The following is a 56,312-nucleotide window of genomic DNA, read 5'->3' as shown; positions in this document are numbered from 1 at the left end:
TGGTGTTTGCCACCGCGCTGCTGCTGGTGCTGATTATTCTGTCGCTTAATCTGCTGGCGATGGCCCTGCGTCACCGTCTGCGTGAACGCTATCGCCTTATGACTCAATAACAGGCTATGACTATGACGTCCGACACGGATATAGCGCTTACCGTTAACCATCTGTCACTGTGGTATGGCGAGCGCCAGGCGCTGCAGGATATTTCGCTGCAGGTGCCGAAAAACAGGATCACCGCGCTGATTGGTCCCTCAGGCTGTGGGAAGTCGACGCTGCTGCGCTGCTTTAACCGCATGAATGATGTGATCGATCACTGCCGGGTTGAGGGAGAGGTGCTGCTGGGCTCGCTGCCGATACTGCGACCGGAGCAGGATCTCTCCGCGCTGCGGCGTCGGGTCGGGATGGTGTTTCAGCGGCCGAATCCATTTCCCAAGTCGATCTATGAGAATGTGGTTTACGGTCTGCGCCTGCAGGGGGTACGCGACCGGCGGGTGCTGAACGAAGCCTGTGAGCGTGCGCTGCGTGCGGCGGCGCTGTGGGGCGAGGTGAAAGATCAGCTTTCTCAGAATGCGCTGACGCTCTCGACCGGACAGCAGCAGCGGCTGGTGATTGCCCGCGCTATTGCGATTGAACCGGAGGTTCTGCTGCTGGATGAGCCGACCTCTGCGCTGGACCCTATCTCGACGCTGGTGATTGAAGAGCTGATGACCACGCTGAAGCAGCATTTTACGCTGGTGCTGGTGACGCACAACATGCAGCAGGCCTCTCGCGTGTCAGATTACACCGCGTTTATGCATCAGGGGGTGCTGGTGGAGTTTGATGAGACCGACCGTATCTTCACCGCGCCGAAACAGCGCCGGACCGAAGATTATATTACGGGGCGTTACGGCTGAGTCCGCAACGGGAAAGGGGCGCTCTGTCACCGGCTCAGGGGGCCTGTGTCCTGCGTAAAGACGCAAAAGACGCCCTCCATGGCGGGCTCAGCGCGGGCCATCCATAGCCCGCTATGCTTTACTCCGGACACAGGCCCCCCTCGCTTCAGGTTTATCCGCTGTCTGTGGGACTTCCCGTGTATCAGTCGTTAGCATAGCCCTGCGGCGGCAGCGGTTCGCCATCCAGCCAGGCCTTACCGTCACGCATCGCCAGCCGTCCCTCAACAAACCAGTCGATGACCAGCGGATAGATGGCGTGCTCCTGATGCTGCACCCGCTCCGTGATCTCCGCCTCCGTGTCGTCGGCAAAAATCGGCACTTTTGCCTGCAGGACCACCGGCCCGCCATCCAGCTCGTCAGTGACGAAATGCACCGAGGTGCCATGCTCGCTGTCACCGTTCTCCAGCGCCTGACGGTGCGTATGCAGGCCCGGATATTTCGGCAGCAGGGAAGGGTGAATATTCAGCAGGCGATCGTGAAAATGGGCCACGAATGCACTGCTGAGAATACGCATATACCCCGCCAGGACGACAAGGTCGGGCGAGTACGCTTCAATCTCAGCGATCAGCTGGCGATCAAAGGCGTCCCGGTCGGTGAAATCGCTGGCGGCCAGCGCGTGAGCCGGGATACCCGCCTCACGCGCCCGCGTTAAGCCAAAGGCAGCGGCGCGGTTGCTGAACACGGCAGCCACGCTGCCGTGAATGCGCCCGCTGGCGCAGGCGTCAAGGATGGACTGAAGATTGCTTCCGTTGCCGGAGATCAGTACAACCAGCTTTTTCATCCGTTGATGACCACTCGCTCTTCCGCCTCTGACGCTTTGATCACGCCGAGCTTCCAGGCTTTCTCACCGGCCGCTTCCATCAGCGCAATCGCTTTATCCGCGTCGGCCGGGCTCAGGGCGATGACCATCCCGACGCCGCAGTTAAAGGTGCGGTACATCTCGAAACGGCTGACGTTACCGGCCTGCTGCAGCCAGCTGAAGACGGCCGGCCACTGCCAGCTCTTCTCATCAATCACCGCCTGGGTGTTGTCGGGCAGCACGCGAGGAATATTTTCCCAGAAGCCGCCGCCGGTCAGGTGTGCGATAGCATGCACATCGACCTGTTCAATCAGGCTCAGGATATTTTTCACGTAGATGCGGGTCGGTTCCAGCAGATGATCAGCCAGCGGTTTGCCTTCCAGCTGTTCGGTCAGCGGATCGGTGCTGCTGACTTCCAGAATCTTGCGCACCAGCGAATAGCCGTTAGAGTGCGGGCCGCTGGAGCCGAGGGCGATCAGCACGTCGCCATCCTGCACCTTGCTGCCATCAATGATTTCTGATTTTTCCACCACGCCCACGCAGAAACCGGCCACGTCATAATCTTCGCCGTGATACATGCCTGGCATCTCGGCCGTTTCACCGCCGACCAGCGCACACCCTGACTGCAGACACCCTTCGGCGATGCCGGTGATCACCGCGGAGGCAGTGTCCACGTCCAGTTTGCCGGTCGCGTAGTAATCCAGGAAGAAGAGCGGCTCAGCACCCTGTACCACCAGGTCGTTAACGCACATCGCCACCAGGTCAACACCAATGGCGTCGTGACGTTTGAGATCCATCGCCAGACGCAGCTTGGTACCAACGCCATCGGTGCCGGAGACCAGCACGGGTTCACGGTATTTCTGCGGCAGCGCGCAAAGCGCACCAAAACCGCCCAGTCCACCCATCACTTCCGGGCGACGCGTCTTTTTCACTACGCCTTTAATACGGTCAACCAGGGCATTACCAGCATCAATATCAACACCGGCGTCTTTGTAACTGAGAGAGGTTTTGTCGGTCACTGCGAGGTCCCCACGCGAGTTGCGGTTGGTGGTTAAAATAAAGCGCGGCAATTCTAACAGTGCAGGCAAACGTTTGCGAGTCCGGGATTGCGCATCGGACAATTTTCATTAATCCTTGTTTTATCCCGGCCAGACTCGCGGCTTTGCGCAAGGACAGGTGGCGCAGAGCGGAAAAGGCGGTATAATCCCGCGATTTTTTTTAGCTCAACTCATTCCGGGAGAACACCAATGAAGATCGTGGAAGTCAGACACCCGCTGGTCAAACATAAACTGGGCCTGATGCGTGAGCATGATATCAGTACAAAGCGCTTTCGTGAGCTGGCGTCTGAAGTGGGCAGCCTGCTGACCTACGAAGCGACCGCCGATCTGGAAACGGAGCGCGTCACCATTGAGGGCTGGAACGGCCCGGTTGAAATCGATCAGATCAAAGGCAAAAAGATCACGGTGGTGCCGATTCTGCGTGCCGGTCTTGGCATGATGGAAGGGGTTCTGGAGCACGTTCCCAGCGCCCGTATCAGCGTGGTTGGGGTTTACCGTGATGAAGAGACGCTGGAGCCGGTTCCCTATTTCCAGAAGCTGGTTTCTAACATCGAAGAGCGCCTGGCGCTGGTGGTAGACCCGATGCTGGCGACCGGGGGCTCAATGATCGCCACCATCGACCTGCTGAAAAAAGCGGGCTGCACCAGCATTAAAGTGCTGGTACTGGTTGCCGCCCCGGAAGGGATCGCTGCACTGGAGAAGGCACACCCTGACGTTGAGCTCTACACGGCGTCCGTGGATCAGGGACTGAATGAGAAGGGTTACATCATTCCCGGACTCGGCGATGCCGGGGACAAGATTTTCGGAACCAAATAAATCGCATAGCCGACCAGAGAGTCGGCTTTTTTTTGCAAAAAAAAGCTCTCCGACCGGGGCGGGTTTGCCGCAGGGCTGACCCGCGTGCCTGAGGCTGTGCCTGAAGCGCGCACCCGTGGGGAAAATAACATAAGGGGATAAATGATGACTCGTCGCGCCATTGGCGTCACTGAACGACCGCCGTTACTGCAAACCATTCCACTCAGCCTGCAACACCTGTTCGCCATGTTTGGTGCCACGGTGCTGGTGCCGATTCTGTTTCACATCAACCCGGCGACGGTTCTGCTGTTTAACGGCGTCGGCACGCTGATCTACCTCTTTATCTGTAAGGGCAAAATCCCCGCCTATCTCGGTTCCAGTTTCGCCTTTATCTCGCCGGTACTGCTGTTGCTGCCGCTGGGCTATGAGGTGGCGCTGGGGGGATTTATCCTCTGCGGGGTGCTCTTTTGCCTCGTGGCGCTGATTGTTAAACGCGCGGGAACCGGCTGGCTGGACGTGATGTTTCCGCCAGCGGCGATGGGCGCGATTGTCGCCGTAATCGGTCTGGAGCTGGCGGGCGTAGCAGCCAATATGGCGGGCCTGCTGCCGGCAGAAGGCAGTGCACCCGACAGTAAAACGGTGCTGATTTCGCTGGTGACCCTGGCCGTCACGGTATTTGGTTCGGTGCTGTTCCGCGGCTTCCTGGCGATCATCCCTATCCTGGTCGGCGTGGTGGCGGGTTATCTGCTCTCCGCGTTTATGGGCATCGTGGACTGGCGCGGCGTGGTCAGTGCCCCCTGGTTTGCCCTGCCGACTTTCTATACGCCGCGCTTTGAGTGGGTGGCGATGCTGACGATTCTCCCCGCCGCGCTGGTGGTGATTGCCGAACATATCGGGCATCTGGTGGTCACGGCTAACATCGTGAAGAAAGATCTCATCCGCGACCCTGGCCTGCATCGCTCAATGTTCGCCAACGGCTTATCGACAGTGATCTCCGGCTTCTTTGGCTCCACCCCGAACACCACCTACGGCGAAAACATCGGCGTCATGGCGATTACCCGTGTCTACAGTACCTGGGTGATTGGCGGTGCGGCGATTCTGGCGATCCTGCTCTCCTGCGTCGGCAAACTGGCGGCGGTGATCCAGGCGATCCCGGTGCCGGTTATGGGCGGCGTGTCGCTGCTGCTGTATGGCGTGATCGGCGCATCGGGTATCCGCGTCCTGATCGAATCGAAAGTCGATTACAACAAAGCGCAAAACCTGATCCTGACCTCGGTGATCCTGATCATTGGCGTCAGCGGCGCGAAGGTGCACATCGGCGCGGCAGAGCTGAAGGGCATGGCGTTAGCGACGATCGTGGGCGTCGGACTCTCATTGATCTTCCGGGTGATCTCGCTGCTGCGTCCGGAAGAAGTGGTGCTGGACGCCGAAGAATCCCGCGAGCCCTGATCGCATCGTAACGGACAGGATCGGGGCAGGGACGCCCCATTCATCTCTTTCTGAAAACTGTGGTAGACTTCCCCCGATTTTTTGCTTGTTCTCTTGCTGAGGTGCTTCTGAACACGCCGGCACAATTGTCATTGCCACTCTATTTACCTGACGATGAAACCTTCGCCAGCTTCTGGCCGGGGGAGAACCCGTCGCTGATTGCCGCGCTGAAAGGCGCTCTCAGCCAACAACATGGCAGCTATCTCTACTTCTGGTCACGCGAAGGCGGCGGGCGGAGTCATCTGCTGCACGCTGCGTGCGCCGAAATGTCCGCACGCAGTGAAGCGGTAGGGTATGTGCCGCTGGACAAACGCACCTGGTTTGTACCGGAAGTGCTGGAGGGGATGGAGCAGCTGTCACTGGTCTGCATCGATAACATTGAGTGCATTGCCGGTGAGCCGGAGTGGGAGATGGCGATCTTCGATCTCTATAACCGCATTCTGGAAACCGGCAACACGCGGCTGTTCATCACCGGCGATCGTCCACCGCGCCAGCTGAATCTGCAGCTGCCCGATCTCGCCTCGCGCCTGGACTGGGGGCAGATCTATCGCCTGCAGCCGCTCTCCGATGAAGATAAACTGCAGGCGCTGCAACTGCGCGCCGGGTTACGCGGCTTTGAGCTGCCGGAGGATGTGGGACGTTTCCTGCTGAAGCGACTGGATCGCGAAATGCGCACCCTGTTTGAAACGCTGGATCGGCTGGATCGTGCCTCGATCAGCGCCCAGCGCAAACTCACCATCCCCTTTGTTAAAGAGACGCTCGGCCTTTAAAGAATGTCGAGCACCGCTTCCGGCGGACGTCCGATTCGCGCCCGATCGCCCTTGATCACAATCGGCCTTTCAAGCAGTTGCGGATGGGCGGCGAGCGCGTCCAGCAGCGCACTTTCCTCTTTATCACTCAACGCCAGTTCACTGTAGAGCGCTTCTTTCGTGCGCATCAGCTGGCGTGCGCTCTGCATCCCCAGCTTCTGCAGCAGACTCTGCAGCGTCTCGCGGTCAGGCGGCGTCTGCAGATAGAGCACCACTTCCGGTACAAGGCCGCGGGCGTTCAGCAGGGCCAGAGTTTCGCGGCTCTTGCTGCAGCGCGGGTTGTGGTAAATCGTCACCATGTCAGGCTCTCCCTTTCCGGCTGTTATGCTCAGCCTTTCTGATATTGTTTGAAACGCTGCTGCAACTGACGCAGCTGATCGATACGGGCATCGTAGCGCGCCTGCTTCAGGCTGCCGAGCGGCACCTGGGCGCTGGCGCTGCTCAGTGCGCTAATCGCCTGATCGAGCTGACCATTCAGTGCCAGACTCTCGGCCCGCGCCGAGAGCTCCTCATCATTCAGCCCCTGCTGAGCAGAAGCCTGCGCCAGTAAATCCCAGCCGTTGGGGTCATCCTTGTTTGCCCAGGTGTAGCGATTCAGAATGCGGCTGGCGCTGGCATACTGTTTCGCTTCTACATAGGCATTCGCCAGGTTGAGCTGCACCACCGGGCTGTTTTTCGCCCCGGTAGCCGCGGTGAGCAGGGCAATCGCCTGCTGCGGCTGGTTCAGACCGATATCGATATCGGACATGATGTCGAGGAACCAGACATTACCGGGCTGCTTCGCCAGCAGCGGGGTCATAATCCGCTTCGCGTCGGCAAAACTCTTCGCCTGCAAAAACTGTATCGCTTTGCCATATTGTGAGGCCAGCTGCTCACGCGAATTGCCGCTGGCATACTGGCTAAGCAGTTCGTCAGTAAGCTGATTGCGCCCGGTGGAGTACATGCCCAGCGCCCGGACCTTCGCCAGATAAAAATCTTCCGTCGACTGCACGACTACTGGCCGCATCTGGTTGGCGCGGTTTCGGGCATCCGCCAGACGGCTGTCGGGCAGGGGGTGCGTCAGCAGAATTTCCGGTGGCTTTGACGAGAAGCGGCTCTGATCGGCCAGCTTCTGCAAAAAGTTCGGCATCGCCTGCGGATCGAATCCGGCGCGCTGCAGCACCTGAATCCCGATGCGATCTGCCTCCTGCTCATTGCCCTGGGTAAAGCTGATGATCCCCTGCTGGGTGCCCGCCAGCGTACCGGTCAGTGCTGCCATGCCCGCCTGCGGACTCGCCATCGCCAGCAGAATAGAGCCCAGCGCACCGACCCAGGTCAGCGGCGCATTGCGCTTCTGATCTTCCATCGCGCGCGCCAGATGGCGCTGGGTAACGTGCGAAATCTCATGCGCCATTACCGATGCCAGCTGGCTTTCATTCTCGGTAAAGCGGAACAGCGCGGAGTGCAGCACCACATTGCCGCCAAAAAAGGCAAAGGCGTTCAGCTCATCGTTCTGTATCAGAAAGAAGTGGAACGGCGTTTTCACCGAGTCAGCGTGCGCAACCAGGCGCTGGCCGAGCTGATTAATGTACTGATTGAGAAGCGGATCGTTGATCAGTGGTGCGCTGGCGCGAAGCTGGCGGACATAGAAGTCGCCCATCTGCAGCTCCTGATTAATCGACAGCGTCGAACCGGCCGTGGTGCCAATATCGGGAAGAGAATCACTGACATCAGCGTAAGCCGGTGACAGCGTGGACAGAATGAGCGTCGGCAGAAGCGCGGCGATCAGCGTTTTTTTTAACCGGTTCAACATGCCTTAATCCTGTAGAGAGGCTCTGAAAAGAGACAGGTGCGCAGCGGGTAGGTTCCCTTTTCCGCAGATAACGACGGTTTGCGCCTATCTTAACCAGTGCCCGAAAAGAAAGAAATGCTGTTTTCGGGACCAGCTGGCGGCGCAGTTTGTGCAAGATCAGCGAATATGACGAAAAAATTTGAACATTCCTGAAACCTAAACCGTAGTTAAACGGATAAGCCGGGGCAGGGGATTGCCCGCGCCGCCGCGCAATTATACAACGGCTTATTTACCCTGCTGATTGAGTCCGGCATGAATAAAGCAGAATCTTCTGTCGCTCCTCTGACGTTAATCTGGTTTCCTTTTTAAAGTTATGTAAATTCACTCAAAAAAACTGAATATGGCATGATTTTTTCCAGGCCAAATCTGAAAAAAACAGCGAAACGCATGGGTTTAATCCCTTTTTTACATTGATAAATTCAATCGTTATTCCGGCCATATCTGTTTTTTTCTATTTAACGCTGGCTGTTATTTTTTAAATCTTTCCCCTATCGCCATAAATAAGGCGGCCCTTATCGCGGGCCAGTGATAAGAAGACGACTTTAAGCAGCTAATGAAATTTTTCGATTAATTCAGGCGGTGAATCATTTCTGCTGTCATCAGCAGCGTGCCTGCCCGCCTTTCCTTCAGGAGAGAATCACGTCCGCGCTGTGATATAGATAGCCGACCTGATTCAGTCCTGAATCGGCCAGAGATTATTTGCCGGAGAGAAGTGTTATGCGTTCAGCTATTTCGTACGCGTTAATCGCCATTATCGGTGGCGTAGTGGGTGCGGCTGTTACACAGAGTGGCACTATTTATGACAAAGTCACACGCCATTTTGCCTCAGAGCCTCAGGAACCCGCCGGATTCTGGAGTACACCGGCGATTGAAGGCTACGGCAAAATTCATTATGAGCCTGATGCCGCTTTTAAGCCGGTGCCGGGTCTGAGTAATAAAATTGTTTTTCAGATCACCCGCAGCGATGGCGCGATGACCGCACCCAATCTGGGACTGGAGCGCGTCGCGCGGGTAGTGAATCTTTATATCGCCTCTGGCGTTCCGGCCGATCAGCTGAAGTTTGTGGTTTCGGTTACCGGTGACGCGACCCCCGCCATGCTGGATAACGCCCATTTCAAACAGTTTTATGGCATCGACAATCCCAACCTGAAGCTGATTAACGAGCTGAATCAGGCGGGCGTCAAAGTCTCCGTGTGCGATCAGTCGGTGGCCTTCCACCACTATCCCAACAACTGGATTGATAAATCCGTTGTGCATGCGCTTTCCAGTCCAACCACGGTCTCAACGCTGCAAAACCAGGGGTATGCGTGGCTGGCAATGTAATTAACGTTTTATTTAATCGGGAGAATATCTGATGCGTCCAGCAGCTTTAGTGGTGGTGGCAGCCGTCGCAGGATTTATTGGCGGCAATGTTTTACAGCTGCCCGCTTTATTTGGTAAGGCCAGCGATAAACTGGCGGAGAATAAAACCGAGCCTGCCGACTTCTGGAGTACACCGGCAATTGAGGGGTATGGCAAAATACATTATGTCGATACGCCAGCCTTTAAACCCGGCACAACGACAGGCCTGAGTAATAAAATCGTCTTTCAGATCAACCGCAGTGAAGGGGATATTCGTAAGCCGAATCTCGGTCTGGAGCGCGTCGCGCGTGTAACCAACCTCTATTATGCGGCGGGTGTTCCGCTCGACCAGCTGAAATTTGTGGTATCCATTAACGGCGACGCGGTTTCATCTGCCCTGAATAATGCGCAGTTCAACAAAGCCTACGGTGTCGATAACCCGAACCTGAAATTAATCAGCGAACTGAAAAAAGCGGGTGTGCAGGTCACTATCTGTGACCAGTCAGTGGCGTTTCATCAGCTGGAGCGTGACTGGATCGACCCGATGGTCACTCACACGATCTCCAGCGGTACCACAGTCGCCACCCTGGAAAACAGCGGTTACGCCTTCCTGATGCTCTGATCCTCCTGACAGCGGCGTCATGGCCGCTGTCATCTGCTGCGTTTTGCTTTTCCTGTAAGGCGGACCGGCCTTACTCCTTTCTTCTCACCGGATGCACCCTGTCGCTTCAGGCTGGCCTTAATTGCCGCGCCTCCCACGGTAAAACGTCATGTTTACCGGGGTTCGGGACCACTATCTATCGTGATTTTTCCCTGTCAGATGGGAAGCCCTGATCATTAAATCAGTGCCAGGATAATTTGTATTTAGTCGGCTGAAATTTGTCTTAATGCTGCTCAAAAAGGCCAGCAGGGTGTAGACTTAAGCCCGGATTATCAGCTGGCTTTCATTAAAAAAATAATCAGGCATTCATGACATGACTTCCTTCTTCGGGGCGGCAACGCCATGCTAAAGCTGTTTCGGCCTAAAGCCGATTTGCGCAATCTGATCGCCCTGCTGGTCATTGTCAGTATTGTCATTACGCTCGCCAACACACTTTACGCCACCTGGCGCGTGCAGCGTCAGGTGCTGATCGATTCCACGCTTGAAGCTAACCGCGCCTATGCCGCCAAGCTCGCCTCTACCAGCGAAATCTTCTTCCAGCTGGCGCAGTCACAACTGCACTTCAGCGCCAATCAGCTCAGCCGTGACTTTAACAATGATGCGTTGCTGAGCAGTGAGGTCAACCGCCTGCGTGAGCAGACCACCAGTTTTAACTCGGTGGTGGTGGTGGATGGGCAGGGCGTGGTCAAAGCGATCTCGCCTGAGTCCCTGACCCTGAAAGGCATGCATCTCACCAGTGATGCCTCGCGCGAAGCGCTGACGCTGCGGCAGCCGGCAATCAGCAAACCGACGCTGTCACCGGCCAACAATCTGCTGGTGTTTGTCTCGTGGCCGATCTGGAGCGAACAGGGCGACTATCTGGGCTACGTCGGCGGCACCATCTATCTGAAAAAGAAAAGTATTCTGAATGCGCTGCTGGGTGAACAGTTCTATCGTGATGGCACCACGGTCTATGTGCTCGACAGTAATAATGAGGTGCTGTATCACCAGAATCGTCAGCTGGTGGGCAAAACCCTGCCTGCCATCGTCAGTCCCAACGGTGAGGAGACCAACGGCTCGCTGATGATGACCGGTGCGGGAGAATCCACGCAGCTGGCAGGCTATGCCGTCGTTCCGACCACCGGCTGGACGGTGGTGGCCCTGAAGCCCATCAATGCCACGCTCGATCCGCTCTCCGGGCTGTTAATGAAAGTGCTGAAAAACTCGGTGCCGTTTGCGCTGCTGACCCTGCTGGTGGCTGTGGTGCTGGCGCGACTGATCGCCCGCCCGCTGTTTCAGCTGGCGCGCAAAGCCAGCCGGATGGATGCGCAGGGCGTCTCTAAGGAGATTGGCGGTATCAGCGCCTGGTATTTTGAGGCCGCACAGGTGAAGCGCGCGCTGCTCACCGGTATCGGCCTGGTGCAGGATAAAATTGGCCGTCTCAGCTCAGAAGCGCAGACCGATCCGCTCACCCAGCTGCTGAATCGCCGCGGGCTGAACGCGGTCCTGGAGTATTACCGCACGCTGCGCCAGCCTTTCGCGGTACTGGCGCTGGATATCGACCATTTCAAAAACGTTAACGACAGCTGGGGCCATGACGTCGGTGATCGGGTGATTCAGCAGGTGGCCAGCACGCTGCGTGCCAGCGCCCGTCACTCGGATGTGGTGTGCCGCAACGGCGGAGAGGAGTTTCTGATGCTGCTGCCAGGAACGTCGCTGGATGAAGCGCAGGTCATCGCAGAGCGGGTACGGCAGGGCATTGCAGAAGCCTGGCTCAGGGATGTGGGGCGGATTACCCTCTCTATCGGCGTCGCGGCCTGGAAAGGAACGCAGGATGCCGGGCTGGAAGTGAGCCTGAAACAGGCGGATGCCGCGCTTTATGAGGCAAAGAATGCCGGGCGCAACTGCGTTATCGTTGTCCGATCTTAACGGTTCGGAAAGCGGGGAGGGCGGGAAAAGAGAAAGAAGAAGGGCGCGGCACCCAGGCTACCGCGCCCTTAAGATCAGGCGGACTTAACGTAATCCAGCACCATGTCGTGGTGATTTGAGGTCTTGAAGTTATCAAACACTTTCTCAACCTTGCCCTCTGCATCTACCAGGAAGCTGATGCGATGAATGCCGTCATAGGTTTTACCCATAAACGTTTTTTCACCCCAGACGCCAAACGCCTGGCAGACTTCATGGTTTTCATCTGAGAGCAGGGTAAAGTTCAGCAGCTCTTTTTCCGCAAAACGTGACAGTTTTTCCGGTTTGTCGGTGCTGATACCCAGCACTTCCACACCCGCTTTTTTCAACTCATCCATGTTGTCACGCAGACCGCACGCCTGCACGGTGCAGCCTGGCGTCATCGCTTTCGGGTAGAAGTAGACCAGAACGCGCTGTCCCTGGAAGTCGGTCAGATTCACTTGTTCGCCGTCCTGATCGGGCAGGCTAAATGCGGGTGCGGTGTCACCGGCTTTCAGTGGATTCATCACATCTCTCCATTTTTTTATTCAGGCTGTGGGTAATACACCATCCAGCGAAAAACAACCAGAGGGAACGTTACCATCAGGGGGTATTTCACCACATAGCCGGTCACGTTTCAGTGGCAGTAATGTGGAGAAATAACTCCGGTTTATTTGCAAAGTTTAGCGCACCGCGCTGACAGATTCGCTGCTGTCGGCGTCTGACACACTATAGAGGCGCAGCGTGCCCTGGGCATTCAGCTCCTGACACAGCGCATTGAACGCCTGCTCAAAGGTGGTGCCGCTGGTGCGTGTCGGACTGTGTGCCGTCATCTGAATATAGAGTGTCGGCGGCAAACCCTGTTGCGCGGGGGTGATGCGCGACACCAGTTCGGCCACGTTCATCTGATGCTTATCAATGAGATCGGTAAAGCGCTCGATGATGTGCGGTGAATCGGCGACCTCAACCTGGATAAAGGCGGTATCAGGCATCGGCGGGCGTAACCGCGCGTTGGTACGCTTCATGACGATCAGCAGCTCCAGCTCTGCCCCTTTCAGCGGCAGCGTCGATTCAATTAGCGTGATCGCATTCCAGCTGCCGGACAGCAGCATGATAAACGTGAACTCATCCCCGAGCATGGCAAGACGACTGTCTTCAATATTGCAACCACAGCTGCTGACGTGTCGGGTAATGGTGTTGACGATACCCGGACGGTCAACACCGAGGGCGGTGATCACCAGATGATGGGGCTGAGATTGCGACAAAATGGCTTTTCCTCTGCTTTCGCTAATAACCATAAGGTAAACATAAAAAAAACTGCTGACAAGCGCGGGAATAGCGTGGCTTGCTTGCTTTTCCCTAAGCGTAAAACGTACCATGAAGCACTTGTTTGTCGAGGGGATCGCCAATGTTTACGGGAAGTATTGTTGCACTCGTTACGCCAATGGATGACAGCGGTAATGTCTGCCGGTCGAGTCTGAAAAAACTGATTGATTATCACGTCGCCAGCGGCACCGCGGCGATCGTTTCCGTCGGCACCACAGGCGAGTCTGCCACCCTGAGTCATGAAGAGCATGGCGATGTGGTGATGCTGACCCTGGAACTGGCCGATGGCCGTATTCCGGTGATTGCCGGAACCGGGGCTAATGCCACCGCTGAAGGCATCTCCCTGACGAAGCGTTTTGAACATTCCGGCGTGGTGGGTTGCCTGACTGTCACCCCTTACTATAACCGCCCGACGCAGGAAGGGCTGTTCCAGCACTTTAAAGCGATTGCTGACAGCACCAGCCTGCCACAGATGCTCTATAACGTTCCCTCACGAACCGGTTGTGACATGCTGCCGGAAACCGTTGCCCGCCTGGCCGAAATCAAAAATATTATCGGAATCAAAGAGGCAACCGGGAACTTATCGCGGGTTAGTCAGATCCAAGAGCTGGTTAATGAAGATTTCATTCTGGTGAGTGGCGATGACGCGACGGCACTGGACTTTATGCAACTGGGCGGCAAAGGCGTCATCTCGGTGACCGCGAACGTGGCTGCGCGCGAAATGGCGGAAGTCTGCCAGCTCGCACAGCAGGGCAATTTCGTCGAGGCACGCCGTCTGAATCAGCGTCTGATGCACCTGCACCAGACGCTTTTCTGTGAACCCAATCCTATCCCGGTGAAATGGGCAGCGAAGCAGCTGGGATTAATCGCTAACGACACGCTGCGTCTGCCAATGACGCCACTGACAGCAGCCAGCCAGCCGAAAGTGGAACAGGCGCTGGTGAAAGCGGGTTTGCGATAATTTAGGGAGTTTGAATGAATTACTCAGTAAAGCGGTCAACAATTGCCACAGTGGTGGGGCTTTCTACCCTGATGCTGTTGTCGGCCTGTTCAACCGATCAGCGTTATAAGCGCCAGGTCAGCGGCGACGAATCCTATCTTCAGGCCAGTGAACTGCATGAGCTGAAAGCGCCTGCCGGGATGATCCTGCCGGTGCAGCGTGGCGACTATGATGTGCCCCGCACCGCCAGTCAGGGCCCTACCGGCAAGCAGCTGGACATCCGTCCGCCAGCACAGCCGCTGGCACTGATGAACGGCACCCGCGCGCAGTTCAGTAACAACACCGGCGCGCTGATCATTGATAACAGCCGTGGCTCGGTCTGGTCGCAGGTCGTCAATGTGGTGCAGTCCTACAAATTCCCGATCGCCTCCCGCAATGATGCCGGTCAGCAGCTGACGACCGACTGGGTTCAGTGGAACCGTGCGGATGAAGATCAGCAGTACCGCGGTCGCTATCAGATCAGCGTGCAGTCGCAGAGCTATCAGCAGCTGCTGACCGTGCGTCTGCTGGAGCTGCAGCAGGATGGGAAAACCATCACTTCACCTGCCCAGATTCAGCGTTACACCGCGCAGATGCTGAATGACATCAGCACCGGCATGGACAAGATCGATACCGCCAGTGAAAACGCGGCATCCGGCCGGGTGAACGGCGCGATCGATGTGCAGAGCGGTGCCGATGACACCGGTCTGCCTATGCTGATCCTGCGAACGCCTTACAATGTGGCCTGGCAGCGTCTGCCAGACGCAATGAAACGCGTTGGCATGGAGGTGACTGACACCACCCGCTCCACCGGCAGCATGAAGGTGACCTACAAGTCACTGAGCAGCAGCGACTGGGATTCCGTGGGCGCGAAAGATCCGGAATTGCCGAACGGCGATTACAAAGTGCAGGTCGGCGATCTCGACAACCGCACCAGTCTGCAATTCATCGACCCGAAAGGGCATGTGCTGACCCAGTCGCAGAACGATGCGCTGGTGGCCGTGTTCCAGGCGGCGCTGAACAAATAAAGTTGCCTCAGGCCGGAGATTCTCCGGCCTTTTTATTTTGTTTTTGGCATAATAGCGCGCGGCGAAGTAAACGATTGCGTCAAGGCAATCGCCGCAGCGGCGCTGGCCGCTGAACACCCGTTATTTCAAGTCTGGAGTGAACAAGATGCAAAAGCGAGCTGAGTTGTATCGCGGTAAAGCGAAAACCGTATACAGCACCGATAACCCGGATCTGCTGATACTCGAATTCCGCAACGATACGTCAGCAGGTGATGGCGCCCGAATCGAGCAGTTTGATCGTAAGGGAATGGTTAACAATAAGTTTAACCACTTCATCATGACCAAATTGCAGGAAGCGGGTATCCCGACCCAGATGGAAGCGCTGCTGTCCGATAACGAGGCGCTGGTCAAGAAGCTGGAGATGGTACCGGTAGAGTGTGTGGTGCGTAACCGCGCCGCAGGATCGCTGGTAAAACGTCTGGGCGTGGAAGAGGGCATGGTGCTTAATCCGCCGCTGTTTGATCTTTTCCTGAAAGATGATGCAAAGCATGACCCGATGGTCAACGAATCCTACTGCGAAACCTTTGGCTGGGTCAGTAAACAGAACCTGGCGCGGATGCAGGAGCTGACCTTTAAAGCTAATGAGGTGCTGAGCAAGCTGTTCGACGAGGCGGGTCTGATTCTGGTCGACTTCAAACTGGAGTTTGGTCTGTTCAACGGTGAAGTGACGCTGGGTGATGAGTTTTCCCCGGACGGTGCGCGCCTGTGGGACAAAGAGACGCTGGATAAAATGGACAAAGACCGTTTCCGCCAGAGCCTGGGGGGTGTAGTGGAAGCCTATGAGGCGGTGGCACAGCGACTGGGCGTTAAACTCGACTGAGTCTGACGACCGTGCAGAACATAAAAAGGAGAGCCCCGGCTCTCCTTTTTTCATTTTGGCGTAAAGCTGGTGATTGCTTCGTCGCACAACTAAAATCATGCCATCTGAAGATTATCAAAGGGAGTAGAGCATGCGCTGGCAAGGGCGTCGCGAGAGCGACAATGTAGAGGACCGTCGCGATCAGTCATCCGGTTTTGGCGGCGGCGGACGCCAGATTCGTCTGCCACGTGGTAAAGGCGGCATCGTGCTGCTGATTGTGGTGGCGGTAGCAGGCTATTACGGTTACGACCTCACCGGACTGCTGACCGGCGGCGACGTGGCACCGACCAGTCAGCAGCAGCGCAGCGTCAGCGCCAATGATGATGAGGCGGCGAAATTCACGAAGGTGATTCTGGCTACCACTGAGGATACCTGGGGCAAACTGTTCCAGCAGATGAACAAGCAGTATGTGGCCCCGAAGCTGGTGATGTATCGCGGCGCAACCCGCACCGGCTGTGGCACCGGCCAGTCAGTGATGGGACCGTTTTACTGTCCTGCTGACCAGACCGTCTACATTGACCTCTCCTTCTACGACGAGATGAAGACGAAACTGGGCGCGGGCGGAGACTTTGCTCAGGGGTACGTGGTCGCTCATGAAGTGGGTCACCATGTGCAGAAGCTGCTGGGCATTGAGCCAAAAGTGCGTGAAATGCAGCAGGGCGCCAGCCAGACACAGGTCAATCAGCTCTCCGTCAAAATGGAACTGCAGGCTGACTGTTTTGCTGGTGTCTGGGGACACTACATGCAGAAGGAAAACATCCTGGAAGCGGGCGACCTGCAGGAGGCGCTGAATGCTGCCGAGGCGATTGGTGATGATCGCCTGCAGCAGAAAGGTCAGGGGCGCGTGGTGCCGGACAGCTTTACCCACGGTACCTCTGAGCAGCGCTACACCTGGTTCAAGCGCGGATTTGATGGTGGCGATCCGGGACAGTGCAACACCTTCGCCAGCAACTGATGTCTCTGCCACAGCAGACGCAGCTAATGCAGCAGGCCGGTGTCCGTCGTCTGGCGGTGATCAGCGGCGACCCGGCCTGGTGTGTGATGCGGGCCGCAGAGTGGCGTGAAACGCTCCCGGGCGACTGGCTGCAGGTGAGTCCTGAACCGCTGTTTACAGGTCCCTCTGACGCTCCCGAACTGCATAAACCGCCCGCAGCGCTGCGAACGCTGCTTGGCCGCGAGTTTCATCACGCCATTTTTGACGCCCGACAGGGCTTTCATGCCGAGGCTTTCGCTGCGCTGGCGGGGACGCTCAGCGCCGGTAGCTGGCTGTTACTGCTGGTGCCACCCTGGGGGCAGTGGTCGCAGCAGCCTGACGCCGATAGCCTGCGCTGGGCAGATGTTGCGGAACCGATCGCGACGCCCGGTTTTGTTCGCCATCTGCAACAGCTGATAATCGGTGATAAGCAGGTACTGCTGGCGCGTCAGCATCAGCCTGACCGTTTTCCGCCTCCACCGGACTGGCCACACTGGCACTGTCAGGCACCGCAACAGCAGCAGGCGATACTCGATCAGCTGGCGACGATGCCTTCCGGCGTCGCGGTCCTGACGGCCGCCCGCGGACGGGGCAAATCGGCGCTGGCGGGCATGCTGGCCCGGCAGAACGGGCAGTGTCTGGTGACCGCCCCGGCCAGAGCCTCCACGGAAGTGCTGGCGACCTTTGCTGCTGAGGCTTTCCATTTTATGGCCCCGGATGCTCTGCTGGCGTCTGATCCCGTACCAGCGGCGTCGTGGCTGATCGTGGATGAAGCGGCGGCCATCCCGGCTCCGCTGCTGCAGGCGCTGGTCAGCCGCTATCCCCGCGTCCTGCTGACTACCACCGTGCAGGGCTACGAGGGGAGCGGGCGCGGGTTTATCCTTAAATTCTGTGCCGGGCTGCCGCAGGCACGCTACTTCACGCTGGATGAGCCGCTGCGCTGGTCGCGTCACGATCCGCTGGAGCAGTGGCTGAATGCGGCGCTGCTGTTTGAGGATGCTGCTGCCATCACGCCTTCTTCTGCCGTGACGCCACACCCGGTCCCGCGTCACGATTTCCCTATGCTGGAGGCCGCCTATCGTCTGCTGACCAGCGCGCATTACCGCACCTCGCCGCTCGATCTGCGCCGCCTGCTGGATGCTCCGGGTATGCAGCTGTGGCGGGCAGGGGAGCCGCCGGGTCTGCAGGGGGCGCTCTGGCTGGTGGAGGAGGGCGGGCTGGAGCCCGCCCTGGCGCAGGCGGTCTGGGCAGGTACCCGGCGACCGCGCGGCAATCTGGTGGCGCAGTCACTGGCCGCACACGCGGGTCTGGCTGAGGCGGCGACCCTGCGCTCGCTGCGCATCAGCCGGATTGCCGTGGCGGCGGAGAGCCGCCGTCGGGGAATGGGGCAGCAGCTCGTGGCCGCCGCCGCCCGCGCCGCCGCCGATCGCGACTACCTCTCGGTCAGCTTCGGCTACACTGAATCTCTCTGGTCATTCTGGCGCGCCTGTGGTTTTACGCTGGTACGGATTGGCAGTCAGCGTGAGGCCAGCAGCGGCTGTTATGCGGCGATGGCCATCCTGCCCTGTTCTCCAGCCGGCGAGGCATTGCAGCGTCGCGCGGCAGACCAGCTGGCGCGTGACTGGCCGCTGTTGCGCCAGCACATCGCGCTGGATCTGCAGTTTGAGGCGAGGTGTGATGATGGATGGCGTGTGCAGGACATCCCGCTGGCCGCGGGTTTTGCCTGGGCGCAGCGCCCACTGGAAGCGAGCCTGCCGGTGTTGCAGCGTCTGGTGGCGGCCAGTGCGGCCCCAGACTCACTGCTGGCTGCAGCGGTAAGCACACCGGATGCGTTAAGCGGGCTGGCACACCAGGCGGGCATAAGCGGACGCAAGGCGCTGATTTCGGTACTGCGTCAGCAGGCGGCAGCCGCCCTGGAAAGTCTGGGCATTCGGCAGGATGCGCTGCACCCGTCGTTGAAATAATTCGACCAGCGGGTTCAAATAATCCTCATATCATTCTTTGCCAGCTGGCGTAGAGTGAATAACGGAGGTCACTATGACACTGAAATATGTAATCGTTCAACAGCCTGCCACCACGGCTCAGCTGTTTCTGCTCTACCATGGCGTAGGCGATAACCCGGATTCTATGGGTGAGATTGGCAGCTGGTTTGCCCGGACATTTCCTGAGGCGCTGGTGGTTTCTGTTGGCTCGCCGGCTGCGGGCCGTCAGTGGTTCAGCGAGGCTGAACTGCACGATATGACGCTACAGCAGCGGGTTAACGCGGCGATGCCACAGTTTGTGGAATCTGTGCGTCACTGGCAGAAAAAAAGCGGTGTGCGCCCGGAAGCAACGGCGTTAATCGGTTTTTCCCAGGGCGGCAGTATGGTGCTGGAAGGGGTGAAAGCCCATTCCGATCTGGCCGGCCGCGCGGTGGTGTTCAACGGCCGGTTTATTACCCTGCCAGAGAAAGCCAGCACCCGTACCACGGTTCACCTGATCCACGGTGATTATGATGAGCAGATTCCGGTGTTTCATGCGCAGCAGGCGGAGCAGCGACTCACCGCCAGCGGGGGCGACGTCACGCTCGATATCGTCGACGATCTGGCGCACGCTATTGATGACCGCAGCATGACGCTGGCGCTGAATCATCTGCGCTACACGGTGCCAAAACGCTACTTCGATGAAGCGTTAAGCGGGGCAAAGCCCGGTGACGATGATGTCATTGCGATGATGTAAAAATGCCCCTGCAGAGCAGGGGCATTTTCGTTACTTCTTCTTCGGCCAGTCGTCTTCGTCATCCCACTTATCGTTAAAGTCACGGTGGGGCGGCAGGTCAGGTTTGTTATCCATGAATTTTTTATGGTCGATCCGTTTCAGATCTTTATAGACATTCATCAGCACGCCAACCATCAGCAGGATCACCAGGATCCACCAGTAATCTTTGATAAATTCCATTTGCTGCTCCTTAACATCGCCATCAGGCGATCAGTTGTTCCATGATGCGTTGGTACATCCGGCTTAGCATCTGCAGGTCGGAAGCTTTCACACACTCATTGATTTTATGAATGGTGGCATTCACCGGCCCCAGTTCCACCACCTGCGCTCCCATCCGGGCGATAAACCGGCCATCGGAGGTGCCGCCCGTCGTCAGCAGCTGCGGCTTAATTTCATTATAGTGCGCTACCGCTTTCACGACGGCATCAACCAGCTTTCCGCGTGAGGTCAGGAAGGGCTGACCTGAAAGTTTCCACTCAATGGTGTAACGCAGCTGGTGACGATCCAGCAGTTCTGCGACCCGCTGGCGGATCATCTCATCGGTGAGTTCGGTGCTGAAGCGGAAGTTGAACTGCACAAACAGCTCGCCGGGGATCACATTGTTGCTGCCGGTGCCCGCCTGGACGTTGGCAATCTGCATACTGGTGGCCGGGAAGAACTCATTACCCTGATCCCACTCCGTCGCCACCAGCTCATTCAGGGCAGGCATCGCGCGGTGAACCGGGTTGTCAGCCAGATGCGGATAGGCAACGTGACCCTGCACGCCATGTACCATCAGGTTGGCGGTGATCGAGCCGCGTCGGCCATTTTTTACCACGTCACCCACCACTTCGGTGCTGGAAGGCTCACCGACCAGGCAGTAGTCGAGGCGTTCCCGGCGCGCCATCAGCCGTTCCACCACTTTCACCGTGCCGTTGGCACCGCTGGCCTCTTCGTCAGAGGTGATCAGAAAGGCGAGTCGCCCTCTGTGATGGGGACGGGCTGCCACAAAACGCTCGGCCGCGACGACCATGGCCGCCAGCGATCCTTTCATGTCGGCCGCACCGCGACCAAACAGCATGCCGTCGCGGATGGTGGGTTCAAACGGCGGGTTAATCCAGCGGCTGGCATCGCCCGGCGGTACCACATCGGTGTGACCGGCAAACGCCAGCGTTTCCCCTTCGCCACGGGTGGCCCAGAAGTTCAGGGTATCGTCGATGTTCATCGTCTCAATCTGAAAGCCAATGGCTTCAAGACGGGCGATCAGCAAAGCCTGACATCCGGCATCATCGGGGCTGAGAGAGGGACGACGAATAAGCTGCTGCGTCAGCTCAATGACCGGGCAAAACATATTATGGCTTCTCCTGAATAGCATTCTGATAGGTGGCTTCGCTGAAACCGGCGAGCAGGCTGCCATCCGGGGCGCGCAACAGCGGACGCTTAATCATGGCGGGATGCGCCAGCATCAGCGCTTTGGCGCTGCGGGCATCGGTCACCGCGTCGCGGTCAGCCTCGGGCAGTTTACGCCAGGTAGTGCCGCGGGTATTGAGCAGGGCTTCGTAGCCCAGCGCATCGATAAATTCCTGCAGCAGTGCATCGCTCAGGCCATCGGCCCGGTAATCGTGAAAGTGATAATCAACGCCTGCATCTGTTAAAAAGCGCCGGGCTTTTTTTATGGTGTCGCAATTTTTTATCCCGAACATCACCCACTGCGTGCACATCGCCTGATCCTTATTGTTATGAAGCGCGTTAAGCTGAAAAAGCAGCCAAAGCGCGAGTTTAGCATAGTGTGATCCGTTGCGGCATCTGCCCTGACGGCTGATCGTGCGTAAAGCGAGTCTCAGGCAGAGGATCATTTCCCCCCGGGTAAACGCTATCAATTCAGCGGGCAATCATTACCCTGCTCATCATTTCGCGATTAAGAATTTCGCCATGTTGAAAAAATCGTCTACCGCTGGGTTAATCGCGAAATATTTCCTGCGTAGTTAGGAGGTTGCTGAAATGTGCGTCAGCTTACAAAATCCGCAATATTCATGTTTTCATCGCTGCTGCCGATAGTGATAACAGGTGTAAACGTATTCACCTGGCGAAAAAAAACGCGTAATATTGCCAGCACAATAAGAGAGTGCATTATGATTGACACTGAAATGGGAACCTGGAAAGAATTCATCGAAGCGATGTTACGCAACAAGTAACACGTGGAGATTAAAGCAGGACATTCCCGCTTGCTGACATTCTTACCACACACAGAAATAAGGCGGCCGCTGATCTCAGGGGCCGCTTTTTATTGGCTCCGCATTCAGTCATGCGCCTTCTCTTTCAGCGGGAAGCGACGGCGTACCAGCACAAAGAACAGCGGCACGAAATAGATCGCCAGCAGCGTCGCGGAGATCATGCCGCCCATCACGCCGGTTCCCACGGCATGCTGGCTGCCGGAGCCTGCTCCGCTGCTGATCGCCATAGGCAGCACGCCAAAGATAAAGGCCAGTGACGTCATGATGATGGGCCGCAGGCGCTGACGCGACGCCTCGAGCGTAGACTCCACCAGCTCACGCCCTTTACTGTTCATCTCACTGGCAAACTCGACAATCAGGATGGCGTTTTTCGCCGACAGGCCGATCACTGTCAGCAGGCCCACCTGAAAATAGACATCATTTTCCAGCCCGCGCAGCCAGGTGGCAATCAGCGCCCCGACGACGCCGAGCGGCACCACCAGCATCACCGAGAAAGGAATCGACCAGCTCTCATAGAGCGCGGCCAGGCAGAGAAAGACCACCAGCAGCGAAATGGCATAGAGCGCCGGGGCCTGTGAGCCGGAGAGGCGCTCCTGATAAGAGGCGCCACTCCACTGGAAGCCGACACCCAGCGGCAGGGCGTTAACCAGCTTCTCCATCTCATCCATGGCAGCGCCGCTGCTCACGCCGCTGGCGGCTTCGCCCACGATCTCCAGCGATGAGTAGCCGTTATAACGCTCAAGGCGTGGCGAACCGGTCTCCCAGCGGCTGGTGGCAAAGGCGGAGAAGGGCACCATTTTGCCGCTGCTGTTGCGGACATACCATTTGTCAATGTCGTCCGGCAGCATGCGGAACTCAGCGGCGGCCTGCACATAGACCTTTTTCACCCGGCCGCGATCCAGAAAATCGTTGACATAGCTGGAGCCCCACGCGGTGGTCAGGGTGTCGTTGATGGTATCCAGTGAGACGCCCAGCGCCTGCGCTTTGCGCGCATCCACATCGATCTGCAACTGCGGGCTGTCATCCAGGCCATTGTGCCGCACCCGCGACAGCGCCTTATCGTTGCCCGCCATCTCCAGCAGCCTGTCGCGCATCGCCATCAGCCGGGTATGACCGATGCCACCGTGATCCTGCAGCTGCAGGTCAAAGCCGGAACTGCTGCCCATACCGGTAATCGCGGGGGGACTGCTGGCTATCACCCGGCCCTCTTTGATCTGCTGAAAGGCTCTGGTCGCGCGCTCAATAATCGCAAAGGAGGTGCGATCGTCACCGGGCCGCTCCTCCCAGTTTTTCAGCCGCACAAACAGACGCGCGACGTTCTGTCCGTTGCCGCCCGGGCCTGCACCGATGGTGGAGAAGACCGACAGTACGTTCGCTTTCTCCTGAGTCAGATAGTAGTGCTCCACCCTGGCGACCACGCGAGCGGTCTGTTCCAGCGTCGAGCCCGCCGGCAGCTGCACCTGCGTCAGGAATACGCCGCGATCTTCCAGCGGCAGAAACGAGGTGGGCAGGCGCAGAAACAGAAAGGCCATCAGGCCGATAAGGCCGAGATAGAGCAGCAGCCAGCGACCGCCGCGGCGCAGAATCGCCGCGACCCCGCGCTCATAGCGGTCAGCATTGCGGTTGAAGTGACGATTGAACCAGCCAAAAAAGCCGCGCGCCGCATGCTGTTCGCCCTGTGCCACCGGCCTGAGCAGCGTGGCGCAGAGTGCCGGTGTCAGGATCATCGCCACCAGCACTGACAGCACCATCGCCGACACGATGGTGATGGAGAACTGACGGTAAATCGCGCCGACGGTTCCGCCAAAAAATGCCATCGGCACAAACACGGCTGACAGCACCAGCGCGATACCGACCAGCGCGCCCTGAATCTGGCCCATCGATTTCCGGGTGGCGGCCCGCGGCGAGAGTCCCTCTTCGCGCATGATACGTTCCACGTTTTCCACCACCACGATGGCATCATCCACCAGTAACCCGATCGCCAGCACCATGGCAAACATGGTCAGGGTGTTGATGCTGAATCCGCAGGCGTAGAGCACGCTGAAGGTGCCAAACAGCACCACCGGCACCGCAATGGTCGGAATGAGGGTGGCGCGAAAATTCTGCATGAACAGGTACATCACGCCAAACACCAGCACGATCGCCTCCAGCAGCGTCTTCACCACATCGGTAATTGACGCTTTGACGAACGGCGAGGTTTCATAGGCCACTTTTGCTTCCAGCCCGTGCGGGAAGTAGTGCGACAGCTCCTCAATGCGCGCCCGCACCAGCTTATCGGTGTTCATCTCGTTGGCGCCGGAGGCGAGCTTTACCCCCAGCCCCGAGGCGGGCTGACCATTGTAGCGGCTCAGATAATCATATTTCTCCGCCCCCAGCGCCACGCTGGCGACATCGCCCAGCGTCACCACGGAACCGTCAGGATTGTTCTTCAGGGTGATGGCCCGGAACTGCTCCGGGGTCTGCAGCATCGACTGCGCATTGACCGTGGCGTTCAGCGCCTGCTTCTCCACCGAGGGCAGGCCTCCGACCTGACCCACAGCAACCTGTGTGTTCTGCGACTGAATAGCGCTGACCACATCCCCGGTGGTCAGGGCATAGGCGATCAGCTTGTTGGGATCGAGCCAGATGCGCATGGCATATTGCGAGCCGTAGGCGTCCACCTGGCCGACGCCATCAATGCGGCTCAGGGGGTCCTGAATGTTGCTGGCGACATAGTCTGCAATATCCTGCTTATCCATGCTGCCGTCGGTGGAGACGAAAGCCACCATCAGAATGTTACTGTCACCGGTTTTGTTCACCGTGACGCCCTGTGACTGCACCGCCTGTGGCAATTTGCGCAGCGCAGACTGCAACTGGTTCTGCACCTGCTGACGCGCTTCATCAGGATCGGTTCCGGCGGTAAAGGTGAGGGTGATTTGCGCCTGGCCGGTGTTGCTGCTGTTGGAGGACATGTACATCAGGTTATCGATGCCGGTCATGTTCTGCTCGATCACCTGGGTGACCGTGTTTTCCAGCGTCTGGGCCGATGCGCCCGGATAGTTAGCGGTAATGCGGACATTGGGCGGGGCCAGGTCGGGGTACTGCTCAATGGGCAGTGACCTGATCGACAGCGTGCCGCACAGGCACAGCAGAATCGCCAGCACCCAGGCAAAGATGGGGCGGTCGATAAAGAAATTCGACATTAAACCGACACTCCTCACGACAGTTAAAATCGACCAGGCCTGCCCGCTACGGGCGCACTGACAGACAAATCGGATGTGCTTTGCCACGATTCGCCGCCGCCATTCACTCTACGTGCGGCAGCGGGGGAAATCGTGGAGAAATTGAGGAGAAAGTGTAAATTCGTTGGCTATTTGCGGCTTTCCAGCCACATCACCGTGGCGGCGACGCGCGAACGCACATCCAGCTTGCGCAGCAGATTGCGGATATGCACTTTAACCGTCTCTTCCGAGATGTGCAGAATAGCGGCAATCTCCTTATTTGACAGGCCGCGCGCGACCTCCTGCAGCACATCCCGCTCGCGATCGGTGAGCTGACGCAGCGGATCGGCGCTGTGCTGGCGATTCGTCAGATAGCTGGCGACGCCTTCACTGAAGACTTTTTCGCCTCGCGAAGCCTGCAGAATATGCGCCAGCAGGATCTCCGGTTCGCTGTCCTTGAGCAGATAGCCATCGGCACCGGCATCCACCATCGCAAAAATGTCACTGCGGGCATCAGAAACGGTCAGCACCAGAATGCGGGCGCTGATCCCTTCATGGCGCAGCGCCTTCAGCGTGTCCAGCCCGGACATGCCTTTCATATTCAGGTCGAGCAGAATGATGTCGGGCTCCTGACGGCGCGCCTCGGCCAGCGCCTCTGTGCCGTTATTCGCTTCGGCGACCACCGTCAGTTGCGGCTCCAGCGCCAGCAGCTGACGAATACCGCGGCGCATCAGCGGGTGGTCATCCACAATCATCAGGGTTAATGCGGGTTGTTGCATAGTCTCTCCGTTTATCGGTGCAGTGAAACCGACAGTCTGTTCTGGCGAGTAAACCAGGCGGCGGCCCGTTACTCCAGCGGACGGGCAGGCTGCGGCGGAAAGCGCAGTTCGACCCGGGTGCCCCGCGGTTGCGCGTGGATGGTCAGGTTGCCGCCCAGGCGCTGAGCGCGTTCCGCCATAATGGTCAGGCCATAGTGGCCGGGGGGTTCGTCGGTGCTGTTCATGCCCACACCGTCGTCTGTAATCGTCAGTAAGTGCTCACCTTTTTCACTGTGCTGATACTCCACCCGGATGACCTCTGCGCTGGCGTGACGTATCGCGTTCAGCAGCGCCTCACGGGCGATCTGCAATACATGCACCTGCTGCTGCGCTTCCAGACTCAGCAGCCCGGTCTGATAGTGAAACTGTATCTCTGCGCCACTCTTCTCCTGCAGCGAGGCGATCATCGCCTGCATCGCCGCGACCAGATCTGCCTGCTCAATGGTCAGGCGGAAGGTGGTCAGCAGTTCACGCAGCTGCCGGTAGGCATCAGCCAGCGCCCGATCGAAGTCGGCAATGATAGTGTGCGCTGCGCTATCCTCTTTATCGACGGTGCGGCGCAGCAGGGTCAGCTGAATGCGTAAAAAGGAGAGCGACTGCGCCAGCGAATCATGCAGTTCACGGGCGATGGTGGTGCGCTCTTCGATCAGCAGCATCTGCTGATACTGCTGCTGCGCCTGCCAGATCCAGATAGCGCGTCCGAGCATCGCCGCGAGGCTGCGCATCAGCTCATCCGGGGGAGAGGCACCGGCTGTCTGCCAGCGCAGCTCGCCCATCGGCTGGTCGGCCTGCCGGACCGGCAGCCGCTGCCACTGACCCCCGGCCTCTTCATCACCGGCGCAGAACTGAAACTGATCGCTGTCGAGCCGGATAGCCGTCAGTTTTTCACGCGTCAGCACGCGGCTTAAGACGGCTTCAAACAGGGCCGGATGCAGCGGGCTGGCCGTCAGCATCTGTGAGCTGTCATAGAGCAGGGAGAGGGTGCGGTTCGCCTGGGTTAAATCTTCGGTCTTTTCACGCACCGTACTTTCCAGCAGCTTATAGTGCGAGTGCAGGCGTGCCGCCATGCCGCTAAAGGCGTGTGACAGTACCCGCAGCTCATTCTGCTGTTCGACCTGCAGCGGCGGAAAAGCAAAATTGCCGCTCTCAACGTAGCGACTGGCGGTGACCAGCGCATTGAGGGGCCGTACCACCTGCAGGCGGGTAAAGCGAATCGTCATCAGCGCCAGTGCCACAATCGCAATCACCCCCACCAGGCTGCTGCCCGCCACCAGATGCATTTTCAGTTCGGTGTAACGCTGTAAGCCCAGCACAAAGCGATCGATCTCGGCGACGTAAACCGGGATCTGATGCTGCCAGGTGACGGTATCGCCCTGCAGCAGCTGCTGTTGCAGGTCGGGCCAGGCGGCGCGCAGACGTTGATAGCGAGTACTGACTTCACGCGGAACCCAGGGGCGATCCAGCTTCTGCAACACCGGGGAGTCCAGCGTCTGCTGATAGAGCGCCAGATGCTGCGGCAGATTCTGCGGCTGACGGCTGGCATCCCAGGCCATGCGGTAACTCTGCATACGCAGTGAACCGGCCAGATTGATCGCCTCTGCGTCGCGCTGACTGCTGAGCAGCGTGACCAGGGCCAGACCTGTTGTGAGCAGCGACAGCAGGACAATGGCACTGAGCGCCTGCGCGATGCTTTGAGTTACGGAACGTTTAACAATCACATGAATGGCCCTGTGGTGAGTGCGGGATTATAAAAGAGCAATCCCCTGACGCAAATGATCCTGCTGCGGTTTATCGCACCCGTCGTGTCGGACCGAACAAAAAATGACCGCAACTGACAGTTCCCAGGATCGACGACGGTTCTGTGGTCAAAAAACAAACAGCTTTACACCGCCCCGATGTTGCTTTTCATTGCAGCGCTAATAATTCTTCCAGTCACTGACTTACCCCCGATTACAGATTAAGGAGCATCCCATGAAAAAACTGAATGCTGTTCTGGCGGGCGCCTTACTGACTACCGCCTCATTTGCCACTTTCGCTGCTGCACCGGTCGATCAGGCCCAGGCGCAGAACCTGCAGAGCATTGGCAGCGTCTCGGTCTCCGGCGTGCGTGGCTCGCTGGATGATGCCAGCCGCCATCTGTCGCAAAAAGCGGAAGAGATGGGCGCCAGCCACTACCGTGTTATCGGCGTCGATAACCCAGGCGACTCCAGCCTGTGGAGCGGCACCGCAGAGATTTATCGCTAGCTATACCCTCCTGTTTCCATCCCTGTAGCTCTTACCGGCCTGAAAATGGCCGGTTTTTTTATTTTTGTGCATCATGACGGATTCTTACAAATCAGCCTGTGCATCCGCCCGGTATATTTTGCTTCGTTCCTGCATAACGGGTAGGATTCATCGCCGTAAATTCCCGCCTTGCCTGGCACTCACTCACAGGCAAGCGCACAGAGGAAAATACCCCATAACTCAGGGCATGACACCTGCATGGGGGAAGCGACGACTGATGGTCAGGACAAACAGGAAAGCTATGAAATCTAAAAAGAAAACCCCAGGCGAGTTGCGCGCTGCGAAACGACGCTGGCTCAATTCTCATGACGCGGGCTACCAGAAGGCTATGGGTAACCGGCACGTACAGATGATCGCAATCGGTGGTGCCATCGGCACCGGTTTGTTCCTGGGCGCAGGTGGCCGTTTGCAGGCTGCGGGCCCCGCCTTAGCCATCATCTATCTGGTGTGTGGCATTTTCTCCTTCTTTATTCTGCGTGCGCTGGGTGAGCTGGTGTTACACCGTCCCAGCAGCGGCAGCTTTGTCTCTTACGCCCGTGAGTTCCTCGGCGAGAAAGCCTCCTACGTGGCGGGCTGGATGTATTTCGTCAACTGGGCCATGACCGGTATCGTGGATATCACCGCCGTCGCGCTCTATATGCACTACTGGGGCGCGTTTGGTGATGTGCCGCAGTGGGTCTTCGCCCTGGGTGCGCTGGCGATTGTTGGCACCATGAACATGATCGGCGTGAAGTGGTTTGCCGAAATGGAGTTCTGGTTCGCGCTGGTGAAAGTGCTGGCCATCGTGGTCTTCCTCGTGGTGGGCGTGGTGTTCCTTGGCACCGGCAAACCGCTGGATGGCAACAGCACCGGCTTCCATCTGATTACCGACAACGGCGGCATCTTCCCGCACGGCTTACTGCCTGCGCTGGTGCTGATTCAGGGGGTAGTGTTCGCCTTTGCCTCGATCGAACTCGTCGGAACGGCGGCGGGCGAATGTAAAGATCCGCAGACCATGCTGCCGAAAGCCATTAACAGCGTGATCTGGCGTATCGGTCTGTTCTACGTCGGTTCGGTGGTCCTGCTGGTGCTGCTGCTGCCGTGGAACGCCTATCAGGCCGGTCAGAGTCCGTTCGTGACCTTCTTCTCAAAGCTGGGCGTACCTTACATCGGCAGCATCATGAACATCGTGGTGCTGAGCGCGGCGCTCTCCAGCCTGAACTCCGGACTCTATTCGACCGGACGTATCCTGCGTTCCATGTCGATGGGCGGTTCTGCACCGAAGTTCATGTCTAAGATGAACGGTCAGCAGGTGCCTTATGCCGGGATTCTGGTCACCATCGGCGTTTATGTCATTGGCGTAGTGCTTAACTACTACGTGCCGTCACAGGTGTTTGAGATCGTCCTGAACGTCGCCTCACTGGGCATTATCTCCTCCTGGGCCTTTATCGTGGTCTGCCAGCTGCGTCTGCGTAAGGCGATCAAAGAGGGCAAGGCGGATGATGTGAGCTTCAAGTTGCCGGGCGCGCCGTTTACGTCCTGGCTGACCCTGCTGTTCCTGTTCAGCGTGCTGGTGCTGATGGCGTTCGACTACCCGAACGGCACCTATACCATCGCCTCTATTCCACTGATTGCCGTGGTGCTGGTGCTGGGATGGTTTGGCGTGCGTAAGCGCGTTAACGCTATCGCCGAAACCGAGCATGATCATCATGAAGAGGAGGCAAAGCCGACCCAGCTGGCGGATGAATCCTCCCGCTGATCGCCATTGCCATCATCAGGCCAGCCTTTGGGCTGGCTTTTTTTTGGGCGCAAACCGGCGCCGCGAATTAGGATAGTTTTCCCGCCTCCTTGCCCCTATGATGAAAGGCTCCCTTTATGCGGTAGCGGAGTCTGCATGTCGTTTAAGATCAACATCATCAAAGATAAACTCCTGTCTGAAAACTGGTTTGTGCTGCGTAACTACACCTATGAGATAACCGACCGTCAGGGTGAGGTGATCCGCCACAAGCGTGAAGTCTACGACCGCGGCAACGGGGCGACCATCCTGCTCTATAACCGTGAAAAAAACAGTGTGGTGCTGACGCGCCAGTTTCGCATCGCCACCTACGTCAACGGTAATGACAGCGGCATGCTGATCGAAGCCTGCGCGGGTTTGCTGGATGATGACACGCCGGAAGATTGCATCCGCAAAGAGGCCATCGAAGAGACCGGCTACGCCGTGGGTGAGGTGGAAAAACTTTATAGCTGCTACATGTCACCGGGCGGCGTGACCGAGCTGATCCACTTTTTCGCGGCGGAATATCACGACGCGCTGCGTGACAATGCGGGTGGGGGCGTTGATGATGAGTCGATTGATGTACTGGAGCTGCGCTTCCCGGATGCGCTGGCGATGGTCGCCGATGGCCGCATTCGCGACGGTAAAACTATTATGCTGCTGCAGCATGCCCGTATCGCAGGCTGGCTGACGCCATAATCGTGCCCTGAACGGCCCGCCGCGCGACAGCCCGGGATGCAATGCGGACACTGTCTCCAGGTTATGCACGCTTTTTAAGCAGTTAACTGCGCTTTTTGCACGGGTTCACAGAATGCGAACCCTGTCTGGCCCATTGATGCGCTATCCTCTCCACTCTGGGTTTTTGGGGATCGATTTTCTTAATGTCGTACTGGATGAAATCGCTGTGGCTGTCGACGTCTCTGTGGGTGACCTGTGTTCAGGCGGAACCGTTGCAAAAGTCATTCAACGACTGGCAAATCACCTGCAACAATGAAGCCTTCTGCGTGGCCCGCAATATCCCCGGCGATAAAGGGCTGGTGATGACGATTTCGCGCCATGCGGGCGTCAACGATCGCCCCTTACTCCGCATCGACTACGGCAGTGCCTATACCGGCGCGCTGCCTGGCGGCCCGCTGCAGGATAATCTGCTGCTTGACCAGCGGCGTCTGAAACCGGACCTCAAACACTGGACGGCAGAACCGCACCATCTCGCCACCAGCAATGCTATCGCCATTGATGAATTTCTTGATCTGGTGATGGAAGCCAAAACTCTGCAACTCACCTACGATGCCAGTGCCGCGATCTCCCTGCGCGGTATGAAAGCTGCACTGCTGCTGATGGATGACAGGCAGGGGCGGGTGAACAGCATGAGCGCGTGGATTAAACGTGGCGACCGCGCCAGCTGGGAGGTTCCGCCGCCGCCAGCATTGCCACAGCTGCCTCCCGCCGTGAGGCCGCCTGCGCCCCTGACGCGCGAAGAGACCAGCGGATTAATTGATTACGGCACCTGGCGCATCAATACCGACTCCTGCTCACTCGACCCGCTGCGGCGTGAGGTCAGCGTTGCGCCTCTCACCGATCAGCATGCGCTGTTGCTGGTCAGTTGTGAAATGGGGGCATATAACGTCATCGATCTGGCGTTTGAAGTGACGCGCAGCCCGCCCTACGTGGCCCGGGGCATCACGCTGACGCTGCCCTTTACCCCGCCGCGGGCGAGTGACCGCCAGCTTGAGCTGATTAACGCTGAGTATGATGCGGCCAGCGGCCAGCTTTATACGTTTGGCAAGGGTCGGGGGCTCGGTGACTGTGGCAGTGCCACACGCTGGCAGTTTGATGGCACGCGCTTCGTGCTGGCGGAATATGCGGAGGAGTCGACCTGCGATGCCTGGCACAGCAGTGATGACTGGCCAACCCTGTGGGTCAGCCAGTCAGACGGTGGCGTCCAGCAGCGTTAGCGGATGACCTGCACCATCATCGGAGAGCCGGTCTGGTTGCCGACCAGCTCAGCCAGCATGTTGTTTACGCCGTCGCTCATTGGCGTAAAGCGGGTCAGCGGCGAGCGCGTCACCACGACAAACACGCCCACGTTATGCTGCGGCACCATCGCCATATAGGTAATGAACCCTCCGCCACCGCCGGTTTTCTGAATAATCCCGGGACGACCATTCTTTGGTCCCATGTAGACCCAGCCCATCCCCAGCGCATCCGCTTTCCCTGGCACATCCATGCCTTCCACGCGGGTCAGCTGATCGCGGCGATAGATCAGCGTTTGCAGCCGATCAATCTGTGGGGTGCGATGGTTAACCGACGAGTTAAGGAACTGCTGCATCCAGCGGCCCATATCATCCGGCGTGGAGTAAACGCCGCCGCTGCCAATCGCCGCCAGGGTGTTGTTGCAGGGGCTGGCCCCTTTTTCAGCTACCATCAGGCGACCACACTGCTCCGGCGAAGGCGTAAAGGTGGTGTCTTTCATACCCAGCGGACGGGTGATCAACTGCTGAAACAGGGCCGGGTAGGGCGTGCCTGCCGCGCGCGACAGCGCATCGCCCAGCAGATCGTAACCCAGGTTGGAGTAGGCGGCACTGCTGCCCGGTGCGGCTTTGAGGTTCGCCCGTGACAGCCACGTCCAGCGTTCACTGCGCGTCGGCCAGACAAACACCGGCCGCTGCGCCTTGCCGCCAGGCTGTTCACGCGGCAGTCCGCTGGTGTGGGTGGAGAGGTTGATCAGACGAATGGGCTGTCCGTTATAAGCAGGCACGCGGGTGCCCGGCGGCGCATATTTACTCAGCGGATCGTCGAGGCGAATCTGTCCGCGCTCCGCCAGCTTGACCATCACTTCACTGGTCATCAGCTTACTCAGCGAGGCGATACGAATCAGCGAATCTTTTTGCGGGCGCACATTGTTGCCTGGCCGGGTTTCACCAAAGCTGGCGAAGACCCGCTGATTGCCATCAATCGCGACCAGTGCCATACCGGTTGCACCACTGCCATAAAAGATATGCTCCGCATAGCGGTCAACAATCTGAGAGGCGAGCAGCGGATCGGGCGCGACCTGCGCCATGCTTTTTAATGGAAGCAGTGAAACCATCAGGGCCAGTAAATAGGGTGTGCGCATGTTCAACGGAAATGGCTTCGCTATAGAGATCGGAGGAGATCTGCCTTCACGCATCGGACAGACGCGGGCAGCACATCGCGTTGTTCCGGCAGAAGAGCAGCAGGAACAGGCGGGCAGCCAGGGCGCAGGCAGCATTAACTATGACGGCTCTATAGTAATCAGTTTGTGCGGGGCGTGAAGAGGGGAGAGGAGATTTTTTTCTGTTTCGGGCTATGTGATGAAATGGCCCTTCCCGGTGTGCCGGGAAGGGCAAAAGCATTACACCGGCTTGAGTAATGCTTCAGCGTGGCTGACGATATTCTCTACCGTGAAGCCAAACTCCGGGAACAGCTTGCCGGCTGGCGCTGATTCACCAAAGGTGGTCATACCGACAATCGCGCCTTCCAGACCCACATACTTGAACCAGTAGTCGGCGATTCCGGCTTCCACCGCCACGCGCGCCTTCACGCCGACAGGCAGAACGGATTCGCGGTAGGCGGCATCCTGCGCATCAAACAGGTCGGTTGAAGGCAGTGAAACCACCCGCACCTTGTGACCGCCTGAAGTGAGCTTATCGGCTGCACCCAGTGTGATCTCAATTTCTGAACCGGTGGCAATCAGGATCACTTCGGGGGTGCCGTCGCAATCTTTCAGCACATAGCCGCCGCGTTTGATGTTCTCGATCTGCTCCGGGGTACGTTCCGGCTGCAGCAGATTCTGACGGGAGAGGATCAGCGCAGTCGGGCCATGATGGCGTTCGATAGCCGCTTTCCACGCCACAGCCGTTTCCACCTGATCGCACGGACGCCATACGCTCATGTTGGGCGTCAGACGCAGGCTGGCGATCTGCTCAACCGGCTGGTGGGTCGGGCCATCTTCGCCCAGACCGATGGAGTCATGGGTGTAGACCAGAATCTGTCGCGCCTTCATCAGCGCCGCCATGCGTGCTGCGTTACGCGCATATTCGACAAACATCAGGAAGGTGGCCGTGTAGGGGACGAAACCGCCATGGTGCGCGATACCGTTACCAATCGCCGTCATCCCGAACTCACGCACGCCGTAGTGAATGTAATTACCGGCCGGATCTTCTTTGATCGATTTGGAGCCAGACCAGATCGTCAGGTTACTGGGCGCCAGGTCTGCAGAACCGCCGAGGAACTCCGGCAGTAATTTGCCGTAGGCTTCCAGCGAGTTTTGTGAGGCTTTGCGGCTGGCAATTTTCTGCGGGTTAGCCTGCAGCTCCTGAATGAAACGGGTGGCTTCGCTTTCCCACGTTGACGGCATCTCGCCATTCATACGGCGTTCATACTCTTTCGCCAGCTCAGGATGTGCCTCTTTATAGGCCGCAAATTTTGCATCCCAGGCTTTTTCCCGTTCCGCACCGGCGGCTTTGGCGTCCCACTGCTGGTAGATTTCAGCCGGGATCTCAAACGCCGGATAGTTCCAGCCGAGTTGCTTGCGGGTCAGGGCGACTTCTTCCTCACCCAGCGCTGCGCCGTGCGACTCCTCTTTACCGGCTTTGTTCGGGGAACCGAAACCGATAATGGTGCGGCAGATAATCAGCGAAGGCTTATCGGTAACGCTCTGCGCCTCTTTGATCGCCTCGCGAATGGCGTCCGCGTCATGGCCGTCGATGTCGCCGATGACGTGCCAGTTGTAAGACTCAAAGCGCTTATGGGTGTCGTCGGTAAACCAGCCTTCGGTTTCACCATCGATCGAGATACCGTTATGGTCATAGAAGCCGATCAGTTTGCCGAGACCCAGGGTGCCCGCCAGGGAGCAGACTTCGTGCGAAATCCCTTCCATCAGACAGCCATCGCCCATAAAGACATAGGTATGGTGGTCGACAATTTCATGATCCGGACGGTTAAACTGCGCGGCCAGCGTGCGCTCTGCAATCGCCAGTCCAACGGCGTTCGCCAGACCCTGACCCAGCGGGCCGGTGGTCGTTTCCACGCCAGGCGTGTAGCCGATTTCCGGGTGGCCCGGCGTCTTGGAGTGCAGCTGACGGAAGTTTTTCAGCTCTTCAATCGGCAGGTCGTAGCCACTCAGGTGCAGCAGGCTGTAGAGCAGCATTGAGCCGTGGCCGTTGGAGAGGATAAAGCGGTCGCGATCAAGCCAGGCGGGATTGGTCGGATTGTGCTGAAGGAAGTCGCGCCACAACACTTCGGCGATATCGGCCATTCCCATGGGCGCACCGGGGTGGCCGGAATTTGCCTTCTGAACCGCATCCATGCTCAGTGCACGAATCGCGTTTGCCAACTCTCTGCGTGAGGACATAAAGTTCTCCCTTGTTATGCATCAGGGCGGGAAAGTCCCGCCCGACTAAAATGAGGACTACAGACGTGCGGCCAGTACATCTTCCAGCTTCTGCTGGTCAACAGCGAACTGGCGGATACCATCAGACAGTTTCTCAACCGCCATCGGATCCTGATTATGCTCCCAGCGGAACTCCGCCTCAGAGAGCGGTGATGGCTGATGGAAGCCTTCGGTAGACGGCTCCAGCTTGCGCTCCAGCGGCGCGTCGCTGTTCTGCAGCTCTTCCAGCAGGTTAGGGGAGAGCGTCAGGCGATCGCAGCCCGCCAGCGCCACAATCTGCTCCACTTTACGGAAGCTGGCACCCATGATGATGGTGCTGTAGCGGTGCTTTTTGTAGTAGTCGTAGATGCGACGCACGGATTTCACGCCCGGATCTTCATCTGCCACGTAGGGTTCCATCGGCTTGCGTGAGTTATACCAGTCGTAGATGCGACCCACGAACGGCGAGATCAGGAACACGCCCGCTTCCGCGCAGGCACGCGCCTGCGCGAAGGAGAAGAGCAGAGTCAGGTTGCAGTGGATACCATTCTTCTCCAGCTCTTCCGCAGCGCGGATACCTTCCCAGGTTGAAGCCAGCTTGATCAGTACGCGCGAGCGGTCGATACCCTGCTCTTCGTACATCCGAATCAGTTTTTCTGCTTTAGTCACACACATGCCACGATCGAAGGAGAGGCGCGCATCCACTTCGGTCGAAACACGGCCCGGTATGCTTTTCAGGATTTCCATACCGAGATTGATTGCCACTTTGTCGCTGGCGTTGATGATCTGAGTCTCTTTGCTGCCGCCCTGTTTTTTAGCGTACTCGATCGCGTCATCCATCAGGTGCTTGTACCCTTCGAGACCGGATGCTTTCAGAATGAGTGAAGGGTTGGTGGTGGCGTCTTCCGGGTGGTAATGACGAATCGATTCGATATCGCCACTGTCCGCCACCACGGTGGTGAACTGTTTTAGGGCTTCTAGCTGGTTCATCTCTAAACTCCTTGAAAAGAAAAATGAAAGCGAACAGGGATCACCTCAGGCCTCGCAGCCGGTCTGTGGCATGTGCTGCTAGCGGGAACGCGAACCCATAACATTGCAACAGACACTTTCTGATGAAAATGCGGTTTCTCTGATTGTTGCGCTGCGAGGCGGTGCGAAGGAGCCGTCATGCGGTGTAACCCGAGGGGTGCGCCATATTCCACCCTTAAGCATAGCAGTCGGGGAAAATGACGCAGGCAACACTGTAGCAATCCGTGCCCTCTCCGCATCAAAGCGGCGTGACGACACTCACTCTCGTCATACGCCGGGAGCAGAAAACGGTGCGGTGAATCGGCAAGTAAAAACGCGGGGACGGGAAAAGCGCTGCCACAGTGAAACGTGGCGGGGCAGGCTGAATGCTAAACAGGAGGGATGTCTGAGCCTCCCAGGGAGAGGCGTTTTAAAACAGGCCGCGATGAGAGTACAGGCGGCCCGAATCCCGCGCTGCGCTATTGCCGCTCAAAAAATTGCGCCAGCGTTATTTTGGGGTGCGGGTAGTAAAATTTATTATGCGCCAGCGGGATATACATCCCTTCGGGTTCACCCGGCATAAAATAGTTGCCCTGCCAGCGGTTCGGTTCACAAACCGGCCCGTCGTTATAGACGGTACCCAGCGGCGCATAAGTGACATCCCGACCGAAAATAGAATAGACGGCGGCATCGACAAAATTAAAATATTCAGGAACGCCACGCAGATGGGTATCCTGAATCAGTAAGCTGTGCAGTTTATCTTTGATATAAAAGAGGCTGCCGAGGTCACGGATCACCTGTCCGAAATCGTGCGCGCCATCATGATGAATGATGACGTTTCCGCCTTCTTCTTTCATCAGCACATCCCTGACATACTCCGGAAGGGTGCCATGGTACATCCTGACCCGGCTTTCGACGGTTTCCGGATAGGCTCTTCTTGCGCGCTCTCTGGCGAACTGTAAATGGTCCGGACTGATGTCGATCAAATCGAGTTCAATACCCAAATAGTGTGCACAGCCAGCCAGAACAGAGGTGCTGCCACCCATAAAGACGCCCACTTCAACGATTCTGCTGACTTCACCCAGTGCCGACTTAATGGTATTAAAAATATCAAAGTAATATTTCCCGGAGCATTGATCTTCGTAGTGTCCTTCAGTCGCCGCTCTCTTTGCGATGATGTCGTCGAAGATAATATTTCTGCCCAGCCAGGGAGAAAGGTCGGGTTTGAAACCACTGTATATTTCGATGTTAAGCCGTTCCGCTATCTCCGCAAAACTCAGTGTTTCAAGGTTTTTATCGGGGTCTGTGAATGAAGCCATCATTGGTGTCCTTATCCTGAATATGGCCTAGTGTATCAATGAAATTCAGGGCACTAATGAATGAGAAACAAACGGAACTGAACCCTTTTATCGGTTATCAGGTCGGGTGGGAGCGGCAGGAAGATGAACGGTTTCAGGCGGTTGAGACAGCGTAATGAACCGCAACGCAGGCAGAGAGCCACGTTGCGGTCCGGGGGATTATGACGGCAGATTGAGCCAGTTCTTCACCGGCAGGAAATCGCGATAGAGGGCCGCTTCAGGCGAGTCTGGTTCAGGCTGATAATCATATTCCCAGCGCACCAGCGGCGGCATCGACATCAGGATCGATTCCGTGCGGCCGCCGGTCTGCAGGCCAAACAGGGTGCCACGGTCCCACACCAGATTGAACTCCACATAGCGCCCGCGGCGGTAGAGCTGGAACTGGCGCTCGCGATCGCCCCACGGATGATCTTTGCGGCGTGCCACAATCGGCCGGTAGGCATCAATAAAGCCGCGTCCCACCGCCTGCATAAAGCTGAAGCTCTGCTCAAAATCGGGCGTGTTGAGATCGTCAAAAAACAGGCCGCCAATGCCGCGCTGCTCATCGCGGTGTTTCAGATAGAAATAGTCGTCGCACCACTTTTTATATCGCGGATAAACGTCGTCGCCAAAAGGCTGACAGAGGTCGGCGGCAGTCTGATGCCAGTGCAGTGCATCTTCTTCGAAGCCGTAGAACGGCGTGAGATCAAACCCGCCGCCAAACCACCACACCGGATCGGCACCGGGTTTCTCCGCGATAAAAAAGCGCACGTTGGCGTGGCTGGTGGGCACATAGGGATTGTTCGGGTGGATGACCAGCGACACGCCCATCGCTTCAAAGCTGCGGCCCGCCAGTTCCGGACGGTGCGCCGTAGCCGAGGCCGGCATCTTATCGCCATGCACGTGCGAAAAGTTTACGCCCGCCTGTTCAAACACCGCACCGTTTCGCAGTACGCGGCTCTGACCGCCGCCGCCGCCAGGACGCTGCCAGCTATCTTCTGCGAACGCTGCGCCGCCATCTTCAGCCGCCAGCTGGTTACAAATCTCATCCTGCAGAGCGAGCAGGAATGCTTTTACGCGGGAAATATCAGCCATCTTTTCGCTTATCGTCGGTTTTAATTTAGGGCGATTATACGCAAAATCGGGCTGCTTGCATGAGTGCGGCGCGATACAGGAACTTCACTCATCAGGCATTACGGCGATCAAACTCATCAAAGTAGTTGACGATACCGCTGGCAATGGCGGCGGCAATTTTCTGACGAAACGCCGTGGTGCCGAGCAACTGCTCTTCGTGCGGATTGGTAATAAAGGAGGTTTCAACCAGCACCGAAGGGATGGAGGGCGACTTCAGGACCGCGAAAGCCGCCTGTTCCGTGTGCTGGCTATGCAGATGATGAACCGGTCGAATCTGATCCAGCACATGTTTGCCCAGCGTTAGGCTGTTTTTGATGGTGTCGGTCTGAACCAGATCGAACAGGATCTGCTGCAGATAGTGATCCTGCTGCTGCGCCTTCACGCCGCCCAGTTTGTCCGCATCGTTCTCACGCTGAGAGAGATAACGCGCCATTGAACTACTGGCACCGCGATTGGAGAGAGCAAATACCGAAGCGCCGCTGGCATCAGGGCTGGTAAAGCCGTCGGCATGGATCGACATGAAAAGATGCGCGCCATGCTGATGAGCAATCTCCACCCGCTGGTAGAGTGGAATAAAATGGTCGCTGTCGCGGGTCAGACGCACTTCGATGCGCGGATGGCTCTGCAGTTGCCGTTTCACGTTACCGGCAATCTCCAGCACGATGTGCTTCTCTTCTGAACCCTCCTCGCCGACCGCGCCGGAGTCGATGCCCCCGTGGCCGGGATCAATCATCACAATGCGCTTTCCGTTACTGGCTGGCGGAGCAGGGCGTGCATGGCGGCCTGTTCCTGTAAGCGCTGAAGGCTCTCTGGCCTGAACCGCGCGCGGCGATAAAACGGCCAGAGCCAGACCGGAAAGGAGTAACTGACGACGATGAATCAAACGTTTAAGCAGGTGCATGTGCGGGTCCGGTAACAGAAATCCTGCCGGTGTTATAGCCTAAGGCTCTGTTGTCTGCGATCACATAACCATTTCAGGGCATTACTTTGTATTGCAGGCCGCGAACAGAAAATTTGCGCTTTTTTATTTGCCGCCGTTCAGCCGAGGGTTGCGTGCGGCAGAGAATGCGTGATAATCAGCAAATTGTGCTTAATTGCAGGTGAAGAAGATGGAAATCCGCGCCTTCCGCCAGGAAGATTTTGAAGAAGTGATCACCTTATGGGAACGTTGCGATTTGTTACGGCCATGGAACGATCCGGAGCTGGATATCGAACGCAAAATGCATCACGACCCCGATCTCTTTCTGGTCGCTGAAGTCGGCGGCGTGGTCGTCGGCACTCTGATGGGGGGCTACGATGGTCATCGCGGTGCGGCCTATTATCTGGCGGTGCATCCTGACTATCAGGGACGCGGTTTTGCGAATGCGCTGATGAATCGTCTGGAGAAGAAGCTCATCGCTCGCGGCTGTCCGAAGCTGCATCTGATGATCCGCGAAGAGAACGATCAGGTGGTGGCCTTTTACGAGAAGCTCGATTATGAGCCAGTCGATGCGCTGCTGTTTGGCAAACGTCTGATCGAAGATCGTGAATACTAAACCGTCCCCTGACTATCAGCCGGACCACTATGACGCCAGAGGGCAGCTGCGGCTGCCGTTTCTTTTTTGGCTGATCCTGTTACTGCAGGCGCGCACCTGGCTACTGCTGGTGATGGCCGGGGCGTCACGGCAGCAGGGTAACGATCTGCTGGCGCTCTTCTATCCGGATCGCCAGGCGTTCTGGATCGGTCTTGCCCTGGGGTTACCGGCGCTGGCAGGTCTGCTGCTGACCGGTTACCGGCTGCGGCTGCCGCGACTCTGGCAGCACTGGCGCAGCGTGCTGTCGCTGTCGTTTTTAGTGAATCTCATCTGGCAGGGGCTGCAGTTTGTGCAGGGTGATCTGCTCAGTTCGCCGCTGCCCTTGTTGCTGACGCTGTTTGACCTGCTGGCTCTCATCTGGCTGCAGACTGACCGTCGCTGCCGCGACTGCTTTCTGCCTGAACATCATCTTAAATAAACTTTTTGGCGCTTTGCGACTCCAATCAGTTCCGCCTTCCGGCATCGTATTTACAGGAGTTCTCATGAAAGCTGTTCGTTCCACGCTACTGATCGCCGCCGTTGCACTGAGCGGCTGTGCCAGTTCGGGTTCCGGCACTGACAGCAGCCAGCAGGCCAGCTGGTGGAATCCGCTGACGTATCACTGGTCCTCGGCGCTGCCGTGGAACTGGTTCGGTTCATCGCTCACTGCGACGGAGCAGGGCGTAGGCGGACTGACCGCCTCGACGGCCATGAAAGAGGAGGCGATCAAAGCCGGCCTGAACGGGGATTACACCCTGCGTCAGGGCATGCGTGGCGAAAACGGTCAGGTGGTTGCGTTCTGGCAGGCGCTGGATGACGACAAGGTGAAGCTGGTGATTTACGGGCAGGCGCAGGTTGAACGCATTGAGGTGATGGACAGCCAGATTGCCAGCAGCGACGGCAGTAAAGTGGGCGATGCTTTCAGCAATAAGTTCACCAAAGCCTTCAGCAACTGCACCCTGGCCAGCGGAACGGATGCGCGAGACGTAGCATGCCGGGCGCCCGGAAGTCAGCATCTCACCTATCTCTACCATGGCGACTGGCATGGACCGGAAGGGCTGATGCCTTCCGATGACACGCTGAAAACCTGGAAACTCAGCAAAATTGTCTGGCAGCGTTAACACTGCCTGCTAAACGCCATGCGCTGACGCGCCTGGTTACCCCCGCAGGCTGGTGCTCAGCGGGGGTTATCCTCTCTGCGGCTTTTGCTGATTTCTGCATAAACTCTGCCGCTGTCTTATGCTTTTTTCGACTTTGAAATCATCAAACGATATATAAAACCGTTACTGGTTTTCCCTGAGTTATAAATAAACTGATGTTTCAGCGGGTGAGATCCGCATCAAATTTTTTCAGGGTGCCAAATGACATTACAAGCGATGAAAAAAGTCGTGAGCGGTATCGCGTTGTCGCTGAGCCTTGCTGGCGCAGCCAATGCCACTGAACTTCTTAACAGCTCTTACGATGTGTCCCGGGAGCTGTTTGTTGCCCTGAATGCCCCTTTTGTTAAACAGTGGGATGCCAGCCATCCTGCCGACCCGCTGACCATCAAAATGTCCCATGCCGGTTCATCTAAACAGGCGCTGGCTATCCTGCAGGGACTGCGCGCCGATGTTGTCACTTACAACCAGGTGACGGATGTGCAGGTCCTGCATGATAAAGGCAACCTGATTGCCGCAGACTGGAAAAGCCGTCTGCCGAATAACAGTTCACCGTTCTATTCCACCATGGCGTTTCTGGTGCGCAAAGGAAACCCAAAGCAGATTCATGACTGGTCAGATTTGACCCGTAACGATGTGAAGCTGATTTTCCCTAACCCGAAAACGTCCGGCAATGGTCGCTATACCTATCTGGCCGCCTGGGGGGCTGCTGATAAAGCGGACGGTAACGATCAGGCAAAAACCCGTGCCTTTATGACCCAGTTTCTGAAAAACGTTGAAGTCTTCGATACCGGGGGCCGTGGTGCGACCACGACCTTCGCTGAGCGCGGTCTGGGCGACGTGCTGATTAGCTTTGAGTCGGAAGTAAACAATATCCGCAACCAGTACGGTAAAGATGAGTATGAGGTGATCGTGCCGAAAACCAACATTCTGGCGGAGTTCCCGGTGGCGTGGGTAGATAAAAACGTTGCCGGTAACCACACCGCGGATGCGGCCAGCGCCTATCTCCACTACCTCTACACACCGGAAGCGCAGACGATTATTACGCACTACTACTATCGCGTGAACAATCCGCAGCTGATGGCAGAGCAGAAGGATCGCTTCCCGCAGACCAGCCTGTTCCGGGTTGAAGAGGCCTTTGGCGGCTGGGACAATGTGATGAAAACGCATTTCGCCAGCGGCGGTGAGCTGGATAAATTGTTAGCGGCGGGGCGTGGATAATGTTTGCAGCAAGTCATAAACGCGTGTTGCCCGGCTTTGGACTGAGCCTGGGCACCAGCCTGCTTTTTACCTGCCTGATTCTGCTGCTGCCCATCAGCGCCGTGATCATGCAGCTGTCACAGATGACCCTTCAGCAGTACTGGGATGTGGTGACCAACCCGCAGCTGGTTGCGGCCTACAAGGTTACGCTGCTCTCCGCCGGTGTCGCCTCGCTGTTTAATGCGGTGTTCGGCATGCTGATGGCGTGGATCCTGACCCGCTACCGCTTCCCGGGCCGCACGCTGCTGGATGGCCTGATGGATCTGCCGTTTGCGCTGCCGACCGCCGTCGCGGGCCTGACACTGGCCGGACTCTTTTCGGTCAACGGCTGGTATGGACAGTGGTTTGCCCATTTCGATATCAAAATCTCCTACACCTGGATCGGCATCGCCATCGCCATGGCCTTCACCAGCATCCCGTTTGTGGTGCGCACGGTACAGCCGGTGCTGGAGGAGTTAGGCCCGGAGTATGAAGAAGCCGCGGAAACGCTGGGTGCCACACCGTGGCAGAGCTTCCGTCGGGTTGTGTTACCGGAAGTCGCCCCGGCGCTGCTGGCGGGCACGGCGCTCTCCTTTACCCGCAGCCTGGGGGAGTTTGGTGCGGTGATCTTTATTGCCGGTAACATCGCCTGGAAAACGGAAGTGACCTCGCTGATGATTTTTGTCCGGTTGCAGGAGTTTGACTATCCGGCCGCCAGCGCCATCGCCTCGGTGATCCTGGCCGCCTCGCTTATCCTGTTATTTGCGATTAACACCTTACAGAGCCGCTTTGGCCGTCGACTGGGAGGTCACTAATGGCTGAGGTCTCACAACTGAATCATGCGGATCGCCAGCCGGTGAACTGGGGAAAATGGCTGCTGATTGGTATCGGCGCGCTGCTCTCGATTCTGCTGCTGCTGGTGCCGATGGTCTCCATCTTCTGGGAGGCACTGAATCAGGGACTGCTGGTCTCCCTGAGCAACCTGGCTGACCCCGATATGCTGCACGCCATCTGGCTGACGGTGATGGTGGCGCTGATCACCGTTCCGGTTAACCTGGTGTTCGGCACGCTGCTCGCCTGGCTGGTGACCCGCTTTACCTTTCCGGGGCGTCAGCTGCTGCTGACCCTGTTTGATATTCCGTTTGCCGTGTCGCCGGTGGTGGCCGGTCTGATGTATCTGCTGTTCTGGGGCGTCAACGGTCCGGCGGGCGGCTGGCTGGATGCGCATAACATCCAGGTTATGTTCGCCTGGCCGGGCATGGTGCTGGCGACCGTGTTTGTGACCTGTCCGTTTGTGGTGCGCGAACTGGTGCCGGTGATGCTGAGCCAGGGCAGTCACGAAGATGAAGCGGCGGTGCTGCTGGGCGCTTCAGGCTGGCAGATGTTCCGTCGGGTGACGCTGCCGAATATTCGCTGGGCGCTGCTGTATGGCATCGTGCTGACCAACGCCCGTGCGATTGGTGAATTTGGTGCGGTCTCGGTGGTATCGGGATCGATTCGCGGTGAGACCTATACGCTGCCGCTTCAGGTTGAATTATTGCATCAGGATTACAATACGGTCGGCGCATTCACCGCTGCCGCGCTGCTGACCCTGATGGCCATTGTAACGTTGTTTCTGAAAAGTATTGTGCAGTGGCGTCTGGAGCAACAGCACAAGCACCTGCAACAGGAGGGAAATCATGAGCATTGAGATTAACAAGATCAACAAATCCTTTGGTCGCACCTCGGTGCTGAACGATATCTCTCTGGATATTGCCTCGGGTGAAATGGTGGCGCTGCTTGGCCCATCCGGCTCCGGTAAAACCACGCTGCTGCGCATTATTGCCGGGCTGGAGCATCAGAACAGCGGCCAGATCCGTTTTCATGGCAACGATGTGAGCCGTCTGCATGCGCGCGATCGTCAGGTTGGATTTGTTTTCCAGCACTATGCGCTGTTCCGCCATATGACGGTGTTCGACAACATCGCCTTTGGCCTGACGGTGCTGCCGCGTCGGGAACGTCCTTCTGCGGCCGAGATCAAACAGCGTGTTACCCGTCTGCTGGAGATGGTGCAGCTGGCCCATCTGGCGAACCGCTTCCCGTCTCAGCTTTCGGGCGGGCAGAAACAGCGTGTGGCGCTGGCGCGTGCGTTAGCGGTAGAACCGCAAATCCTGCTGCTGGATGAACCTTTTGGCGCGCTTGATGCGCAGGTGCGTAAAGAGCTGCGTCGCTGGCTGCGTCAGCTGCATGAAGAGCTGAAATTTACCAGCGTGTTTGTGACCCACGACCAGGAAGAGGCGATGGAAGTGGCAGACCGCGTGGTGGTGATGAGCCAGGGTAATATCGAGCAGGTCGGCACGCCAGATGACGTGTGGCGCGATCCGGCAACCCGCTTTGTGCTGGAGTTCCTGGGTGAAGTGAATCGCTTCGATGGTGAGATCCACGGGTCGCAGTTCCATGTCGGCGCGCATCACTGGCCGCTGGGGTATACTTCGGCACATCAGGGCCCGGTTGAGCTGTTCCTGCGTCCGTGGGAAATCGATGTGTCCCGCCACAGCAGCCTGGAAACCCCGCTGCCGGTGCAGGTGCTGGAAGTGAGTCCGCGTGGACACTTCTGGCAGCTGGTGGTGCAGCCCGCTGGCTGGCAGAGCGAGCCGTTTTCGCTGGTATTTGAAGGTGAACAGACCGCCCCGATTCGTGGCGAACGCCTGTTTGTTGGCCTGCAGCAGGCGCGTCTCTATAAGGGCGATACCCCGCTGCGCGCTGTTGCCTTTGCCCAGAGCGCCTGATATTTTCTGATCAACACCGGGCGGGAGTGTGACTCCCGCCTTTTTTTTGCCTTCTGTTTGCATTAAGCCAGGAACCTTACCGTGACGACTCTTGAAAATACCATCGGCAATACCCCGCTGGTCAGGTTACAGCGCCTGACGCCCGCTAACGGCAGTGAGGTCTGGCTTAAGCTGGAAGGCAACAATCCGGCGGGTTCGGTCAAGGATCGTGCGGCCTGGTCGATGATCAATCAGGCGGAGCTGCGCGGAGATATCACGCCCGGCGATCAGCTGATCGAAGCCACCAGTGGCAACACCGGCATTGCGCTGGCGATGATCGCCGCGATGAAAGGCTACCGTATGCGCCTGCTGATGCCGGACAACATGAGTCAGGAGCGGCAGGATGCGATGCGTGCTTATGGGGCAGAGCTGATACTGGTGCCGCGCGAGCAGGGAATGGAAGGGGCGCGCGATCTGGCGCAGGCGATGGCGGCACGCGGCGAGGGCCGGGTGCTGGATCAGTTCAACAATCCCGATAATCCGCTGGGCCACTATCAGACCACCGGCCCGGAGCTGTGGCAGCAGTCGAATCAGCGTATGACCCATTTTGTCTCCAGTATGGGCACCACCGGCACGATCACCGGCGTGGGACGCTACCTGAAAGAGCACAACACCGGCGTGCAGGTCATTGGCTTACAGCCCAGCGAGGGCAGCAGCATTCCGGGCATCCGTCGCTGGCCGCTGGCCTATCTGCCGGGGATCTACCGTCCCAATCTGGTGGATGACGTCATCGATATGACGCAGAAGGAAGCGGAGGAGACCATGCGGGCGCTGGCACGCCGTGAGGGCATCTTCTGTGGCGTCAGTTCAGGCGGCGCGGTGGCGGGTGCACTGCGCATCGCCGAGGCAAATCCGGGAAGCGTGGTGGTGGCGATCGCCTGCGATCGCGGCGATCGTTATCTCTCGACCGGTCTCTATCACCCGTAACCGCTGTGGATGCGAAACCTGGCCTGTGAAGCGTCTGCTGCCCACAGGCCTTTTTTTTGCCCGGTTTACTGTGCCAGCGAGTGTGAATCTGTAAGGATCACGTAAATCAGGCTGCGCCGATCGGCCGCACAGGTGAAAATAGCGCCCGTTCTCCGGAGAAATGACCATGAAAATTCTGCTTGTTGATGATGATGTAGAGCTGGGCACGATGTTAAGCCAGTACCTGATTGCGGAAGGCTTCGATGCTCAGCTGGTGCTGACCGGCAGCGCCGGGATTCAGGGCGCGCTCTCCGGCCATTTCACCGCGATGATCCTGGACATCATGCTGCCCGACATGAGTGGCATTGACGTTCTGCGGCAGGTGCGTCAGAACAGCCGCATACCAGTGATTATGCTGACCGCCAAAGGCGATAACATTGACCGCGTAATCGGTCTGGAGATGGGGGCCGATGACTATATGCCCAAGCCCTGCTATCCGCGCGAGCTGGTGGCACGTCTGCGGGCGGTGCTGCGGCGTTTCGAAGAGCAGGCTCCGCAGCCGGATAGCCAGGAGCCGCTGCGCTGGGGGGCGCTGACCCTCAATCCCGCCACCCGTATCAGTGAATGGCAGGAGAAAGCCTTCGATCTCACCGCCTCGGAATTTAATCTGCTGGAACTGCTGATGCGCGCTCCGGACAGGGTGGTCTCAAAAGATGAGCTGTCGGAGAAGGGACTTGGTCGCCCGCGCGAGGCGTATGATCGCAGCGTCGATGTGCATATCAGCAACATCCGTCAGAAGCTCAGTGCCTTAACCGCTGACAGCATCACGATCGAAACCGTTCGCAGTATCGGTTATCGCATTCGATGAGGCACTACCGTGGACGCCTGTTCTGGAAGATCTTTATCGGCTTCTGGATCGTCTTTGTCATCATCAGTCAGCTTATCTGGCTCGGCTTTTCGCTCTCCGGTAGACGACACGAGCCGCCTGAACTGGTGGCGGTCCGCCGCGTGGCCGATCTGCAACTCACTTCGGCGGCGACGGTGCTGGCGCAGGACGGGCCTGAGGCGCTGAACGCGATGCTGTCGGGCTGGGACAAACGTGACCGGCAGTTTTTCCACATCCTGCCACAGGCGCAACCGTCGCCTGCACAGGCTAACCCGGATGGGGAGGCGCATCGGCCCGCCGAAAGTGAGCGCTGGGTGCGCGGCGCCGATGGAAAAGGGTATCAGCTGCGCTATGACATTGATGGCATGCGAAAAGAGAGCATGATGAACAGTATGCCGCGCAGATTCCTCAATATCCCTGAGCCGATGTTTGTCTTCGCCGGTTCGGTAGGATTACTCTTCAGCCTGCTGCTTGCCTGGAATCTGACGCGACCCATGCGTCAGCTGCGCGAAGGGTTCTCCCGGGTCGCAGAGGGCGATTTAAGCGTACGGCTTTTTCCGGTGATGCGTAGACGGCATGATGAGATTTCTGATGTCGCCCGGGCCTTCGATACCATGGCTGAGCGGCTGGAGACCCTGGTCCGTGCGCGCGAAGAGCTGCTGCACGATATCTCACACGAGCTGCGTTCACCGCTGGCGCGCCTGCAGCTGGCGACCGGGCTGGCCAGACAGACGCCTGAAAATGTGCACAGTTCGCTCGATCGTATCGACGAAGAGGCGCGCCGGCTGGATAAGATGATCGGTGAACTGCTGACGCTGTCGCGCGCTGAGCATGAAAGTATTCCGGATGAGCAGTACTTTGACCTCACCGGCCTGCTGGAGGCGGTGATCACCGATGTCCGCTATGAAGCGCAGCTCCCCGGTGTGCAGGTGGCGTTTCAGGTGGACAATCGGGCCGACTACACCGTGCGTGGCAATGCCGAACTGATACGGCGCGCCACCGAGAATGTGTTACGCAACGCGCTGCGCTTTTCCCTGCCAGGCCAGCGGATCGAGGTTGAACTGCGCACCGCGCAGCAGTGGCTGGAAATTCAGGTGCGCGATCAGGGGCCGGGTGTCGATGAAGAGAAACTCTCCAGCATCTTTGACCCGTTTGTGCGGGTCAACTCACCGCTGATGGGAAAGGGCTATGGCCTTGGGCTGGCGATCGTCCGCAAAGTGGTGCTGGCGCATCAGGGCGAAGTCGAGGCACGGAACCGGCCGGAGGGAGGGCTGGAACTGACGCTGCGACTGCCGCACTGGCCATCCTGAAAAGCGCGGAGAGCAGAAACGAAAACGGCACCCGAAGGTGCCGTCAGAGCAGGAACAAAGCCTTATTTTCTGATGCGAATCACCGGCGTTTCGCCGACGGTGACCTGGCCAGAGAGCTTAATCAGTTCCTTGATTTCATCCATGTTGGAGATAACAACCGGAGTCAGGGTTGATTTCGCTTTCTCTTCCAGCAATGGCAGATCGAACTCGATAACGACGTCGCCTTTTTTGACCTTCTGGCCTTCTTCAGCGATGCGTTTGAAACCTTCACCTTTCAGTTCAACCGTATCGATGCCGAAATGCACAAACAGCTCGATGCCGTTGTCCGATTCGATTGAAAAAGCATGGTTGGTTTCAAAAATCTTACCGATAGTGCCATCCACCGGCGCAACCATTTTGTTGCCAGTCGGTTTGATCGCGATACCGTCGCCCACGATTTTTTCTGCAAACACCACATCTGGTACGTCTTCAATATTCACAATTTCGCCTGACAGAGGCGCTACGATATCGATTGTCCCAGCGCTATCCGTTTTTTCGCCAAAAAGTTTAGAAAACAAACCCATGATCTTCTCCTAAGCAGTAATTTGGGGCCAGCATCATGCAGATTAGCAGAGCGTTTTTTCTTTAATGAACTTGTTCACCAGGTTCATTAAATCTTCCGCTGTCGGTTGAGCCAGTGCCTGCTCTGCCAATGCCTTCGCATCTTCAAAATTAGTATTACGAATGATTTTCTTGATGCCAGGGATAGAAATGGCACTCATGCTGAACTCGTCCAGCCCCATTCCCAGTAACAGTAGTGTAGCACGTTCATCACCTGCCAGCTCACCACACATGCCGGTCCATTTACCTTCAGCGTGAGATGCATCAATGACTTGCTTAATTAAGTTAAGCACAGACGGCGTCATTGGATTGTACAGGTGCGAAATCAAATCGTTACCACGATCGACCGCCAGAGTATACTGCGTCAGGTCGTTTGTCCCAATACTGAAGAAGTCGACTTCTTTCGCCAGATGACGTGCAATCACCGCTGACGCCGGGGTTTCCACCATGATACCGACTTCGATGGACTCGTCGAACGCTTTGCCTTCTTCACGCAGCTGCGCTTTCAGCAGTTCCAGTTCCGCTTTCAGCGAACGCACTTCTTCAACGGAAATGATCATCGGGAACATAATGCGCAGTTTGCCGAATGAGGAGGCGCGCAGGATAGCACGCAGCTGCGCATGCAGAATCTCTTTGCGGTCCATGGCGATACGGATAGCGCGCCAGCCGAGGAAAGGGTTTTCCTCTTTCGGCAGGTTCATGTAAGGCAGATCTTTGTCACCACCGATATCCATGGTACGGACGATAACGGCCTGTGAACCCATGGCTTCAGCAACGGCTTTATACGCCTGGAACTGCTCTTCTTCGGTCGGCAGCGCATCGCGGTCCATGAACAGGAACTCGGTGCGGTAAAGACCCACGCCTTCTGCGCCGTTGCGCTCTGCGCCGGCGACGTCGCGCACGGTGCCGATGTTGGCACAGACTTCAACCTGATGACCATCCAGCGTGACCGCAGGCAGGTCTTTCAGCTTGGCTAATTCGTGTTTTTCCGACAGATACTGGTTCTGTACGGCTTTCAGCTCTTCCTGAACGGCGTCAGAAGGATTGACGTGAATCGCGTTGTTCACACCATCCAGAATCAGGAAGTCGCCGTTTTTAACCGTGACGGTGACATTGCCGGTGCCGACAATGGCTGGGATCTCCAGCGAGCGCGCCATGATTGAGGTATGTGAGGTACGGCCACCCAGATCGGTAATAAAGCCCAGCACTTTTTTCAGGTTCAGCTGTGCGGTTTCTGACGGCGTTAAATCTTTTGCTACCAGAATGGATTCATCCGGAATGGCGCTCAGGTCAACGATATGCAGACCGAGGATGTTTTGCAGCAGACGCTTACCGATGTCGCGCACGTCAGCCGCACGCTCTTTCAGGTACTCATCGTCTAACTCTTCCAGCGCTTTCGCCTGACCATCGATAACCGAGTCAACAGCAGCATCGGCAGAGGCGTGATCTTTTTTGATCAGGTCGATGATTTCCTGCTCCAGCTCTTCATCTTCCAGCAACATAATGTGGCCTTCGAAGATCGCAGCTTTCTCTTCACCGAGGGTTTCACCCGCTTTGACGCGAATCGCTTCCAGTTGCTGTGCCGCTTTACCGCGACCATCGAGGAAGCGCTGAACTTCCTGCTCAACCTGGTCATCAGAAATTTTCTTACGGTTGATGACGATCTCGTCTTCTTTCAGCAGCAGTGCTTTGCCGAAAGCGATACCTGGTGATGCTAAAATGCCTGAAATCATAACGCTACCTTTTAATCACGATGGCTGATGGGACTCTTTGCGGTGCCATTGTCGCGGGACACGTACTCTACGAAAGCAATAACGCGGACAGATTGTCCGCGATCAAGATGTTTGCACTCAATGGCGCAGAGGAGTCGATTGGCTGGAGAGCTGAGCGGAGATTACTCCAGTTCAGCCATCAGTTTGACCAGATGCTCAACTGCTTTCTGTTCGTCTTCGCCTTCTGCTGACAGGGTCACAACGGTTCCCTGCGTTAAACCCAGTGTCTGCAGCTTGAACAGGCTCTTGGCGCTGGCAGATTTACCGTTAGAGGTCACAGTGATTTCTGACTGGAAAGCTTTGGCTTCTTTAACGAATTGCGCTGCTGGGCGAGTATGCAGACCGTTTGGTGCAGTAATGGTAACTTCTTGCTGGAACATTCTATTTCCCCAACGTTATCAGAATGAGTGTTATGGATCTAAAGTCTAGCCTGGAGCCTTCACTTTAGCCTGTGTCGGTGCGCGGGTATAGCTTCATGCTGACCCAGGACGCGCATGCGTCAAATCGACATTCCGTTGCGTCGTAAAACCGATTCTACACGTCACCGGTTAATTATGCCGTGATTCGCCGTTTCACTGAATCCGTAAATCGATTCAGCTTGATCCACTTCAAACGCGGATTAATTTCAGGCATCGAAATAATTGGCAGTCTAAATACCAGAGCGGCGTCACTGAAATCAATCTGCCGGGTGGTGAAAGTGAGATCTGCGCCACAAAAAAGCACCCGGGCGGGTGCTTTTTGCGGCATTTTCAGACTTTCTGCCCCGACTACTGCAGCTCTTTTTCTGTAAAGAGATCGGCGAACAAAGCGGTACTCAGATAGCGTTCACCTGAGGAGGGGAGAATCACCACGATATTCTTGTTGGCGAAGGTTTCCTCTTCCTGCAACTTCAGCGCGGCGGCGACCGCAGCACCGGAGGAGATACCGGCCAGAATGCCTTCCTGCTCCATCAGCAGACGCGCAGTGCTGATCGCTTCCTCATTCGTGATAGCCACAACCCGATCAACCAGATTCAGCTCAAGGTTACCCGGAATAAAGCCTGCGCCGATCCCCTGGATTTTGTGAGGGCCAGGTTTGATCTCCGCTCCTGCCAGGGCCTGAGCAATGACCGGCGAATCGGTTGGCTCCACCGCGACGGTGATCAGATCTTTTTTACCTTTGGTGTTCTTGATGTAGCGGCTCACGCCGGTTAGCGTACCGCCGGTGCCGACACCAGCAATAAAGACATCCACTTCGCCGTCGGTATCTTCCCAGATTTCCGGGCCGGTGGTCTTTTCATGGATCTCCGGGTTAGCCGGGTTGCTGAACTGCTGCAGCAGGACATATTTATCCGGGTCGCTTGCAACAATCTCTTCAGCTTTGCCGATAGCCCCTTTCATGCCTTTGGCACCTTCAGTCAGGACCAGATTCGCGCCCAGCGCTTTCAGCAGTTTACGACGCTCAACGGACATCGTCTCAGGCATGGTCAGGGTCAGTTTATAACCGCGCGCGGCGGCCACATAGGCGAGGGCAATCCCGGTATTGCCGCTGGTCGGTTCAACCAGTTCAATACCCGGTTTCAGAATACCGCGTTTCTCTGCGTCCCAAATCATATTGGCACCGATACGGCATTTTACGCTGAAGCTCGGGTTACGGGATTCAACTTTCGCAAGGATGCGGCCGTTACCGATGCGGTTCAGTCGAACCAATGGCGTATGACCAATTGTCAAAGAGTTGTCTTCATAGATCTTACTCATAGCCTGTCCTTAACTGTATGAATTATTGGGAACCCTATGAGCATACCTGTTCTGCCTGGGGGCGGAAGGAAAGAAATCGCATATCTATATGTCACCCGGCAATAAGCCTTGTTAAAAAGAGCATAAGGCGCGCTGATATATTCAGCGCACTTCCTGCCGTGCCAGTTGCTGCCGGTAGCGATCGACCCACATCGCTGTGGCCCCGCAGACGGCCACTGGCATGATGACCAGGTTCAGCACCGGGATCATGGTAAACAGACTGGTAAGCGCACCAAACTGCATATTGGCGGTTTTATGCCGACGCAGGGCGTTACGCATCTGCTGAAAAGGCACTTTGTGATTATCGAATGGGTAGTCGCAATACTGGATCGCGAGCATCCAGGCGCTGAACAGGAACCACAACACGGGCGCAACCGTCTGGCCGAAACCCGGGATAAAGTAGAGCAGCAGCAGTCCCACCGCACGTGGCAGGTAGTAGCCCAGCTTTTGCAGCTCGCGCTTCATGATGCGCGGCACATCTTTGATCAGACCCGCCCAGCCGCTGTCAGGCAGCGGTTTACCGGTCAGGCGTCCCTCAAGCTGCTCGGCCAGCAAACCGCAAAACGGTGCGGCGATAAGGTTAGCGAGGGTGGAAAAGAAGTAGCTGAAGACCAGCACAATCGCAATCACCGACAGTGGCCATAACAGATAGCTGAGCCACTGCAGCCAGTCCGGAATCGTGGCCATCAGCCGCGGGATCCAGTCACCCAGACGATAGAAAAGCCAGATGAATGTGCCACCCAGCATCAGAATGTTGATCAGCAGCGGCATGACCACAAAGCGACGAATGCCAGGCAGACGCATCAGTTTCCAGCCCTGGCTGAAGTAGTGTATGCCGTTAAAATCTGAGACGGACTTCTCAAGGGCCATATAGGCAATTCTCCTGAAGGTAATAGGGCGGGCCCACTATAACCTGGCTTTTTCCCCAGGCCAGGTGCCGTTTGGGTAAAAAAACAGCGAAAAAGCGTGGGTTGCCTATCTTATTTGTTAGAAAATAGTGCACAGACTTGCACTTGTGTAGCAGGGCAAATACAGTTAGAGGATAAAGTTTGCCGCGGTGGCAAGGTATTGGAACAACAGAGAATACAATGATGCAGGATTTGCGTCTGATATTAATCGTTGTTGGCGCGATCGCCATAATAGCGCTCCTTCTTCACGGACTGTGGACCAGCCGTAAAGAGCGTTCGTCAGTGTTCCGCGATCGCCCGCACAAACGTCTGAAACAACGTGATGAACATGATGAGCCGGACCTGATCGACGACGAAGATGATGGCGTCGGCGAGGTTCGTGTTCGCGCTGAGCGCAGCAACCATCAGGAACCGCGTTTCGATGATATTCGCGAATCCCAGCCGGTTGCGCCGCGTAATCCCGCGCCTGCTGAGCCTGTACGTCAGCCTGCGCCACGACCTGCTCCGCAAGCCGAACCGGAAAGCGATCCGCTTTTCAGCCCCGCACCGCAGCCTGCTCCTCAGCCGCGTCCGGAACCGGCTCGTCAGCAGCAACAGCCTGCGCCTGCTTTTGTCGCACCGCCTGTGCAGGCCGATCCGCTGCTGGATCTGGACCCGCTGGAATCGGTGCAGCCCGCACCGCAGTACCAGGCTGAACCCGAGCCGCAGCCTGAAATCACTCAGGCGCCGGAACCGACTCCCGTTCCGCCGTCTGCACCTGCCGCACCGGCAGAGAAGCCGAAAGAAGCGGTGCTGGTTCTGCACGTTGCCGCACACTCGGGTGGCGAACTCAATGGTGAGGCTCTCCTCCAGGGGATTCTGCAGGCGGGCTTCCAGTTTGGTGAGATGAACATCTTCCATCGCCATCTCAGTCCGGCAGGCAGTGGTCCGGTCCTGTTCAGTCTGGCCAATATGGTCAAGCCTGGCTCGTTTAACCCTGACCTGATGACAGATTTCAGCACGCCGGGTATCTCCATCTTTATGATGGTGCCTTCCTATGGCGATGCGAATCAGAACTTCAAGCTGATGCTGCAGTCGGCACAGCGCATCGCTGATGATGTTGGCGGCGTAGTGCTGGATGATGAACGTCGCATGATGACGCCGCAGAAGCTGGAAACTTACAAGGCGCGTATTCGCGATGTGGTCGGTGTCTGACCACGGCGCAAACCGCTATCTGAACTGTTAAAACAAACCCCCGCATGTCGGGGGTTTTTTATCTGATGGGGCTTTATGAAATCCGTCCAGGATCACATCACCGAACTGCGCACTACGCTGCGTCATCACGAATACCTCTATCACGTCATGGATGCACCGGAAGTGCCGGATGCCGAATATGATCGCCTGATGCGTGAACTGCGCCAGCTGGAAGCGGATCATCCCGATCTGATTACGCCGGACTCACCAACCCAGCGCGTCGGCGCTGCGCCGCTGACGGTGTTTGAACAGGTTCGCCATGAAGTCCCGATGCTGTCGCTGGATAACGCCTTTGATGAAGCGACCTTTATGGCCTTCAACAAGCGGGTGCGCGATCGGCTGAAAAGCAGTGAAGAGATTACCTACTGCTGTGAGCTTAAACTTGATGGCTTAGCGGTGAGCCTGATGTATGAAAACGGGCTGCTGGTTCAGGCCGCCACGCGGGGAGACGGCACCACCGGCGAGAATATTACCGCCAACGTGCGCACCATTCGCGCTATTCCGCTGCGTCTTAAAGGTGACAACATTCCGGCGCGGCTGGAAGTGCGTGGCGAAGTCTTTATGACGCAGCGCGGCTTCGAAAAGCTGAATGAGGAAGCGCGCCGCACGGACGGCAAAGTCTTTGCTAACCCGCGCAACGCAGCGGCAGGTTCGCTGCGTCAGCTTGATCCGCGCATCACCGCAAAACGTCCGCTGACCTTCTTCTGCTACGGTTTCGGCCTGCTGGAAGGCGGCGAGATGCCGCACAGTCACATGGCACGCCTGCAGCAGTTCAAAGCCTGGGGGCTGCCGGTCAGCGACCGCATTAAGCTGGTGCATAATGCGGAAGAGGCGCTGGCTTTTTATCACGACGTTGAGCAACAGCGCCCCAGTCTCGGATTTGATATCGATGGCGTGGTCATCAAAGTCGATTCACAGGCGCAGCAGGAACAGCTGGGCTTTGTGGCGCGTGCGCCGCGCTGGGCGATAGCCTTTAAATTCCCGGCGCAGGAGCAGCTGACCTGGGTGCGGGATGTCGAGTTTCAGGTTGGCCGGACCGGGGCTATCACTCCTGTCGCCCGCCTGGAGCCGGTGCAGGTAGCGGGTGTGATTGTCAGCAACGCCACGCTGCATAACGCCGATGAAATCGCGCGGCTGGGACTGCGCATCGGGGACCGGGTCGTGATTCGCCGTGCAGGCGATGTGATCCCGCAGGTCGTGAATGTGGTCACCGCTGAACGTCCTGAAGAGACGCGTGAAGTGGTGTTTCCTGCTCACTGCCCGGTCTGTGGTTCTGAGGTGGAACGGGTCGAAGGTGAATCGGTCACGCGCTGCACCGGCGGTCTGATTTGCGGCGCGCAGCGAAAAGAGGCGCTGAAGCATTTTGTCTCGCGCCGGGCGCTCGATGTCGACGGCATGGGCGATAAGATTATCGACCAGCTGGTGGAGAAAGA

At 57.4% G+C, this 56,312-nt stretch carries 56 protein-coding genes (1 of these 56 running past the window's edge); 32 read left to right on the top strand and 24 right to left on the bottom strand.

All coding sequences use genetic code 11. The annotated features are described in order from the left end of the window. Together pstA and pstB are read left to right on the top strand one after the other, a co-directional pair. Positions 1-110, top strand: the end of a protein-coding gene (gene pstA / locus FJW00_RS03525; protein WP_140923070.1) for a phosphate ABC transporter permease PstA. 1,525 nt of this gene lie to the left of the window's left edge; 110 of the gene's 1,635 nt are visible here — the last part of the coding sequence; its start codon lies beyond the left edge, outside the window; its stop codon occupies positions 108-110. A gap of 12 nt (positions 111-122) precedes the next feature. Further along, positions 123-890 (top strand): phosphate ABC transporter ATP-binding protein PstB, encoded by a 768-nt coding sequence (pstB, locus tag FJW00_RS03520; protein ID WP_140923069.1) that lies wholly within the window; start codon positions 123-125, stop codon positions 888-890. 181 nt (positions 891-1,071) lie between these two features. Here pstB and purN read toward each other — a convergent pair whose 3' ends face one another. Both purN and purM read right to left on the bottom strand, forming a co-directional pair. Then, positions 1,072-1,710 carry a phosphoribosylglycinamide formyltransferase gene (gene purN / locus FJW00_RS03515; protein WP_140029699.1) on the bottom strand — a complete coding sequence of 213 codons (639 nt, stop codon included), beginning with the start codon at positions 1,708-1,710 and terminating at the stop codon, positions 1,072-1,074. Next, positions 1,707-2,747, bottom strand: a complete 1,041-nt coding sequence (gene purM / locus FJW00_RS03510; protein ID WP_058957429.1) for a phosphoribosylformylglycinamidine cyclo-ligase — start codon at positions 2,745-2,747, stop codon at positions 1,707-1,709. Before purM ends, purN begins: the two co-directional genes overlap by 4 nt. A gap of 228 nt (positions 2,748-2,975) precedes the next feature. On the opposite strand from purM, the gene upp reads away from it, so the two are divergent. The 3 genes from upp to hda all read left to right on the top strand — a co-directional run bounded on the left by upp (position 2,976) and on the right by hda (position 5,839). After that, positions 2,976-3,602 (top strand): uracil phosphoribosyltransferase, encoded by a 627-nt coding sequence (gene upp / locus FJW00_RS03505; RefSeq protein ID WP_009088774.1) that lies wholly within the window; start codon positions 2,976-2,978, stop codon positions 3,600-3,602. Positions 3,603-3,746: 144 nt separating this feature from the next. After that, positions 3,747-5,030, top strand: coding sequence for a uracil permease (gene uraA / locus FJW00_RS03500; protein ID WP_046102358.1), 1,284 nt, complete (start codon positions 3,747-3,749; stop codon positions 5,028-5,030). A 107-nt stretch (positions 5,031-5,137) separates the two neighbouring features. Beyond that, positions 5,138-5,839, top strand: coding sequence for a DnaA inactivator Hda (hda, locus tag FJW00_RS03495; protein WP_219854829.1), 702 nt, complete (start codon positions 5,138-5,140; stop codon positions 5,837-5,839). On the opposite strand, the gene arsC is transcribed toward hda, so the two are convergent. Together arsC and bepA are read right to left on the bottom strand one after the other, a co-directional pair. Next, entirely contained in the window at positions 5,836-6,177 is a 342-nt protein-coding gene (gene arsC / locus FJW00_RS03490; RefSeq protein ID WP_140923068.1) for an arsenate reductase (glutaredoxin), read from the bottom strand. The genes hda and arsC overlap by 4 nt on opposite strands. Before the next feature lie 29 nt (positions 6,178-6,206). Next, the gene (gene bepA / locus FJW00_RS03485) at positions 6,207-7,670 is read right to left on the bottom strand and encodes a beta-barrel assembly-enhancing protease (RefSeq protein ID WP_009088781.1); all 1,464 of its coding nucleotides are present in this window, start codon (positions 7,668-7,670) and stop codon (positions 6,207-6,209) included. A gap of 756 nt (positions 7,671-8,426) precedes the next feature. On the opposite strand from bepA, the gene FJW00_RS03480 reads away from it, so the two are divergent. The 3 genes from FJW00_RS03480 to FJW00_RS03470 all read left to right on the top strand — a co-directional run bounded on the left by FJW00_RS03480 (position 8,427) and on the right by FJW00_RS03470 (position 11,619). Beyond that, on the top strand, positions 8,427-9,032 hold the full coding sequence (locus FJW00_RS03480) for a DsrE family protein (protein WP_009088784.1): 606 nt from the start codon (positions 8,427-8,429) through the stop codon (positions 9,030-9,032). Positions 9,033-9,063: 31 nt separating this feature from the next. Then, positions 9,064-9,672 carry a DsrE family protein gene (locus FJW00_RS03475; protein ID WP_140923067.1) on the top strand — a complete coding sequence of 203 codons (609 nt, stop codon included), beginning with the start codon at positions 9,064-9,066 and terminating at the stop codon, positions 9,670-9,672. Positions 9,673-10,053: 381 nt separating this feature from the next. Then, on the top strand, positions 10,054-11,619 hold the full coding sequence (locus tag FJW00_RS03470; RefSeq protein ID WP_009088788.1) for a sensor domain-containing diguanylate cyclase: 1,566 nt from the start codon (positions 10,054-10,056) through the stop codon (positions 11,617-11,619). Positions 11,620-11,693: 74 nt separating this feature from the next. On the opposite strand, the gene bcp is transcribed toward FJW00_RS03470, so the two are convergent. Together bcp and FJW00_RS03460 are read right to left on the bottom strand one after the other, a co-directional pair. Next, complete coding sequence (gene bcp / locus FJW00_RS03465; protein WP_009088790.1) at positions 11,694-12,161, bottom strand: thioredoxin-dependent thiol peroxidase; 468 nt, start codon at positions 12,159-12,161, stop codon at positions 11,694-11,696. 156 nt (positions 12,162-12,317) lie between these two features. Next, positions 12,318-12,899 carry a glycine cleavage system transcriptional repressor gene (locus FJW00_RS03460; RefSeq protein WP_058957416.1) on the bottom strand — a complete coding sequence of 194 codons (582 nt, stop codon included), beginning with the start codon at positions 12,897-12,899 and terminating at the stop codon, positions 12,318-12,320. A 143-nt stretch (positions 12,900-13,042) separates the two neighbouring features. Between FJW00_RS03460 and dapA the strand changes: the two genes are divergently transcribed. The 6 genes from dapA (at position 13,043) to ypfH (ending at position 19,556) form a co-directional block, all read left to right on the top strand. Beyond that, positions 13,043-13,921, top strand: a complete 879-nt coding sequence (gene dapA, locus FJW00_RS03455; protein WP_009088794.1) for a 4-hydroxy-tetrahydrodipicolinate synthase — start codon at positions 13,043-13,045, stop codon at positions 13,919-13,921. A 14-nt stretch (positions 13,922-13,935) separates the two neighbouring features. Further along, positions 13,936-14,967: an outer membrane protein assembly factor BamC gene (gene bamC / locus FJW00_RS03450; protein WP_009088796.1), complete on the top strand. Its 1,032-nt coding sequence runs from the start codon at positions 13,936-13,938 to the stop codon at positions 14,965-14,967. Between the two features lie 145 nt (positions 14,968-15,112). Continuing rightward, positions 15,113-15,826: a phosphoribosylaminoimidazolesuccinocarboxamide synthase gene (gene purC / locus FJW00_RS03445; protein WP_009088797.1), complete on the top strand. Its 714-nt coding sequence runs from the start codon at positions 15,113-15,115 to the stop codon at positions 15,824-15,826. A 130-nt stretch (positions 15,827-15,956) separates the two neighbouring features. Then, a complete protein-coding gene (gene ypfJ / locus FJW00_RS03440; protein ID WP_009088799.1) occupies positions 15,957-16,820 on the top strand; it encodes a KPN_02809 family neutral zinc metallopeptidase in 864 nt (287 codons plus the stop codon). Then, positions 16,820-18,802 (top strand): tRNA(Met) cytidine acetyltransferase TmcA, encoded by a 1,983-nt coding sequence (locus FJW00_RS03435; RefSeq protein WP_140923094.1) that lies wholly within the window; start codon positions 16,820-16,822, stop codon positions 18,800-18,802. The genes ypfJ and FJW00_RS03435 overlap by 1 nt, the downstream gene beginning before the upstream one ends. 73 nt (positions 18,803-18,875) lie before the next feature. Then, positions 18,876-19,556: an esterase gene (gene ypfH, locus FJW00_RS03430; RefSeq protein WP_009088803.1), complete on the top strand. Its 681-nt coding sequence runs from the start codon at positions 18,876-18,878 to the stop codon at positions 19,554-19,556. 30 nt (positions 19,557-19,586) lie between these two features. Here the strand turns inward: ypfH and FJW00_RS03425 are convergent, their stop codons facing one another. The 3 genes from FJW00_RS03425 to FJW00_RS03415 are packed head-to-tail and all read right to left on the bottom strand — an operon-like array spanning position 19,587 to position 21,295. Continuing rightward, on the bottom strand, positions 19,587-19,775 hold the full coding sequence (locus tag FJW00_RS03425) for a YpfN family protein (RefSeq protein WP_009088805.1): 189 nt from the start codon (positions 19,773-19,775) through the stop codon (positions 19,587-19,589). 22 nt (positions 19,776-19,797) lie between these two features. After that, the gene (gene dapE / locus FJW00_RS03420) at positions 19,798-20,925 is read right to left on the bottom strand and encodes a succinyl-diaminopimelate desuccinylase (protein WP_009088806.1); all 1,128 of its coding nucleotides are present in this window, start codon (positions 20,923-20,925) and stop codon (positions 19,798-19,800) included. Position 20,926: 1 nt separating this feature from the next. Then, on the bottom strand, positions 20,927-21,295 hold the full coding sequence (locus tag FJW00_RS03415) for an ArsC family reductase (protein WP_009088808.1): 369 nt from the start codon (positions 21,293-21,295) through the stop codon (positions 20,927-20,929). A 312-nt stretch (positions 21,296-21,607) separates the two neighbouring features. Here FJW00_RS03415 and FJW00_RS22840 point away from each other — a divergent pair, with 312 nt between their 5' ends. Further along, on the top strand, positions 21,608-21,769 hold the full coding sequence (locus FJW00_RS22840) for a hypothetical protein (protein ID WP_507236333.1): 162 nt from the start codon (positions 21,608-21,610) through the stop codon (positions 21,767-21,769). A 104-nt stretch (positions 21,770-21,873) separates the two neighbouring features. Here the strand turns inward: FJW00_RS22840 and acrD are convergent, their stop codons facing one another. The 3 genes from acrD to narQ form a co-directional block, all read right to left on the bottom strand. Beyond that, the gene (gene acrD / locus FJW00_RS03405) at positions 21,874-24,990 is read right to left on the bottom strand and encodes a multidrug efflux RND transporter permease AcrD (RefSeq protein WP_140923066.1); all 3,117 of its coding nucleotides are present in this window, start codon (positions 24,988-24,990) and stop codon (positions 21,874-21,876) included. A gap of 167 nt (positions 24,991-25,157) precedes the next feature. After that, positions 25,158-25,787: a response regulator gene (locus tag FJW00_RS03400; protein WP_058957420.1), complete on the bottom strand. Its 630-nt coding sequence runs from the start codon at positions 25,785-25,787 to the stop codon at positions 25,158-25,160. 68 nt (positions 25,788-25,855) lie between these two features. Then, a complete protein-coding gene (gene narQ, locus FJW00_RS03395) occupies positions 25,856-27,544 on the bottom strand; it encodes a nitrate/nitrite two-component system sensor histidine kinase NarQ (protein WP_111207803.1) in 1,689 nt (562 codons plus the stop codon). 253 nt (positions 27,545-27,797) lie between these two features. Here narQ and FJW00_RS03390 point away from each other — a divergent pair, with 253 nt between their 5' ends. From FJW00_RS03390 to FJW00_RS03375, 4 genes are all read left to right on the top strand, one after another. Beyond that, entirely contained in the window at positions 27,798-28,070 is a 273-nt protein-coding gene (locus FJW00_RS03390) for a YdgH/BhsA/McbA-like domain containing protein (protein WP_009088813.1), read from the top strand. Positions 28,071-28,350: 280 nt separating this feature from the next. After that, positions 28,351-29,847, top strand: a complete 1,497-nt coding sequence (gene ansP, locus FJW00_RS03385) for an L-asparagine permease (protein WP_009088814.1) — start codon at positions 28,351-28,353, stop codon at positions 29,845-29,847. 135 nt (positions 29,848-29,982) lie between these two features. Continuing rightward, positions 29,983-30,561 (top strand): GDP-mannose pyrophosphatase NudK, encoded by a 579-nt coding sequence (gene nudK / locus FJW00_RS03380; protein ID WP_046102349.1) that lies wholly within the window; start codon positions 29,983-29,985, stop codon positions 30,559-30,561. Between the two features lie 182 nt (positions 30,562-30,743). Further along, a complete protein-coding gene (locus tag FJW00_RS03375; RefSeq protein ID WP_033736150.1) occupies positions 30,744-31,817 on the top strand; it encodes a DUF1176 domain-containing protein in 1,074 nt (357 codons plus the stop codon). On the opposite strand, the gene ampH is transcribed toward FJW00_RS03375, so the two are convergent. Continuing rightward, the gene (ampH, locus tag FJW00_RS03370) at positions 31,814-32,977 is read right to left on the bottom strand and encodes a D-alanyl-D-alanine-carboxypeptidase/endopeptidase AmpH (RefSeq protein WP_046102347.1); all 1,164 of its coding nucleotides are present in this window, start codon (positions 32,975-32,977) and stop codon (positions 31,814-31,816) included. The two genes, FJW00_RS03375 and ampH, sit on opposite strands and share 4 nt — an antisense overlap. Here ampH and FJW00_RS03365 point away from each other — a divergent pair. Continuing rightward, entirely contained in the window at positions 32,976-33,155 is a 180-nt protein-coding gene (locus FJW00_RS03365) for a hypothetical protein (RefSeq protein ID WP_140923065.1), read from the top strand. The genes ampH and FJW00_RS03365 overlap by 2 nt on opposite strands. Positions 33,156-33,235: 80 nt before the next feature. On the opposite strand, the gene tkt is transcribed toward FJW00_RS03365, so the two are convergent. From tkt to amiA, 5 genes are all read right to left on the bottom strand, one after another. Continuing rightward, positions 33,236-35,236 carry a transketolase gene (gene tkt / locus FJW00_RS03360; RefSeq protein WP_009088825.1) on the bottom strand — a complete coding sequence of 667 codons (2,001 nt, stop codon included), beginning with the start codon at positions 35,234-35,236 and terminating at the stop codon, positions 33,236-33,238. A gap of 57 nt (positions 35,237-35,293) precedes the next feature. Beyond that, positions 35,294-36,244 carry a transaldolase gene (gene tal / locus FJW00_RS03355; RefSeq protein WP_009088826.1) on the bottom strand — a complete coding sequence of 317 codons (951 nt, stop codon included), beginning with the start codon at positions 36,242-36,244 and terminating at the stop codon, positions 35,294-35,296. A gap of 497 nt (positions 36,245-36,741) precedes the next feature. Then, a complete protein-coding gene (locus FJW00_RS03350) occupies positions 36,742-37,581 on the bottom strand; it encodes a class I SAM-dependent methyltransferase (RefSeq protein WP_181405341.1) in 840 nt (279 codons plus the stop codon). Positions 37,582-37,779: 198 nt separating this feature from the next. Beyond that, a complete protein-coding gene (hemF, locus tag FJW00_RS03345; protein ID WP_009088828.1) occupies positions 37,780-38,694 on the bottom strand; it encodes an oxygen-dependent coproporphyrinogen oxidase in 915 nt (304 codons plus the stop codon). 91 nt (positions 38,695-38,785) lie between these two features. Further along, positions 38,786-39,634, bottom strand: coding sequence for an N-acetylmuramoyl-L-alanine amidase AmiA (gene amiA / locus FJW00_RS03340; RefSeq protein ID WP_009088831.1), 849 nt, complete (start codon positions 39,632-39,634; stop codon positions 38,786-38,788). 208 nt (positions 39,635-39,842) lie between these two features. Here amiA and FJW00_RS03335 point away from each other — a divergent pair, with 208 nt between their 5' ends. From FJW00_RS03335 to FJW00_RS03290, 10 genes are all read left to right on the top strand, one after another. After that, on the top strand, positions 39,843-40,268 hold the full coding sequence (locus FJW00_RS03335; protein ID WP_046102342.1) for a GNAT family acetyltransferase: 426 nt from the start codon (positions 39,843-39,845) through the stop codon (positions 40,266-40,268). Further along, complete coding sequence (locus FJW00_RS03330) at positions 40,258-40,725, top strand: DUF2919 domain-containing protein (protein WP_009088833.1); 468 nt, start codon at positions 40,258-40,260, stop codon at positions 40,723-40,725. Before FJW00_RS03335 ends, FJW00_RS03330 begins: the two co-directional genes overlap by 11 nt. A gap of 64 nt (positions 40,726-40,789) precedes the next feature. Continuing rightward, positions 40,790-41,407 carry an RpoE-regulated lipoprotein gene (locus tag FJW00_RS03325; RefSeq protein WP_140923063.1) on the top strand — a complete coding sequence of 206 codons (618 nt, stop codon included), beginning with the start codon at positions 40,790-40,792 and terminating at the stop codon, positions 41,405-41,407. A gap of 240 nt (positions 41,408-41,647) precedes the next feature. After that, positions 41,648-42,664 carry a sulfate ABC transporter substrate-binding protein gene (locus FJW00_RS03320; protein ID WP_111207810.1) on the top strand — a complete coding sequence of 339 codons (1,017 nt, stop codon included), beginning with the start codon at positions 41,648-41,650 and terminating at the stop codon, positions 42,662-42,664. Beyond that, entirely contained in the window at positions 42,664-43,497 is an 834-nt protein-coding gene (cysT, locus tag FJW00_RS03315; RefSeq protein WP_009088836.1) for a sulfate/thiosulfate ABC transporter permease CysT, read from the top strand. The genes FJW00_RS03320 and cysT overlap by 1 nt, the downstream gene beginning before the upstream one ends. Next, positions 43,497-44,372, top strand: a complete 876-nt coding sequence (cysW, locus tag FJW00_RS03310) for a sulfate/thiosulfate ABC transporter permease CysW (protein WP_046102340.1) — start codon at positions 43,497-43,499, stop codon at positions 44,370-44,372. The genes cysT and cysW overlap by 1 nt, the downstream gene beginning before the upstream one ends. Beyond that, positions 44,362-45,450, top strand: a complete 1,089-nt coding sequence (cysA, locus tag FJW00_RS03305) for a sulfate/thiosulfate ABC transporter ATP-binding protein CysA (protein ID WP_046102339.1) — start codon at positions 44,362-44,364, stop codon at positions 45,448-45,450. Before cysW ends, cysA begins: the two co-directional genes overlap by 11 nt. 81 nt (positions 45,451-45,531) lie before the next feature. After that, positions 45,532-46,416 carry a cysteine synthase CysM gene (gene cysM, locus FJW00_RS03300; protein ID WP_046102338.1) on the top strand — a complete coding sequence of 295 codons (885 nt, stop codon included), beginning with the start codon at positions 45,532-45,534 and terminating at the stop codon, positions 46,414-46,416. Between the two features lie 166 nt (positions 46,417-46,582). Continuing rightward, entirely contained in the window at positions 46,583-47,263 is a 681-nt protein-coding gene (locus FJW00_RS03295; protein WP_140923062.1) for a response regulator transcription factor, read from the top strand. Next, positions 47,260-48,591, top strand: a complete 1,332-nt coding sequence (locus tag FJW00_RS03290; protein WP_140923061.1) for a HAMP domain-containing sensor histidine kinase — start codon at positions 47,260-47,262, stop codon at positions 48,589-48,591. Before FJW00_RS03295 ends, FJW00_RS03290 begins: the two co-directional genes overlap by 4 nt. A 62-nt stretch (positions 48,592-48,653) precedes the next feature. Here the strand turns inward: FJW00_RS03290 and crr are convergent, their stop codons facing one another. The 6 genes from crr to cysZ form a co-directional block, all read right to left on the bottom strand. Next, positions 48,654-49,154, bottom strand: a complete 501-nt coding sequence (gene crr, locus FJW00_RS03285) for a PTS glucose transporter subunit IIA (protein ID WP_009088842.1) — start codon at positions 49,152-49,154, stop codon at positions 48,654-48,656. Positions 49,155-49,196: 42 nt separating this feature from the next. Further along, positions 49,197-50,924: a phosphoenolpyruvate-protein phosphotransferase PtsI gene (gene ptsI / locus FJW00_RS03280; protein WP_009088845.1), complete on the bottom strand. Its 1,728-nt coding sequence runs from the start codon at positions 50,922-50,924 to the stop codon at positions 49,197-49,199. A gap of 161 nt (positions 50,925-51,085) precedes the next feature. Then, on the bottom strand, positions 51,086-51,343 hold the full coding sequence (gene ptsH / locus FJW00_RS03275) for a phosphocarrier protein Hpr (protein ID WP_003848868.1): 258 nt from the start codon (positions 51,341-51,343) through the stop codon (positions 51,086-51,088). Between the two features lie 172 nt (positions 51,344-51,515). Next, positions 51,516-51,710 carry a hypothetical protein gene (locus FJW00_RS03270; RefSeq protein ID WP_111207812.1) on the bottom strand — a complete coding sequence of 65 codons (195 nt, stop codon included), beginning with the start codon at positions 51,708-51,710 and terminating at the stop codon, positions 51,516-51,518. Positions 51,711-51,730: 20 nt separating this feature from the next. After that, positions 51,731-52,699 (bottom strand): cysteine synthase A, encoded by a 969-nt coding sequence (gene cysK, locus FJW00_RS03265; protein ID WP_009088849.1) that lies wholly within the window; start codon positions 52,697-52,699, stop codon positions 51,731-51,733. A 141-nt stretch (positions 52,700-52,840) separates the two neighbouring features. Next, entirely contained in the window at positions 52,841-53,608 is a 768-nt protein-coding gene (gene cysZ / locus FJW00_RS03260; protein WP_140923060.1) for a sulfate transporter CysZ, read from the bottom strand. A gap of 218 nt (positions 53,609-53,826) precedes the next feature. Between cysZ and zipA the strand changes: the two genes are divergently transcribed. After that, entirely contained in the window at positions 53,827-54,840 is a 1,014-nt protein-coding gene (gene zipA, locus FJW00_RS03255) for a cell division protein ZipA (protein ID WP_140923059.1), read from the top strand. Positions 54,841-54,915: 75 nt separating this feature from the next. Next, positions 54,916-56,312 (top strand): NAD-dependent DNA ligase LigA (gene ligA, locus FJW00_RS03250; RefSeq protein ID WP_140923058.1); only part of this gene is annotated, 1,397 nt, incomplete at its 3' end.

The sequence above is a fragment of the Pantoea anthophila genome (assembly GCF_006494375.1).
GTDB classification, from domain to species: Bacteria; Pseudomonadota; Gammaproteobacteria; order Enterobacterales; family Enterobacteriaceae; genus Pantoea; species Pantoea anthophila.
This window is presented reverse-complemented; position numbering and strand designations above follow the sequence as displayed.

Excerpts from the sequence above, each read along its gene's own strand:
- cysZ (WP_140923060.1), bottom strand. The coding sequence starts at position 53,608 with ATGGCCCTTGAGAAGTCCGTCTCAGATTTTAACGGCATACACTACTTC.
- tal (WP_009088826.1), bottom strand. The coding sequence starts at position 36,244 with ATGAACCAGCTAGAAGCCCTAAAACAGTTCACCACCGTGGTGGCGGAC.
- FJW00_RS03425 (WP_009088805.1), bottom strand. The coding sequence starts at position 19,775 with ATGGAATTTATCAAAGATTACTGGTGGATCCTGGTGATCCTGCTGATG.
- FJW00_RS03435 (WP_140923094.1), top strand. The coding sequence starts at position 16,820 with ATGTCTCTGCCACAGCAGACGCAGCTAATGCAGCAGGCCGGTGTCCGT.
- FJW00_RS03295 (WP_140923062.1), top strand. The coding sequence starts at position 46,583 with ATGAAAATTCTGCTTGTTGATGATGATGTAGAGCTGGGCACGATGTTA.
- acrD (WP_140923066.1), bottom strand. The coding sequence starts at position 24,990 with ATGTCGAATTTCTTTATCGACCGCCCCATCTTTGCCTGGGTGCTGGCG.
- FJW00_RS03470 (WP_009088788.1), top strand. The coding sequence starts at position 10,054 with ATGCTAAAGCTGTTTCGGCCTAAAGCCGATTTGCGCAATCTGATCGCC.
- bcp (WP_009088790.1), bottom strand. The coding sequence starts at position 12,161 with ATGAATCCACTGAAAGCCGGTGACACCGCACCCGCATTTAGCCTGCCC.
- FJW00_RS03415 (WP_009088808.1), bottom strand. The coding sequence starts at position 21,295 with ATGTGCACGCAGTGGGTGATGTTCGGGATAAAAAATTGCGACACCATA.
- dapE (WP_009088806.1), bottom strand. The coding sequence starts at position 20,925 with ATGTTTTGCCCGGTCATTGAGCTGACGCAGCAGCTTATTCGTCGTCCC.
- FJW00_RS03480 (WP_009088784.1), top strand. The coding sequence starts at position 8,427 with ATGCGTTCAGCTATTTCGTACGCGTTAATCGCCATTATCGGTGGCGTA.
- ansP (WP_009088814.1), top strand. The coding sequence starts at position 28,351 with ATGAAATCTAAAAAGAAAACCCCAGGCGAGTTGCGCGCTGCGAAACGA.
- pstB (WP_140923069.1), top strand. The coding sequence starts at position 123 with ATGACGTCCGACACGGATATAGCGCTTACCGTTAACCATCTGTCACTG.
- uraA (WP_046102358.1), top strand. The coding sequence starts at position 3,747 with ATGACTCGTCGCGCCATTGGCGTCACTGAACGACCGCCGTTACTGCAA.
- upp (WP_009088774.1), top strand. The coding sequence starts at position 2,976 with ATGAAGATCGTGGAAGTCAGACACCCGCTGGTCAAACATAAACTGGGC.
- purN (WP_140029699.1), bottom strand. The coding sequence starts at position 1,710 with ATGAAAAAGCTGGTTGTACTGATCTCCGGCAACGGAAGCAATCTTCAG.
- ypfH (WP_009088803.1), top strand. The coding sequence starts at position 18,876 with ATGACACTGAAATATGTAATCGTTCAACAGCCTGCCACCACGGCTCAG.
- FJW00_RS03320 (WP_111207810.1), top strand. The coding sequence starts at position 41,648 with ATGACATTACAAGCGATGAAAAAAGTCGTGAGCGGTATCGCGTTGTCG.
- hemF (WP_009088828.1), bottom strand. The coding sequence starts at position 38,694 with ATGGCTGATATTTCCCGCGTAAAAGCATTCCTGCTCGCTCTGCAGGAT.
- FJW00_RS03475 (WP_140923067.1), top strand. The coding sequence starts at position 9,064 with ATGCGTCCAGCAGCTTTAGTGGTGGTGGCAGCCGTCGCAGGATTTATT.
- zipA (WP_140923059.1), top strand. The coding sequence starts at position 53,827 with ATGATGCAGGATTTGCGTCTGATATTAATCGTTGTTGGCGCGATCGCC.
- purC (WP_009088797.1), top strand. The coding sequence starts at position 15,113 with ATGCAAAAGCGAGCTGAGTTGTATCGCGGTAAAGCGAAAACCGTATAC.
- tkt (WP_009088825.1), bottom strand. The coding sequence starts at position 35,236 with ATGTCCTCACGCAGAGAGTTGGCAAACGCGATTCGTGCACTGAGCATG.
- dapA (WP_009088794.1), top strand. The coding sequence starts at position 13,043 with ATGTTTACGGGAAGTATTGTTGCACTCGTTACGCCAATGGATGACAGC.
- cysK (WP_009088849.1), bottom strand. The coding sequence starts at position 52,699 with ATGAGTAAGATCTATGAAGACAACTCTTTGACAATTGGTCATACGCCA.
- FJW00_RS03270 (WP_111207812.1), bottom strand. The coding sequence starts at position 51,710 with ATGCCGCAAAAAGCACCCGCCCGGGTGCTTTTTTGTGGCGCAGATCTC.
- FJW00_RS03365 (WP_140923065.1), top strand. The coding sequence starts at position 32,976 with ATGTTCAACGGAAATGGCTTCGCTATAGAGATCGGAGGAGATCTGCCT.
- nudK (WP_046102349.1), top strand. The coding sequence starts at position 29,983 with ATGTCGTTTAAGATCAACATCATCAAAGATAAACTCCTGTCTGAAAAC.
- amiA (WP_009088831.1), bottom strand. The coding sequence starts at position 39,634 with ATGCACCTGCTTAAACGTTTGATTCATCGTCGTCAGTTACTCCTTTCC.
- FJW00_RS03290 (WP_140923061.1), top strand. The coding sequence starts at position 47,260 with ATGAGGCACTACCGTGGACGCCTGTTCTGGAAGATCTTTATCGGCTTC.
- ptsH (WP_003848868.1), bottom strand. The coding sequence starts at position 51,343 with ATGTTCCAGCAAGAAGTTACCATTACTGCACCAAACGGTCTGCATACT.
- FJW00_RS03325 (WP_140923063.1), top strand. The coding sequence starts at position 40,790 with ATGAAAGCTGTTCGTTCCACGCTACTGATCGCCGCCGTTGCACTGAGC.
- ptsI (WP_009088845.1), bottom strand. The coding sequence starts at position 50,924 with ATGATTTCAGGCATTTTAGCATCACCAGGTATCGCTTTCGGCAAAGCA.
- bepA (WP_009088781.1), bottom strand. The coding sequence starts at position 7,670 with ATGTTGAACCGGTTAAAAAAAACGCTGATCGCCGCGCTTCTGCCGACG.
- FJW00_RS03390 (WP_009088813.1), top strand. The coding sequence starts at position 27,798 with ATGAAAAAACTGAATGCTGTTCTGGCGGGCGCCTTACTGACTACCGCC.
- FJW00_RS22840 (WP_507236333.1), top strand. The coding sequence starts at position 21,608 with ATGTTTTCATCGCTGCTGCCGATAGTGATAACAGGTGTAAACGTATTC.
- crr (WP_009088842.1), bottom strand. The coding sequence starts at position 49,154 with ATGGGTTTGTTTTCTAAACTTTTTGGCGAAAAAACGGATAGCGCTGGG.
- ypfJ (WP_009088799.1), top strand. The coding sequence starts at position 15,957 with ATGCGCTGGCAAGGGCGTCGCGAGAGCGACAATGTAGAGGACCGTCGC.
- FJW00_RS03375 (WP_033736150.1), top strand. The coding sequence starts at position 30,744 with ATGTCGTACTGGATGAAATCGCTGTGGCTGTCGACGTCTCTGTGGGTG.
- FJW00_RS03350 (WP_181405341.1), bottom strand. The coding sequence starts at position 37,581 with ATGGCTTCATTCACAGACCCCGATAAAAACCTTGAAACACTGAGTTTT.
- FJW00_RS03335 (WP_046102342.1), top strand. The coding sequence starts at position 39,843 with ATGGAAATCCGCGCCTTCCGCCAGGAAGATTTTGAAGAAGTGATCACC.
- FJW00_RS03400 (WP_058957420.1), bottom strand. The coding sequence starts at position 25,787 with ATGCAACAACCCGCATTAACCCTGATGATTGTGGATGACCACCCGCTG.
- ampH (WP_046102347.1), bottom strand. The coding sequence starts at position 32,977 with ATGCGCACACCCTATTTACTGGCCCTGATGGTTTCACTGCTTCCATTA.
- arsC (WP_140923068.1), bottom strand. The coding sequence starts at position 6,177 with ATGGTGACGATTTACCACAACCCGCGCTGCAGCAAGAGCCGCGAAACT.
- bamC (WP_009088796.1), top strand. The coding sequence starts at position 13,936 with ATGAATTACTCAGTAAAGCGGTCAACAATTGCCACAGTGGTGGGGCTT.
- cysT (WP_009088836.1), top strand. The coding sequence starts at position 42,664 with ATGTTTGCAGCAAGTCATAAACGCGTGTTGCCCGGCTTTGGACTGAGC.
- cysA (WP_046102339.1), top strand. The coding sequence starts at position 44,362 with ATGAGCATTGAGATTAACAAGATCAACAAATCCTTTGGTCGCACCTCG.
- cysW (WP_046102340.1), top strand. The coding sequence starts at position 43,497 with ATGGCTGAGGTCTCACAACTGAATCATGCGGATCGCCAGCCGGTGAAC.